Source organism: Psychroflexus sediminis (assembly GCF_900099815.1).
In the GTDB taxonomy this organism is placed as follows: domain Bacteria; phylum Bacteroidota; class Bacteroidia; order Flavobacteriales; family Flavobacteriaceae; genus Psychroflexus; species Psychroflexus sediminis.
In genome coordinates this window covers 181,756-239,196 of record NZ_FNCW01000003.1, presented here as the reverse complement: position 1 = coordinate 239,196, position 57,441 = coordinate 181,756, and the positions used below count along the sequence as shown (strand labels likewise).

The 57,441-nt window shown below is 39.5% G+C and carries 54 protein-coding genes, 1 other RNA gene and 1 riboswitch (1 of these 56 only partly in view); of the genes, 24 read left to right on the top strand and 31 right to left on the bottom strand.

The genetic code is table 11. From position 1 onward, the window contains the following. A riboswitch (cobalamin riboswitch) is annotated at positions 1–185 on the bottom strand (it extends 32 nt beyond the left edge of the window). A gap of 110 nt (positions 186–295) precedes the next feature. From BLP81_RS04040 to BLP81_RS04030, 3 genes are read left to right on the top strand one after another with little or no spacing between them, the layout of a single operon-like run. After that, on the top strand, positions 296–1,432 hold the full coding sequence (locus BLP81_RS04040; protein WP_093366017.1) for an ABC transporter substrate-binding protein: 1,137 nt from the start codon (positions 296–298) through the stop codon (positions 1,430–1,432). Then, positions 1,425–2,447: a FecCD family ABC transporter permease gene (locus BLP81_RS04035; protein WP_093366014.1), complete on the top strand. Its 1,023-nt coding sequence runs from the start codon at positions 1,425–1,427 to the stop codon at positions 2,445–2,447. The genes BLP81_RS04040 and BLP81_RS04035 overlap by 8 nt, the downstream gene beginning before the upstream one ends. A 1-nt stretch (position 2,448) precedes the next feature. Then, positions 2,449–3,258, top strand: coding sequence for an ABC transporter ATP-binding protein (locus BLP81_RS04030; protein ID WP_093366010.1), 810 nt, complete (start codon positions 2,449–2,451; stop codon positions 3,256–3,258). Here BLP81_RS04030 and BLP81_RS04025 read toward each other — a convergent pair. After that, on the bottom strand, positions 3,255–4,151 hold the full coding sequence (locus BLP81_RS04025; RefSeq protein WP_093366008.1) for a Brp/Blh family beta-carotene 15,15'-dioxygenase: 897 nt from the start codon (positions 4,149–4,151) through the stop codon (positions 3,255–3,257). The genes BLP81_RS04030 and BLP81_RS04025 overlap by 4 nt on opposite strands. Before the next feature lie 96 nt (positions 4,152–4,247). Between BLP81_RS04025 and BLP81_RS04020 the strand changes: the two genes are divergently transcribed. Then, entirely contained in the window at positions 4,248–4,979 is a 732-nt protein-coding gene (locus BLP81_RS04020; protein ID WP_176752680.1) for a bacteriorhodopsin-like, read from the top strand. Between the two features lie 65 nt (positions 4,980–5,044). Here the strand turns inward: BLP81_RS04020 and BLP81_RS04015 are convergent, their stop codons facing one another. Beyond that, positions 5,045–5,509, bottom strand: coding sequence for an ankyrin repeat domain-containing protein (locus BLP81_RS04015; RefSeq protein ID WP_093366006.1), 465 nt, complete (start codon positions 5,507–5,509; stop codon positions 5,045–5,047). Between the two features lie 336 nt (positions 5,510–5,845). Between BLP81_RS04015 and BLP81_RS04010 the strand changes: the two genes are divergently transcribed. Beyond that, positions 5,846–7,996, top strand: coding sequence for a T9SS type A sorting domain-containing protein (locus BLP81_RS04010; protein WP_093366004.1), 2,151 nt, complete (start codon positions 5,846–5,848; stop codon positions 7,994–7,996). Here BLP81_RS04010 and ytxJ read toward each other — a convergent pair. Continuing rightward, entirely contained in the window at positions 7,989–8,411 is a 423-nt protein-coding gene (gene ytxJ, locus BLP81_RS04005) for a bacillithiol system redox-active protein YtxJ (protein WP_093366002.1), read from the bottom strand. The two genes, BLP81_RS04010 and ytxJ, sit on opposite strands and share 8 nt — an antisense overlap. A gap of 132 nt (positions 8,412–8,543) precedes the next feature. Here ytxJ and BLP81_RS04000 point away from each other — a divergent pair, with 132 nt between their 5' ends. Continuing rightward, positions 8,544–9,233: a phosphoadenylyl-sulfate reductase gene (locus BLP81_RS04000; RefSeq protein WP_093366000.1), complete on the top strand. Its 690-nt coding sequence runs from the start codon at positions 8,544–8,546 to the stop codon at positions 9,231–9,233. A 390-nt stretch (positions 9,234–9,623) separates the two neighbouring features. Here the strand turns inward: BLP81_RS04000 and BLP81_RS03995 are convergent, their stop codons facing one another. Both BLP81_RS03995 and BLP81_RS03990 read right to left on the bottom strand, forming a co-directional pair. Beyond that, a complete protein-coding gene (locus BLP81_RS03995; RefSeq protein WP_093365998.1) occupies positions 9,624–11,039 on the bottom strand; it encodes an MBL fold metallo-hydrolase in 1,416 nt (471 codons plus the stop codon). Between the two features lie 116 nt (positions 11,040–11,155). Continuing rightward, a complete protein-coding gene (locus tag BLP81_RS03990) occupies positions 11,156–12,061 on the bottom strand; it encodes an AraC family transcriptional regulator (RefSeq protein ID WP_093365996.1) in 906 nt (301 codons plus the stop codon). A gap of 119 nt (positions 12,062–12,180) precedes the next feature. Here BLP81_RS03990 and BLP81_RS03985 point away from each other — a divergent pair, with 119 nt between their 5' ends. Both BLP81_RS03985 and BLP81_RS03980 read left to right on the top strand, forming a co-directional pair. After that, on the top strand, positions 12,181–13,680 hold the full coding sequence (locus BLP81_RS03985; protein ID WP_093365994.1) for an aldehyde dehydrogenase family protein: 1,500 nt from the start codon (positions 12,181–12,183) through the stop codon (positions 13,678–13,680). Between the two features lie 112 nt (positions 13,681–13,792). Then, positions 13,793–14,152 carry a DUF779 domain-containing protein gene (locus BLP81_RS03980; RefSeq protein WP_093365992.1) on the top strand — a complete coding sequence of 120 codons (360 nt, stop codon included), beginning with the start codon at positions 13,793–13,795 and terminating at the stop codon, positions 14,150–14,152. Here BLP81_RS03980 and BLP81_RS03975 read toward each other — a convergent pair. From BLP81_RS03975 to BLP81_RS03955, 5 genes are all read right to left on the bottom strand, one after another. Further along, positions 14,137–14,589 carry a PH domain-containing protein gene (locus BLP81_RS03975; protein ID WP_093365990.1) on the bottom strand — a complete coding sequence of 151 codons (453 nt, stop codon included), beginning with the start codon at positions 14,587–14,589 and terminating at the stop codon, positions 14,137–14,139. The genes BLP81_RS03980 and BLP81_RS03975 overlap by 16 nt on opposite strands. Positions 14,590–14,595: 6 nt before the next feature. Then, entirely contained in the window at positions 14,596–15,357 is a 762-nt protein-coding gene (gene yaaA, locus BLP81_RS03970) for a peroxide stress protein YaaA (RefSeq protein ID WP_093365988.1), read from the bottom strand. Positions 15,358–15,444: 87 nt separating this feature from the next. Then, complete coding sequence (locus BLP81_RS03965; RefSeq protein WP_093365986.1) at positions 15,445–16,482, bottom strand: RluA family pseudouridine synthase; 1,038 nt, start codon at positions 16,480–16,482, stop codon at positions 15,445–15,447. A gap of 40 nt (positions 16,483–16,522) precedes the next feature. Then, positions 16,523–17,077 carry a PASTA domain-containing protein gene (locus BLP81_RS03960; protein WP_093365984.1) on the bottom strand — a complete coding sequence of 185 codons (555 nt, stop codon included), beginning with the start codon at positions 17,075–17,077 and terminating at the stop codon, positions 16,523–16,525. A 70-nt stretch (positions 17,078–17,147) separates the two neighbouring features. After that, positions 17,148–17,795: a rhomboid family intramembrane serine protease gene (locus BLP81_RS03955; RefSeq protein ID WP_093365982.1), complete on the bottom strand. Its 648-nt coding sequence runs from the start codon at positions 17,793–17,795 to the stop codon at positions 17,148–17,150. Positions 17,796–17,851: 56 nt separating this feature from the next. Between BLP81_RS03955 and BLP81_RS03950 the strand changes: the two genes are divergently transcribed. After that, positions 17,852–18,724, top strand: a complete 873-nt coding sequence (locus tag BLP81_RS03950) for a lysophospholipid acyltransferase family protein (protein WP_093365980.1) — start codon at positions 17,852–17,854, stop codon at positions 18,722–18,724. A 115-nt stretch (positions 18,725–18,839) separates the two neighbouring features. Here BLP81_RS03950 and glmM read toward each other — a convergent pair whose 3' ends face one another. Continuing rightward, on the bottom strand, positions 18,840–20,225 hold the full coding sequence (glmM, locus tag BLP81_RS03945) for a phosphoglucosamine mutase (RefSeq protein WP_093365978.1): 1,386 nt from the start codon (positions 20,223–20,225) through the stop codon (positions 18,840–18,842). Positions 20,226–20,327: 102 nt separating this feature from the next. Here glmM and BLP81_RS03940 point away from each other — a divergent pair, with 102 nt between their 5' ends. Both BLP81_RS03940 and BLP81_RS03935 read left to right on the top strand, forming a co-directional pair. Next, a complete protein-coding gene (locus BLP81_RS03940) occupies positions 20,328–20,924 on the top strand; it encodes an acyl carrier protein phosphodiesterase (RefSeq protein ID WP_093365975.1) in 597 nt (198 codons plus the stop codon). After that, the gene (locus BLP81_RS03935) at positions 20,921–21,613 is read left to right on the top strand and encodes a hypothetical protein (RefSeq protein ID WP_093365972.1); all 693 of its coding nucleotides are present in this window, start codon (positions 20,921–20,923) and stop codon (positions 21,611–21,613) included. The genes BLP81_RS03940 and BLP81_RS03935 overlap by 4 nt, the downstream gene beginning before the upstream one ends. Here BLP81_RS03935 and BLP81_RS03930 read toward each other — a convergent pair. From BLP81_RS03930 to BLP81_RS03910, 5 genes are all read right to left on the bottom strand, one after another. Continuing rightward, positions 21,610–21,978 carry a DoxX family protein gene (locus BLP81_RS03930; RefSeq protein ID WP_093365969.1) on the bottom strand — a complete coding sequence of 123 codons (369 nt, stop codon included), beginning with the start codon at positions 21,976–21,978 and terminating at the stop codon, positions 21,610–21,612. The two genes, BLP81_RS03935 and BLP81_RS03930, sit on opposite strands and share 4 nt — an antisense overlap. 80 nt (positions 21,979–22,058) lie before the next feature. Continuing rightward, the gene (locus BLP81_RS03925) at positions 22,059–22,595 is read right to left on the bottom strand and encodes a DUF4252 domain-containing protein (RefSeq protein WP_093365966.1); all 537 of its coding nucleotides are present in this window, start codon (positions 22,593–22,595) and stop codon (positions 22,059–22,061) included. 2 nt (positions 22,596–22,597) lie between these two features. After that, entirely contained in the window at positions 22,598–23,131 is a 534-nt protein-coding gene (locus BLP81_RS03920) for a DUF4252 domain-containing protein (protein WP_093365963.1), read from the bottom strand. A gap of 4 nt (positions 23,132–23,135) precedes the next feature. Further along, positions 23,136–23,567 carry a hypothetical protein gene (locus BLP81_RS03915; protein ID WP_093365961.1) on the bottom strand — a complete coding sequence of 144 codons (432 nt, stop codon included), beginning with the start codon at positions 23,565–23,567 and terminating at the stop codon, positions 23,136–23,138. Next, entirely contained in the window at positions 23,554–24,063 is a 510-nt protein-coding gene (locus BLP81_RS03910) for an RNA polymerase sigma factor (protein ID WP_093365959.1), read from the bottom strand. The genes BLP81_RS03915 and BLP81_RS03910 overlap by 14 nt, the downstream gene beginning before the upstream one ends. A gap of 98 nt (positions 24,064–24,161) precedes the next feature. Between BLP81_RS03910 and BLP81_RS03905 the strand changes: the two genes are divergently transcribed. Together BLP81_RS03905 and BLP81_RS03900 are read left to right on the top strand one after the other, a co-directional pair. After that, positions 24,162–25,586 carry a S41 family peptidase gene (locus BLP81_RS03905; RefSeq protein WP_093365957.1) on the top strand — a complete coding sequence of 475 codons (1,425 nt, stop codon included), beginning with the start codon at positions 24,162–24,164 and terminating at the stop codon, positions 25,584–25,586. Positions 25,587–25,615: 29 nt separating this feature from the next. Continuing rightward, on the top strand, positions 25,616–26,269 hold the full coding sequence (locus BLP81_RS03900; RefSeq protein ID WP_143002808.1) for a histidine kinase: 654 nt from the start codon (positions 25,616–25,618) through the stop codon (positions 26,267–26,269). Here BLP81_RS03900 and BLP81_RS03895 read toward each other — a convergent pair. Further along, the gene (locus BLP81_RS03895) at positions 26,266–26,913 is read right to left on the bottom strand and encodes a response regulator (RefSeq protein ID WP_093365952.1); all 648 of its coding nucleotides are present in this window, start codon (positions 26,911–26,913) and stop codon (positions 26,266–26,268) included. The two genes, BLP81_RS03900 and BLP81_RS03895, sit on opposite strands and share 4 nt — an antisense overlap. 174 nt (positions 26,914–27,087) lie before the next feature. Between BLP81_RS03895 and gcvT the strand changes: the two genes are divergently transcribed. The 5 genes from gcvT to BLP81_RS03870 all read left to right on the top strand — a co-directional run bounded on the left by gcvT (position 27,088) and on the right by BLP81_RS03870 (position 31,075). Then, positions 27,088–28,170, top strand: a complete 1,083-nt coding sequence (gene gcvT, locus BLP81_RS03890; protein ID WP_093365948.1) for a glycine cleavage system aminomethyltransferase GcvT — start codon at positions 27,088–27,090, stop codon at positions 28,168–28,170. A 95-nt stretch (positions 28,171–28,265) separates the two neighbouring features. Next, entirely contained in the window at positions 28,266–29,072 is an 807-nt protein-coding gene (locus BLP81_RS03885) for a sugar nucleotide-binding protein (RefSeq protein ID WP_245686406.1), read from the top strand. A gap of 53 nt (positions 29,073–29,125) precedes the next feature. Then, complete coding sequence (locus BLP81_RS03880; protein WP_093365943.1) at positions 29,126–29,410, top strand: 4a-hydroxytetrahydrobiopterin dehydratase; 285 nt, start codon at positions 29,126–29,128, stop codon at positions 29,408–29,410. Positions 29,411–29,660: 250 nt separating this feature from the next. Then, positions 29,661–30,284: an NAD(P)H-dependent oxidoreductase gene (locus BLP81_RS03875; protein WP_093365940.1), complete on the top strand. Its 624-nt coding sequence runs from the start codon at positions 29,661–29,663 to the stop codon at positions 30,282–30,284. A gap of 26 nt (positions 30,285–30,310) precedes the next feature. After that, positions 30,311–31,075: an oxygenase MpaB family protein gene (locus BLP81_RS03870; RefSeq protein WP_093365938.1), complete on the top strand. Its 765-nt coding sequence runs from the start codon at positions 30,311–30,313 to the stop codon at positions 31,073–31,075. 60 nt (positions 31,076–31,135) lie between these two features. Here BLP81_RS03870 and BLP81_RS03865 read toward each other — a convergent pair whose 3' ends face one another. After that, positions 31,136–32,341, bottom strand: coding sequence for an NAD(P)-dependent oxidoreductase (locus BLP81_RS03865; protein WP_093365935.1), 1,206 nt, complete (start codon positions 32,339–32,341; stop codon positions 31,136–31,138). Between the two features lie 280 nt (positions 32,342–32,621). On the opposite strand from BLP81_RS03865, the gene ssrA reads away from it, so the two are divergent. Continuing rightward, positions 32,622–33,024: a transfer-messenger RNA gene (ssrA, locus tag BLP81_RS03855) on the top strand. Between the two features lie 207 nt (positions 33,025–33,231). On the opposite strand, the gene BLP81_RS03850 is transcribed toward ssrA, so the two are convergent. Both BLP81_RS03850 and yjjX read right to left on the bottom strand, forming a co-directional pair. After that, positions 33,232–34,314 carry a serine hydrolase domain-containing protein gene (locus BLP81_RS03850; RefSeq protein ID WP_093365929.1) on the bottom strand — a complete coding sequence of 361 codons (1,083 nt, stop codon included), beginning with the start codon at positions 34,312–34,314 and terminating at the stop codon, positions 33,232–33,234. 221 nt (positions 34,315–34,535) lie between these two features. Then, the gene (gene yjjX, locus BLP81_RS03845; protein ID WP_093365926.1) at positions 34,536–35,063 is read right to left on the bottom strand and encodes an inosine/xanthosine triphosphatase; all 528 of its coding nucleotides are present in this window, start codon (positions 35,061–35,063) and stop codon (positions 34,536–34,538) included. A 300-nt stretch (positions 35,064–35,363) separates the two neighbouring features. Between yjjX and BLP81_RS03840 the strand changes: the two genes are divergently transcribed. Then, positions 35,364–35,798: a hemerythrin domain-containing protein gene (locus BLP81_RS03840; protein WP_093365923.1), complete on the top strand. Its 435-nt coding sequence runs from the start codon at positions 35,364–35,366 to the stop codon at positions 35,796–35,798. A gap of 234 nt (positions 35,799–36,032) precedes the next feature. Then, positions 36,033–38,231 (top strand): DUF5916 domain-containing protein, encoded by a 2,199-nt coding sequence (locus tag BLP81_RS03835; RefSeq protein WP_093366156.1) that lies wholly within the window; start codon positions 36,033–36,035, stop codon positions 38,229–38,231. Between the two features lie 15 nt (positions 38,232–38,246). On the opposite strand, the gene BLP81_RS03830 is transcribed toward BLP81_RS03835, so the two are convergent. The 7 genes from BLP81_RS03830 to BLP81_RS03800 form a co-directional block, all read right to left on the bottom strand. Further along, complete coding sequence (locus BLP81_RS03830; protein ID WP_093365920.1) at positions 38,247–39,605, bottom strand: NAD-dependent succinate-semialdehyde dehydrogenase; 1,359 nt, start codon at positions 39,603–39,605, stop codon at positions 38,247–38,249. A 68-nt stretch (positions 39,606–39,673) separates the two neighbouring features. Continuing rightward, on the bottom strand, positions 39,674–40,816 hold the full coding sequence (locus BLP81_RS03825) for a C45 family autoproteolytic acyltransferase/hydrolase (protein WP_093365917.1): 1,143 nt from the start codon (positions 40,814–40,816) through the stop codon (positions 39,674–39,676). Positions 40,817–40,841: 25 nt separating this feature from the next. After that, positions 40,842–42,533 (bottom strand): biotin carboxylase, encoded by a 1,692-nt coding sequence (locus tag BLP81_RS03820; RefSeq protein WP_093365915.1) that lies wholly within the window; start codon positions 42,531–42,533, stop codon positions 40,842–40,844. A gap of 4 nt (positions 42,534–42,537) precedes the next feature. Then, positions 42,538–45,282 (bottom strand): aminotransferase class I/II-fold pyridoxal phosphate-dependent enzyme, encoded by a 2,745-nt coding sequence (locus tag BLP81_RS03815; protein ID WP_093365913.1) that lies wholly within the window; start codon positions 45,280–45,282, stop codon positions 42,538–42,540. A gap of 5 nt (positions 45,283–45,287) precedes the next feature. Beyond that, complete coding sequence (locus tag BLP81_RS03810) at positions 45,288–45,686, bottom strand: VOC family protein (protein WP_093365911.1); 399 nt, start codon at positions 45,684–45,686, stop codon at positions 45,288–45,290. 20 nt (positions 45,687–45,706) lie between these two features. Beyond that, complete coding sequence (locus tag BLP81_RS03805; protein WP_093365909.1) at positions 45,707–46,639, bottom strand: carbon-nitrogen hydrolase family protein; 933 nt, start codon at positions 46,637–46,639, stop codon at positions 45,707–45,709. 133 nt (positions 46,640–46,772) lie between these two features. Then, entirely contained in the window at positions 46,773–48,080 is a 1,308-nt protein-coding gene (locus BLP81_RS03800) for an aspartate aminotransferase family protein (protein WP_093365907.1), read from the bottom strand. 682 nt (positions 48,081–48,762) lie between these two features. Here BLP81_RS03800 and BLP81_RS03795 point away from each other — a divergent pair. Further along, a complete protein-coding gene (locus BLP81_RS03795) occupies positions 48,763–49,191 on the top strand; it encodes a hypothetical protein (RefSeq protein WP_143002807.1) in 429 nt (142 codons plus the stop codon). Between the two features lie 3 nt (positions 49,192–49,194). Here the strand turns inward: BLP81_RS03795 and ggt are convergent, their stop codons facing one another. From ggt to BLP81_RS03775, 4 genes are all read right to left on the bottom strand, one after another. After that, entirely contained in the window at positions 49,195–50,928 is a 1,734-nt protein-coding gene (gene ggt, locus BLP81_RS03790; RefSeq protein WP_093365903.1) for a gamma-glutamyltransferase, read from the bottom strand. Between the two features lie 80 nt (positions 50,929–51,008). Then, positions 51,009–52,232: an Nramp family divalent metal transporter gene (locus BLP81_RS03785; protein WP_093365900.1), complete on the bottom strand. Its 1,224-nt coding sequence runs from the start codon at positions 52,230–52,232 to the stop codon at positions 51,009–51,011. After that, positions 52,229–53,335, bottom strand: a complete 1,107-nt coding sequence (locus BLP81_RS03780; RefSeq protein ID WP_093365897.1) for a DUF2891 domain-containing protein — start codon at positions 53,333–53,335, stop codon at positions 52,229–52,231. The genes BLP81_RS03785 and BLP81_RS03780 overlap by 4 nt, the downstream gene beginning before the upstream one ends. 58 nt (positions 53,336–53,393) lie before the next feature. Beyond that, positions 53,394–54,353 carry a calcium/sodium antiporter gene (locus BLP81_RS03775; protein WP_093365894.1) on the bottom strand — a complete coding sequence of 320 codons (960 nt, stop codon included), beginning with the start codon at positions 54,351–54,353 and terminating at the stop codon, positions 53,394–53,396. Positions 54,354–54,455: 102 nt separating this feature from the next. On the opposite strand from BLP81_RS03775, the gene BLP81_RS03770 reads away from it, so the two are divergent. Together BLP81_RS03770 and BLP81_RS03760 are read left to right on the top strand one after the other, a co-directional pair. After that, a complete protein-coding gene (locus BLP81_RS03770; RefSeq protein ID WP_093365891.1) occupies positions 54,456–55,217 on the top strand; it encodes an SDR family NAD(P)-dependent oxidoreductase in 762 nt (253 codons plus the stop codon). Positions 55,218–55,618: 401 nt separating this feature from the next. Beyond that, complete coding sequence (locus BLP81_RS03760; RefSeq protein WP_093365885.1) at positions 55,619–57,082, top strand: aminoacyl-histidine dipeptidase; 1,464 nt, start codon at positions 55,619–55,621, stop codon at positions 57,080–57,082. Positions 57,083–57,441 lie beyond the last annotated feature (359 nt).

Sequence of the window (57,441 nt, the reverse complement as noted above, 5' to 3'; positions counted from 1 at the left end):
TTGCGTCTTTGTTCAACCTTCCCATTCGCTGAAGACGAACAGTGGTTTTGAAGTTGAGGAACAAAGCATACGCATATGGCGTACTCAGCTTACAGTTGCGGGAACAGCTTTCGATTTTAACGAAATTCCCTTTTAATCTTCAAAAGTTGAAATAACCTTTGAGAACCAAAATGCTTTGCAAAAGTAAACTTTTCTTAAAGAAACTATACTTTTTCCGCACTTAGTTTTTCAAACTGATTTTTTAAGCTGAGTACATTCAAAATAATTAATCATACTTTTGCTTAAAATGTATTGAATGAAGCCCCTACTCTATTTCTTTATCTTCCTGAGCCTCTTCGCCTGCAAAAAAGCAGACAAAACGCTTAGTGAAGACGAGAATTATGAGGAGGTAGAAATCAAATATGCCACCGGATTTTCCATACATAAGTATCCGGAATTTACCAAGGTGATTGTTCACTCTCCCTGGCCCGATGCTGAAAAAGATTTAGTGTATATACTTGTGGATAAGCCTGGAGACATTCCGGAACATATATCTTATGATGCGGTCATCCATCTGCCTGTTGAAAAGTTGGTAACCACCTCTACCACGCATATTCCATCACTTATCACTTTAAATAAGATTGACAAGCTCGTCGGTTTCCCCAATCTTGATTTTATCTCTTCTGAAAAAGCCAGAGCTTTAATCAATGCCGGAAAGGTGAAGGAATTAGGAAAAAATGAAAGCCTTAATACTGAAATTTTACTTTCAGTAAATCCGGATGTGGTCTTTAGTTTTGGGATTGAGGGGCAGAATAAAACCTTAAACCAGATCCAGAAGTCCGGAATTCCTGTGGTCTATAACGGGGACTGGCTGGAAAAGGATGTGCTGGGCAAAGCCGAATGGATCAAGTTTTTTGGTGTTTTTTTGGGTGAGTTAGACCTTTCCATAGAAGCATTTGATCAGGTTGAAACCGATTATAAAGCTTTGAAAGAAAAAGCTGAAGAAATTGCAGAGAAACCCAGTGTTATTTCAGGAGCTATGCACCAGGATCGCTGGTATTTGCCTTATGGAACGAGCTGGCAGGCTCAGTTATTTGAAGATGCCAATGCTGAGTATGTATATAAAGATACTCGAGGCAAAGGCAGCGCTGCTTTTTCTTTTGAAAAGGTTCTGGAAGATGCCAAAGCGGCCGAATTTTGGATTTCGCCAGCTCAGTTTACTTCCTATGCTCAGCTTTTAGAAAGCAATATGCATTATCAGGAATTTGAAGCTTTTCAGGAAAAAAATATATACACCATGGCATCGACCACGGGTGAAACCGGTGGTGTTCTTTTTTATGAAATCGGTCCTAACCGTCCCGATTTAGTCCTGAAGGACCTGGTGAAGATATTTCATCCGGAACTTTTGGAAAACGAGGAGTTTACCTTTTTTAAAGCATTGGAAATTGAGTAAATCACTTATAAATCATATTCTACTCCTGTCGCTCTTGTTCCTTGGCATTATACTGAGCCTGTCCTTAGGCTCTGTTTCTATCCCCTTTTTGGATATTCTAAAAAGTCTGCTGGGGTCAAGCCTGGACAATTCTACCTGGGAGTATATTATTCTCCAGTACAGGTTACCCAAAACCATTACCGCCATCCTCATTGGTTCAGGACTTGCGGTAAGTGGCTTATTGATGCAAACCCTGTTCAGAAATCCTTTGGCCGGGCCTTATGTCCTTGGTTTAAGTAGCGGAGCCAGTCTGGGTGTTGCCTTTTTAATCATGGGCGCCGGTTTGTTTTCTGGAATTTTCGGAGAGCTTATCTTTTCCAAATGGGCCATTATTCTGGCTGCAAGCGGAGGGAGTCTGCTGGTCATGCTGGCGGTTTTATCCACTGCTCAAAGGGTTAAAGACACTATGACTTTACTCATCATTGGATTGATGGTAGCCAGTCTCACCTCTGCCATCGTAAGTATTTTGGCTTATTTTAGCGATTCAAATAATCTTCAGCTTTATATCTTTTGGTCCTTCGGCAGTCTGGGAAATTTATCCTGGCAGGAAGTTGGTATTTTGGCAGCCTGCTGGTTTACAGGACTTGGCTTCGCTATTTTCTGTCTTAAAAATTTGAACGCTTTACTTCTTGGAGAAAATTACGCTAAGAGCATGGGGGTTCAGCTGAAAAGCAACCGGGTTTTGATTATTGTTTCTACATCCGTTCTGGCGGGTAGCGCCACCGCATTTGCAGGACCAATAGCTTTTGTAGGTCTTGCAGTACCACATCTGATAAGACAACTTATCCCCACCAACGATCACCGGGTTTTATTACCCAGTATTATAGTGGGGGGAGCGATATTAATGCTGGTTTGTGATGTCATCGCTCAGCTTCCGGGAAATGAAAACACACTGCCAATAAATGCTGTAACATCACTGTTTGGTGCGCCGGTAGTCATTTGGCTGCTTTTAAGAAAACGCAAACTCAATTTTTAAAATGTCTTCAGAACTCAATCCCGATAACATTTTACTTTCCACGTCCTCCTTACATATTGGCTACAGTCAAAAAAAAGAGGTGATTTCTGTGGCTGAGGCTATTAATTTCGAGATCAAAGCCGGTGAACTGGTAGCTTTAATTGGTATCAACGGCTCCGGGAAATCTACTTTGCTGAAAACCTTATCCGGTCAGATTCCTGCTTTGGCAGGGAGTGTAAAGATTGACAACCATTTGTTGTCTGAGCTGGATTTAAAAGGTTTAGGTTCCTTTATGAGTTTGGTTTTGACCAATGAGCACGTTTCAAAGCAATTAACGGTCATGGAACTGGTGGCTTTAGGCAGACATCCCTATACCAACTGGCTGGGACACTTAAGTCAGAAGGATGTTGAAAAGGTACACCAGGCCCTAATCCAGGTGGATTTACTTCAGAAAAAAGATAAATTATGCCAGTCCCTAAGCGATGGCCAATTTCAGAAAGTCTTAATCGCAAGAGCCTTGGCCCAGGATACAGCACTGATCTTAATGGATGAACCCACCACGCATCTGGACATGTTCCATAAGGCTTACGTCCTAAAGCTTTTGAAATCCATTGTTAAAAACTCTCAAAAAAGCATTCTATATGCGTCTCATGAAATTAACCTGGCCCTTCAGTTATGTGACAGGATTATTCTCATCGACAAACAGCAAGTAATCTGCGGCTCCCCTTCAGAATTGATTCATAAGGGGGCATTTAATGGTTTATTCCCGAAAGATTTTATCGTTTTCGATGAACACTCCCGCACGTTTAAAATGAAAATCAGTGGAGACTAATCGCGACCAAAAAGCTTTCTCATAACAAATACGTGCGGAAATGTGATAGCCGCAATAAAAGCAAAGACTAAGGATAAGAAATTTTTTGAGTCTTTGAATAGCCATACCACCACGCCCATACCTATAATAGAAGCCAGCCAATACGGGAAAGCTTTTTTAAAGTATTTAAAAAAGTTTTTGAAATCGAACTCACCATACAGAGAATTAACTTGATCTTTTAAGGAGGGTAAGCTGTGCCACAGCACAAAATATACGGCAAAACTCCACACCACATCACTCACGTAAAATAAGCCTGAAAACAAAATGAGGTAAAGCACATCGCGAAGAGCTGAAGATTTAAGTGCTGCATTTTTCTTTGAAAGAATGACGTAAAAAATTAAGCTGCCCAGCAATGAACTCAGAAGCAGGTATAGAAGAAGACTTTCAGAGACAAGGTAACCCGTCATGTCCTGAATAATCAGAATGACTTCTTGGCTGTTAAAATAAAGGATAAGAAATAAAACCAGCAAGCCGTAACTCAGATAGAATAAGGAGGCTAAAGCCGATGCTTGGTTAGAAATCTTATGATGAAAATGCTGTTCTCCAAAATGGTACCCGCTTATCAACACAAAAGCGATCAGCGCTATAAAAGGGATCACATAAAAAACAACCACAAAGGCGAGGACCACACCTAAATAAATAAATAAGGATCTTATAAATTGATTTTGTTTAGGCTTATCGTTCAATTTTTCAATCACGAATAGATCATTGGAACCATGCAAAATACCGAAACTAAAGATTCCCATAAAGGCTATAACATACTGAACCTCTTGAGACAAGAACACAGGCAGGACCAAAGCTATAAAGGTTAAAGCAATTATTGTTTTAAAAAAAATACTCTTATTAAATTTCATATTTTACAAAAATAAATGAAAAAATTTCTTAAAAGGAAAAAATGGTGTTTAATTTATTACTACATTTGATTAAACAAACTTAAATATTTTAGTACTATGAGAACTTTTATGTATTTAATGGCCGACGTCTCAAAAATCGCAAATGACGATTATGTTGGTTTCACTTTTTTTGTAGGCAGTATGGCTATGATGGCCGCTTCTGCCTTTTTCTTTTTATCATTAAGCCAATTTGATAAAAAGTGGAGAACATCAGTTTTAGTTTCTGGTTTAATTACTTTCATTGCCGCAGTTCATTACTTCTACATGAGAGATTACTGGGATGCTTTTCAAGAGTCACCTACATTCTTTAGATATGTAGACTGGGTGTTAACTGTCCCATTAATGTGTGTTGAATTCTTCTTAATCTTAAGAGTTGCCGGCGCTAAAAAATCATTGATGTGGAAATTGATTTTCTGGTCTGTTGTGATGCTTGTAACAGGTTATTTTGGTGAAGCTGTTTCTCCGGAATATTCGTGGCAGTGGGGTCTAGCTTCAGGTATTGCTTACTTCATCATTGTATACATTATCTGGTTTGGTGAAGCTAAGAAATTGGCAACCTCAGCAGGTGGTGAAGTACTGAAAGCTCACAATATCCTTTGCTGGTTTGTACTTGTAGGATGGGCTATCTATCCTATCGGTTACATCTTAGGTACACCAGGTGGATTATTCGGTTACGACTTTGGAGTAGATGCTTCTTTTATGAATGTAGTCTACAACATTGGAGATGCTGTGAATAAAATAGGTTTCGGACTTGTTATTTATTCATTAGCTATCAAATCTTCTAAATAAATCAACTTACCTTATTGAATTAATAAGCCGAATCTTTACAGATTCGGCTTATTTTTTTATAGAATTTAACCTTGACTAACTAAACCTTCAATTTCCTTAAAACCTAAGTTTCGAGCATGGTCCCTGGCAGATAGCCCATCCTGGTCTTTAATGCTTATATCTGCTCCATGAGACATCAATAACTTCACCATATCAGGCTGATTATAACTTACCGCATAGATTATTGCCGTTGCTCCTTTTTTATTGGTGAGATTCACATCAGCTCCTTTTTTTAAAAGTAATTCGGCCATTTTTAAATTCCCTTTAAAGCTCACCCCCATCAAAGCAGTATTGCCCGAGATATCCTGAGCATTTAGGTTGGGATTAAATTTCATCAAATAATTGACCAGTTCTTCGTTGCCCATATAGGTTGCATATAACAAGGGTGTAAAGCCTCTTTCATCAGCTTGATTAATTAGCTCTGGATTAACATCTAATAATCGCCTTACGGCTTCAAAATCCTGATTCTTGACTGCTTCTATTAATTTCATGTGTTTTAGAGTTTAAAAATCCAATATAAAATAAATAAATCTTCTATTTCAAACCTAATTCTAATTTGACCTGTGAAAATAAATCAAGTTTTAAAGACTAATCAGTGCTAAATACTTAAAGTTAATAATTATTGCTTTTTTTGTAGAAAAAATGAAATCCATTCCAAGAAGTAAAAAGTAACGCAATCGATATAGAAGCTTAGATCCTGCTATCAAAAGCTTTCCGATTATATGTTTATAAAACTTTAACTATAAAATAGCAATAATTCAATAGTTAAGGCAAGTACAAAATAAGCTAATCTATTCTCAACCTTAGTTTTGCAAAAAAATTCAGATATGAGAATTTTAGTGCTTGCAATTGTGTTAATGGCTTTACATCCGTTCAGTTCAGATTTGTATGCTCAAAATTTACAAGCTGACTGTGAGTGTGATTTTGTGATTGATAATGAAAATCAAAACATACCAAGTAGTCAAGGTAATTCTGGAAAAGGTACTGAGGATAAAACAGTTTGTTTTACTGGTAACTTTGAGTATAATTTAGTGAATGAGGTTCTTGGAAAAAATGTAAGCCTTTGCGTCGGTGAAGGTGTTAAGCTGAATATAGATAGAATTGATTTTAAAGGTGATAAAACTATTCACAACTTTGGTATTTTAAATTTACTTGACAACTCACTCACCACAAAAAACAATAGGCCCTTAGTTTTTTCGAAGCAAGGCGAAATTGCTTTTACTGGTATTGAACGACAGGTCATTGACTTCATGAATCGGACCGAAATCGGTTCTCTCAGCATTAACAATCAAAACGATGTGGAATTAATTCAGGGGAATTTAGATGTATTTCGAAATATTGAATTGCTTAACGGAAATTTGATTACCAATCACTCAGGAACTACTCCGGAAGAAAATCTGATTACTTTCAAGTCAGATTCAGTAAATACTGCCATATTAAGAGAGGTAGCTGGCTCTAATAGGATTATAGGTGCAATAAGAGTTGAGCGTTATTTATCAAAATCCAATAGAGCATTCAGGTACCTGAGTTCTTCATTGAATTCTGCAGCATCAATACAGGACAACTGGCAAGAAGGTGTAAATAATACCGTCAATAATTATAATTCGAATAAAAACCCAAACCCAGGTTACGGTACTCATATTACCGGAAACCTACAAGGCAACAATGGTTTTGATGCATCGCTTACCGGGAATCCTTCTTTATTTAGCTGGAATTCCAGTTCTGGAAACTGGGAAGCAATTGCCAATACCGACCAAACACTGCTGAAAGCTGGAAAAGCTTACAGCTTATTGGTAAGAGGTGACCGAAGCACAAACATTTACACTAGTAACTCAGCTTACGAAGGCTCTACTACTTTACGCAGTTTAGGAGAACTTGTTGTCGGTAATGTGGATCTCTCAGACCAACTGAATAAAACTCCAGCCGGTTTTTCTTTGGTTGGAAACCCTTATCAAGCTCAAGTAGATATTAAGAAAACCCTGCAGAAAAGTTCATCTCACCTGAAACGAAATTTCTATTATGCCTGGTCTCCAGCTCTTCAGACCCGAGGGGGCTATGTGACTGTAGATTTGGATACAAATCCAGTGGAATATATTCCTGCCGGGAAAGATTTTACTTCCACTACTCAAAAAAACTTTCGGTTTATTCAACCCAATCAATCTGTATTTATTGAAACAGCAAATTCTGCGAGTGAGCAGACTCCTCCTACTTTAATTTTTAAGGAAGAATTCAAAACTAAAAATACAGTATCCAACCAGGTTTTCAGTATTCCTGAGCAAATTGGTAAAATTGATCTTACACTTGCCAGAAAACAGGACAACCAAGTTGTTGATGGAGTTCGTTTCAAATTCAGTGAAAACTATGCCAACGAAGTCAATCAGTATGATGCTACCAAAGTATGGAATAACGAAGAAGCATTCAGTATTGTGTCCAATAATGCTAATTACTTAGCTATAGAAAAAAGACAATATCCAGATGTTGGAGAACAACTTAAGTTTTGGATTGGAAATTACACTACCCAGGAGTACACCATGCTTATTGAGCTATCTGATATTGAAGGCTATGAGGTCTTTTTGAAGGACAATTATTTAGACCGTATGATTATACTCGAAAATGGAGGAAATAATATTGACTTCACTGTAGATAAATCAATAGCAGAATCGAGTTCATCGGATAGATTTGAACTAAGATTCGAACCAGTCACTTTAAGTACTCAAAATAGCGTTGAATCTGAGGTTTTTGAATTATATCCTAATCCATCATCTCGTGGATTAGTTTACTTAAGGCATGATCCCATGACTAGCGAAGAATCAGCCGTTGAAGTCTTTTCTATGCTTGGTCAAAAAATGAAAGTTGCCAGTGAGCGTGTATCCAATTCAGAAGTAAAACTCAACGTGAGTTCGCTTTCTACTGGCCTTTACCTTGTTAAACTTTCAAACAGCACACAAAGCCGTACGAAAAAGTTGATTATTAAGTAACTTCATTGGATGGAGGTAAGAATTTTCTAATATCTGATAGCCTTATGGCAGAATGGGAAGCATGGTGCAAAACCTTTCCATTTCTAATAACTAATATTTGGGGAGACTGATGCAAGACCTGGAAACGTCTTGTGATTTCGTTAGACACATCTCTATGTGACAAGAGATCCAAATAAAGCATCTCTATATTATCGTTATTGAAATCTATCTCATTTTGGAACTGATGCCAAACCATATGGCTGATTCCACAGGAAACAGAATGTTTGAAAATAACCACCAGTTTTTCTTCCGATAGCTTTTCCAACGCATCCAATTGGGAAAGCTCATCTAAAGTCCGCCAGGTAAATTCAGATGCTTTTGACTTATCTGCAGTTTGAGTTGGCTTAACATTAAATAGTTGATCAAAAAATCCCATAATAGTTCTAATTTATAAATTTGCTGCTAGCTGCTTTCAGCCATGAAGTAAGCTCTGAAGTTATCCTTAAAACATAAAGTCTAAAACTAATCAGTTACTTATATTCGCAAAGTTAAAATATCTAGAGATAGAATGAGTGAAATTGCAGAAAAGAGAAGTGTTTCCGATAAAGAAATACATCTACTCAATAAAAAATACAAATCCCTGAGCATTGTTGATCGTATTAAAACTTTGTACGAAGATTTTGATCAATCTGAAGTTATGGTAACCAGTTCATTTGCTGCTACCTCTGCTTTTTTACTAAAACTATTTTCAGAAGTGAATACGGATCAGGTCATATACTTTATAGATACGGGATACCACTTTGAAGAAACTTTGGACTATAAGAAACAACTGAGTCAAACCTATCATTTGAATGTAAAATCGGTTAGCGCGCTTTCTCATGAGCATGAGTTCACCACCAAGGATAAAACCTGGTCTAAAAATCCAGATTTTTGCTGTTCCATCAATAAGGTTAAACCTCTGGAGGTCATCAAAAATAAATACACCGTCTGGGTTTCCGGTCTTATGGAATGGCAAAGTGACCATAGAAATACATTGAATATTTTTGAACAACGCGGAGAAATCTTAAAATTTTATCCCCTTCTGGACGTCACTAAAGAAGAAAGAGATGATTTTATTAGAAAACATCATCTGCCATTTCACCCTCTGGTGAGCAAAGGCTATCATTCTATAGGCTGCAAACACTGCACTGTTCCAGGCGATGACAGAAGCGGACGCTGGAATAATAACCCCAAAACCGAATGTGGCTTACATCTATAATTTTAAAAATACTACTTTGTTTTACATAGTACTGTAACAAATTCAGTTTTCATTCGTCTATATAATAGATATTAATCTTTAAAACGAATACTCATGGAAACTACAGTAGAAAACAACGCATTGGACTCCAGCAGAAAACCAGTATCAAGAGCCCACAAATTAGAACTCAAAACTACACGCTTAAAATACTGGAACAGCCTACGCCGTTATCATTATTAATAAAGCGGTCTCAAAAAATAAATCCAATTATCATTCTGAACCTGCCTAACTGCACACAGCAGGCAGGTTTATTTTCAGAATCTTAGTATACTACTGTAAAAGACTCTGAAACCAGCAGAGGCTAACAGGAATAAAGTTCTGAGACCGCTTTTTAAAATTTGGAACTTTTGCTTATAGCAAAGTTGTTGGACAAACGTAATTGGTTATTGGAATAGCTTCATGCTCTAAGATTTCTTCAAAACCTCCAATCACATCCACCACCTTATCAATTCCGCGTTGTTTCAAGATTGAGGCTGCAATCATACTTCTGTAGCCACCTTCACAATAGATGATGAATTCAGTTTTTGGAAATTCAGCTAAATACTTGTTCAATTCATTTAAAGGTGTGTTTTCTGCATTTTTAAGATGCTGAGATTGATATTCACTTTTCTTGCGCACATCAAATACCTTAGCTGAATTGGTCTTTAATCTATCTTCCAGTTCCTTTACACTTATCCTGTCTATTGAATCTATTTCTCTTCCAGATGCTTGCCAAGCCTCCATTCCACCTTTCAAATAACCAATTGCATGATCATAACCAACTCTGGCCAAACGAATAATACTTTCTTCCTCTTTTCCTGGATCTGTAACGAGAAGAATTTGTTGCTTAATATCCGGTATGAGTTCTCCTACCCACTGGGCAAAGTTATTGTCCAATCCAATATTTACACTATTTGGTATAAATGCTTTGTGAAAATCCTTAGCTTCTCGGGTGTCAAGAATCAATGCCCTGCTTTCATTCGCTGCGGCTTCGAAAGCATTGGGCTCTAAAGGCTGTTCTCCTCTCGCTATGATGTCATCAATACTTTCGTAACCTTGAATATTCATCAATACATTTTTCGGGAAATAACCAGGAGGTGGCGCTAAGCCATCAAGAAGTTCGTTGATAAATTCATCTTTGGTCATGTCCGGACGCAAAGCATAATTTGTTTTTTTCTGGTTTCCCAGGGTATCTGTAGTTTCCTGACTCATCATTTTACCGCAGGCACTCCCCGCCCCATGGTTGGGATACACGATCAAATCATCTGGCAAAGGCATGATTTTATTTCGAAGGGAATCGTATAAATGTGCCGCAAGCTTTTCTTCAGTTAGGTCGGCAATAACGTGCTGAGCAAGATCTGGTCGACCTACATCTCCAATAAATAAAGTGTCTCCGGTAATAATTCCATGTGGTTTTCCATTTTCATCTATCAGCAAATAGGTTGTGGATTCCATGGTATGCCCTGGCGTATGCATAGCCCTAATTGTATAATCTCCGACTTTAAATTCTTGAGAGTCTTTAGCAATAAGTGCCTCAAAATTGGGCTTAGCGGTAGGTCCGTAAACGATATCGGCTCCAGTCTTTTTGGCTAAATCCAAATGACCACTCACAAAATCAGCGTGAAAATGAGTTTCAAACACATACTTGATTTGAGCCTGGTCCTGATTGGCCTGGTCTATATAAGGCTGGACTTCTCTAAGGGGGTCAAAAATAGCTGCCTCGCCATTACTTTCAACATAATAAGCTGCGTGAGCAATACATCCTGTATAAATCTGTTCAACTTTCATAATTTGTTTTTTTAAGTATGAAGCTAAATTAAGATGAACATGAAACCGGGAAAGATACTAAAGTTACAAAACCGACTAAAAATCAGGATTATATGATAAATATCAGTTTTTGAAGCTTAATCAAAAAATGATTTTCTAAATTGACTGGGAGTCATTCCTTCCTGTTTTTTGAATTGCGTATTGAAATAACTGGAACTATTGAAACCGCATGAAAAGGCAATTTCAGAGAGTTTGGAAGATGAAGTTCTGATAAGCTTTTTGGCTTGTTTTAAGCGTTCTCGATTCAAATACTCTATCGGGGTTTCTCCAAGTGTGTTTTTAAAAGTCTTATAAAAATGAGAGGAACTCATACAGGCTTTATCAGCTAAATTCTCAACGCTTATATCTTCTCTATAATTCTCACGTATATATTTTAAAACAAAAGCCATTCTATTATTATCAAACAGGCAGGAAGTTTCATCGAGTAATGCAGCTCGTGCGTTGGTTTGCAATAAACGTAAAATCAGTTCTTTTATCATGAGATCTAGCAATGCATCTTTGGATTTATGACCGCTTGTAAACGTTTGTAAGAGTCTGTCAATAAGTTGTTGCACCTGCATATTGTTATTGAGGTGGAGGGGGGACAAATTAAGATTAGAACTCATCACAAAATGATCTTCAATTTCAGTGGCATTTTGATAGGCTTCAATCGTTTCCTGAATTTTTTGAGAATCTATACCGAGAGCCATACATAGCGTCGGAGAATCTATTGTGGCCTCTGGAAAGTCAATAATCATTTTCTTCTTGGCTGGTAAAACAACAGATTCACCAGGAAGAAAATCAAAAGTAGCTTTGTTTTCTAAATGCATAATTTTCTTACCCGAAATCATACTGGCTATGATGGGAAAATCAAACTCCAGGTAAACCTGATCCGCCTTTTTACGGGTTTCATAAATATTCATCTCGGCGAAATCAGCAGAGTATACCCTTCTGTTTTCGACTAGGGTTTCAATTTTTCTTGGGCTTTGACGGGATTGTAACATGAGCTTTTATAAAGTCTTAAACAAAAGAGGATAATGATATTTAAAAATAGGATTATTATACAATAAACAATTATTATAGACTAATTTTAACTAATTCTAATTTCTAAATACATAATATTATGAATTACACAAAGCCAAAATTCAAGGAAAAGTACGGCAACTATATCAATGGAGAGTTCATAGATCCTATCGGTGGGCAATATTTTGAAAATACGTCACCTACCAATAATCAATTGATTGCCAAATACCCCCGATCTCAAAAAGAAGATGTAGAGAATGCAGTAGATGCTGCCAATGCGGCAAAAGAAGCCTGGGGAAATACTTCTGCAGCTCACAGATCCTCTATTTTGCAAAAGATCGCAGACGTGATTCAGGACAACCTCGATGAGTTTGCGGCCATAGATACCTATGACAATGGTAAAGCCATCAGAGAAACTGTAAATGCAGATATTCCCCTTGCTGTAGATCATTTTAGATATTTTGCTTCAGTAATAAGAGCTGAAGAAGGAAGTGCAACAGAACTGAATGAAAACACTCTTTCTCTCATCATAAAAGAACCTCTTGGTGTAGTCGCGCAAATCATTCCCTGGAATTTCCCAATGCTTATGCTTGCCTGGAAAGTAGCTCCTGCCCTAGCCTCTGGAAATTGCGTGGTTTTAAAACCAGCCGAACAAACCCCGAGTTCAGCAACATTTCTCATGGAAAAAATAGGCCATTTACTCCCTCCAGGGGTTTTGAATGTAATTCACGGTTTTGGTCCTGAAGCAGGAAAACCTTTAGCCTCAAGTTCCAAGGTGAATAAAGTGGCTTTCACAGGAGAAACGACAACCGGACAAATGATTATGCAATATGCTTCCAAAAATCTAAATCCCGTGACCATGGAGTTAGGGGGAAAATCACCCAATATATTCTTCAATTCGGTCATGGATCAGGACGATGAGTTTTTGGATAAATGTATTGAGGGAGCCGTTTTGTTTGCCTTCAATCAAGGGGAAGTTTGTACCTGCCCTTCTCGACTATTGGTTCAAGAAGATATTTACGACAAGTTTATGGATCGTGTTGTAAAACGCACCAAAGCTATCATCCAGGGAGATCCCTTCGACCCCAATACTCAAATAGGAGCTCAGGCTTCCAACGACCAGTATGAAAAAATACTGTCCTATATGAACATTGGTAAAGATGAGGGGGCAAAGGTGCTTTGTGGTGGAGAAGCTTTCAAAGCAAGCGGTGAATATGCGGATGGCTTTTACATTCAGCCTACAATTCTGGAAGGCCATAACAAGATGAGAGTGTTCCAGGAAGAGATTTTCGGACCTGTCCTTGCCGTTTGTAAATTCAAGGATGAAGCTGAAGCTATAGAAATTGCTAACGACACACTTTACGGACTTGGGGCCGGTGTATGGACTCGAGATGCTCACCAACTTTATCAAATACCCAGAGCCATAAAAGCGGGTAGAGTTTGGGTCAATTGTTACCATGATTACCCAGCACATGCACCCTTTGGCGGTTACAAGAAATCTGGTTTTGGCCGAGAAAATCACTTGATGATGCTCAACCACTATCGTCAAACCAAAAACATGCTGATTTCTTATGACAGAAACAAACTTGGTTTCTTTTAGACCTGATTAAAAACCGCAATATCATACATCTTAAGTTTTTAGGTTACCCAGAATTAGATTGTGGTAATTTAGAAGTTAAGAGGTTTGATTTCAACTTTTAAACCAATTTCACATGGTGTATACCCGAGTAGATATCACTAAAAGAGCAGAAAAACTTTTACAAGACTTGAAAGCTAAACATGGAAAAGTCATTTTTCATCAAAGTGGAGGTTGTTGCGATGGCTCTTCACCTATGCTGCTGCCTGAAGAGGATTTTTATCTGGATGAATCTGATATTCTTATGGGAGAGATTGGCGGAGTGAAATTTTATATGAATGAAGCTCAGTTTGACTATTGGAAACATACTCATCTTACGGTAGATGTAACTCAAGGCCGTGGTTCTAGTTTTTCTTTGGAAATTCCAGAAGGTTACCGGTTCTTGATTAAATCCAGACTGCTTACAAAAGAGGAAGAGCTTTATTTTAACGAATGAAACTGATTTTGCTCAATGACAATATCAGAAGTGACTTTTTTTAGATATTCAACAAAGGAATCATTGGTTTTTGGTGCAAAATAAATTTCTTTATCCCCATTGTAGATGAGGACTAAACCTTTTTTAGCTAAAGCGATCTTTTTACCTTTCCATGAGGTTTTATCTAGCATAACTTTTTTGATTTGCTCCAGAGGGATATTTCCATAAAAAGGCCCGCTTCTGTAACTGACCTTCCGATCGGTTATTTTATAACTCGTATCCAAAAAAATCCAAATCACCAGTAACCAAAGCGAAGCAACAATAGTAGCCAAAACAAAGACATAAGTTTCTGAAAAATTCATCATCAGCAAATTCTGGCTAATCAATATGCCAAAAAGAAGTGATAATAAACAAAAAATAAAAATAAAGGTTTTGTCTATACGACTTTTGAATTTCATCTTCACTTATCTGATAAAGACGGGCTCACTTTCTTTCTCTGTATGTTCTTCAGAAAAGTGATAGTCTTCATAATTAAATCCTTTAATACCTTCAAGGGTTTTAACCTCATGGTCTATGATATACCTTACCATAAGTCCTCGGGCTTTTTTAGCATAAAAACTGATGATTTTCAATGTCCCATTTTTAAAATCTTTAAACACGGGAGAAATGATTTCAGCATGCAGCTTTTTAGAATTGACAGCTTTGAAGTACTCCTGACTTGCTAAATTGATAAGCAGTTCATCTGCTTCCAATTCTGAATTGAGTTGAGAAGTCACTTTGTCCTGCCAAAGCTCATACAGATTGTCATTTGACTCTATGGCTAATTTTGTTCCCATTTCAAGCCTGTAAGGCTGAATAAGATCTAAGGGACGAAGAACACCGTACATCCCTGACAAAATTCGCAGTGAATTTTGTAGATTTTCTAGCTTATCTTTTGGAATGGAATAGGCATCAATCCCTGTATAAACATCCCCGTCGAACATATAAATAGCGGGTCTGGCATTTTCAGGAGTATGTTTTTCTTCAAAATCCTGATATCGTCCATAATTGAGATCCGCGAGCTTATCGCTTATACTCATGAGTTCAGCAATGTCGTCTTTACTCATTCTCGCCAGTTTACGATTGATTTGCGCGGCGGTTTCTTCAAAAACCGGCTTGGTATAGCGATCTGTAGGTAGTTGATCCTCTTGATTGAGTGATTTGGCAGGAGATACGATTAATTTCATTTTTTTAGTTTAAAAATAAAGGAAATTAGGCAGGCAAAAAATCGCGTTAACTAATAATTTAAGATAAGACTGTTAGAATTGCTTTGTTTAGATGTTATCCTTGCTGTTTTTGGCATAATTTCTCCAGCGCTCTACACAGTCTGAAATATCTGAAGGGACTTCAGAATCAAATTCCATCCATTCCTTAGTCACCGGATGTTCAAAGGCTAAAGTTTTGGCATGAAGTGCCTGACGCGGAAGAATTTTAAAACAATTATCTACAAACTGTTTATACTTCGTAAAAGTAGTTCCTTTTAGAATCTTATCACCACCATAACGTTCATCGTTGAACAGAGTATGACCGATATGCTTAAGGTGTACACGGATCTGGTGTGTTCTTCCTGTTTCCAACTGACAAGAGATCAGGGTCACGTAGCCTAAACGCTCAATCACTTTATAGTGGGTAACCGCTGGTTTCCCCTGGTCGGCTTCATCTCCAAGATAAACGATGTTTTGAAGTCGATTTTTAGGATTTCTACCAATATTGCCTTCGATAGTTCCTTCATCATCATCCATGTTTCCCCACACTAAAGCCACATATTCTCGCTTGCTGGTTTTATGAAAAAATTGATTGGTAAGGTAAGCCATAGCCGATTCGGTTTTGGCAATCACCAAAAGTCCGCTGGTATCCTTATCGATTCGATGAACCAGTCCGGGACGATCGCTGCTATTATTCGGTAAATTATCAAAGTGATAAATCAAAGCATTGATCAGCGTTCCTGAATAATTCCCATGACCGGGATGCACTACCATTCCAGCAGGTTTATTGACCACTAATAGAGAATCATCTTCATAAGCGATATCCAAAGGAATGTCTTCCGGAGTGAGTAAGTTTTCATAAGGAGGATAAGCCAAAAGCACTTTTACTTCGTCACCAGCTTTCACCTTATAGTTTTGCTTAACAGCCACACCATTGACGTAGATATTTCCATCTTTAGCAGCTTGCTGAACTTTATTACGAGTAGCATTTTCTATAAAATTCATTAAAAATTTATCTACGCGCAGTGGCTCTTGACCCTGGGTTGCTGTAAAACTATGATGCTCATATAGATCATCATTATCTTCTAAATTATCTTGTTCCTGCATGCTGTTTAAAATTTGTGACTCAGAAGGGTAAAAAATAAGCCTACAGGCTTCCATCACCCACGACTAAGTCAATAGTACTTGTTTTGGGGAGCTTATCTCCAGCTTTTATGGTTTCCCCATTGTGTCTCAACTCGAGTATTGCTCCTTTGGCAATATCTCGTTTTTTGATAATTTCACCGATTTGAAAGCCTAATGCTATCAGTGTAGGCTCAACCTGACGCCTTGTCTTTCTGATTAAATTTTCAGGAATCTCCACATTGATATAACCGGATGGATTAAGTGTGAGATAAATTTTACGATTTTCTTTGACCTGCTTTCCTGGTTTTGGAACCTGATCCAAAACAGAGTACGGGGGGTAATTTGGATTGAAATTGGCGGAATCTAAAATTTCACGTCTCAAGTTCATTTCCTCCAGTTTTTTATCGACGATATCCAGTTGAAATTTGGACAAATCGGGGACTGAAACGGTTTCATTATGGTCGGTTGCTATATCCAGATATTTAAGCGTACTAAAGACTAAAACCACTAAAACCAGGACTGCTAAAATTAACTGAAGCAAAAAGATTTTGCTAAAAATAAATTTGAAGAATTTCATAAACAAAAATAATTACAAATATAGGTTATGCCGAAGCTAGAATAAAATTAACGGGACAGAATGTAAAAAATTATAGTTTGCCTGTTTTCTGAAGCACGAAAAGAACAACAATGGGAATAGCGAGTAAAATTACCATCAGCAAATGATCCTGCAGCACCCAGGGTGAAAGTAACAGGGTAATAAAATAGCCTCCCATGGCGCCACCAAAATGAGCATCATGGCCTACATTATCCCTTCTAGCTCGCATCCCCCAGATCGAGTAAAACAAATACCCTATCCCAAACACATAGGCGGGGATGGGTATGATAAAAAACAAACCCAGCATCATGTCTGGCTGAAGCAAAATAGCCGCATATAAAACACCTACTACGGCCCCGCTCGCTCCTACAGCAGTATAGTTACTTTCGTCTTTATGAAATTGAAGGGATAGTAAATTACCCAGGATCAGACTTCCAAAATACACCAACAGAAAACCACCAGTTCCAAGAAAATTCAACACACTGGAAGCAAAAAAATACAAGGTCAGCATATTGACTAAGAGATGCGTGGTATGTACATGAAGAAATGCAGAACTCAATATTCTAATTTTTTCCCCTGCTTTGATAGAGGAGACCTCAAATTTATAGCGATTAAAAAATTCGGAATCCTTGAATCCCTTAAAAGACATCAACACGTTTGCTGCTATAATTGCAATAACTATAAAACCTAATCCTCCCATAATTTTTTAAATCTCAAAAGGCCAAATATACCTATCTTTGCACAAAATTTGGCTAAATGCAATTACTGATTTATGTTTTAATCTACCCATTTTTATGGCTGATTTCAAAACTTCCCTTTCAACTTATTTATCTCCTTTCAGACCTGGTTTATGTTTTGGTATATAATCTGTTTGCCTATCGTAAAAAAGTAGTTATGGATAATCTAAAACTCGCATTCCCGGACTATTCAAAGTCGGAGCATGAAGCTATAGCAAAGAAATTTTATAAACATTTATGCGATATGATCTTTGAGTCGATCAAATCGATTTCCATGTCCAAAGCAGAAGTAGAGAAACGTTTTAAGTTTGAAAATTTATCCGTTTTTTCAGATTTGGAACGCAAAAATAAAAGCGCCATTATAATCCTTGGACATTATGGAAACTGGGAATGGATTTTCATTTTACAAACCTTTATCAATCATAAAGGTTATGGGGTCTATAAGCAACTGAAGAACAAATATTTCGATAGATTAGTGAAACGGATAAGAGCTAAATACGATACCTACCTGATCACTACCAAAGAAACGGTTCATGTGTTAAACAAAGTCACTGCAAAAGGCGAGTTAACCGTGAGTGGTTTCATATCCGACCAGTCTCCCAAGAAAGACAAGGCTTTTCACTGGCAGGAGTTTATGGGGGTTGAGGTTCCTGTGTATACAGGCGCCGAAATGCTTGCCAAAAGACTGGATCATGCCGTTGTTTATGCCAGAATTTCCAAGCTGAAACGCGGCTATTACAAGTGTCAGTTCGAACTTATCACCGATGAGCCTAAGTCGATTCCAAACTATGAAATCACAGATCATTTTCTGAAGTTACTGGAAGAGCAAATTCGTGAGGAACCCGCTTACTACCTGTGGACGCACAAGCGCTGGAAACACAGAAAAACCTAAATAAATCCCCCTGAGAATCTATCTGCTGGAGGTGATTTATTTAGGTTCTGATTTATGTTCTTTGGAACAGAGCTTGAGTCTGTGCTTATCTAAAGAAATCTATTCATCTGAAGGCTTATTTACTCATTTCTTCCAGCTCATCGATAAAGTCTTGAGCCAAAGCATCGGCCTCGTCCTGACTTTTAGCTTCTGTATAAATCCTGACGATGGGTTCTGTATTTGATTTTCTCAGGTGCACCCAGTTATTCTCAAAATCGATTTTCACGCCGTCGATGGTTTTGATGTCTTCCGCTTTATATTTTTCCTGTATCTTATTCAAAAGCGCATCCACATCGAGACCTGGAGTCAGTTCAATTTTTTCCTTTGCCATAAAGTAGGAGGTGTAGGTTTGTCTGAGCTCAGAAACCTTAATTTGCCGTTCTGAAAGCAAGCTTAGAAACAAAGCCACTCCCACCAGGCTGTCTCTGCCGTAGTGCAATTCCGGATAAATGACTCCACCGTTCCCTTCGCCTCCAATCACTGCATTCACTTCTTTCATTTTGGCCACCACATTCACTTCTCCAACCGCACTTGCAAAATACTCACACCCGTGTTTCTCGGTGATATCGCGCAGAGCACGAGAAGAAGACAAATTGCTGACCGTTGGCCCTTTTTTGCGACTCAATACGTAATCGGCAATGCTCACCAGCGTATATTCTTCTCCAAACATTTCACCCTTTTCATCGACCAAAGCCAGCCGGTCTACATCCGGATCTACAGCGATACCGAAATCTGCATGTTCTTCTTTTACTTTTTTAGACAATTCGGTAAGGTGTTTGGCCAGTGGTTCCGGATTATGCGGAAAATCACCGTTAGGTTCGCAGTAAAGCTTCACAACTTCTACCCCTAGCATTTCCAATAGTGGCGGAATAGATATCCCTCCGGTTGAGTTTACGGCATCTACGACCACCTTGATTTTGGCTTCTTTTATCTGATCGACTTCTACAAGTTCCAGATTCACCACTTCTTCAATATGAAGATCGATGTAAGCATTGTGATAGGTGATTTCTCCTAAATCGTCTACTTCTGAAAACTCAAAATTTTCCTGATCTACAAAATTCAGAATCTGCTGTCCTTCTTCGGCATTTAAAAATTCTCCGTCTTTATTCAAAAGCTTTAGGGCGTTCCATTGTTTAGGATTATGACTGGCCGTAAGGATGATACCTCCGTCTGCATTTTCAAGACTAACTGCCATTTCAACCGTGGGAGTGGTGGAAAGGTCCAGGTCTACCACGTGAATTCCCATCCCCGATAGCGTATGCATCACCAGTGACTGAACCATCTTTCCGGAAATTCGTGCATCCCGGCCCACCACAACTTTGTAGTGTTCCTTGTTTCTCTGGGTCTTTATCCACTGCCCATAAGCGGCCGAGAATTTTACGACGTCCAGCGGTGTCAGATTATCTCCAACTTGTCCGCCAATAGTGCCTCGAATTCCAGAAATAGATTTAATAAGTGTCATAAATTAGGATTTAAAAGAAATTTTTCTGGTGTAAAGATACAAGTCCAAAGATTTTACCTGTAAATAATTTGCTAAAACTGCTTAATAAACTATTTTAGAGCAATGAATTACCTGGCTCACATATTTCTTTCCGGCGATGATGAATTCCTGAAACTGGGAAACTTCATGGCGGATGAAATAAAAGGAAGTTCGTACAGGACCTACCCACCGGAGATTCAGAAAGGCATTTTACTGCATCGGGCTATTGATGACTTTACAGATCACCATCCTTTGGTATCTCAAGGGGCCCATCGGTTTTTTGATGAACTTGGACATTACAACAGCGTTGTGATCGACATGATTTATGATCACATTTTGGCTAAACGCTGGAAGGAATATTCCGATATAGAACTACCTGTTTTTGCTGAAGATTTCTACCTTTTACTGGAGAGCAATCAGCATCTGCTGCCTAAGAAAATAGGTAAGGTGGTTCCTTATATGATCGAACATAACTGGTTATTGAGTTATTCTAAATTAGACGATTTAAGACTTATTCTCAGGCAAATGAATCATAAAACCAAACATGACACCCAACTGCATAAAGGCGCCGACATTTACCTGGCTTTTCAATCTGAATTTGACTCAGAATTCACCAGCTTTTTTGAGGATATCCGGAAGTTTTGCAACTTAAAAATCAAAGCACTAAACCAGAATATATGAAGCGATTTTTGAAGATCTTAAAAATAATAGGCCTGGGCGTTTTAGGTTTAATAATAGTCGTGACGCTCATTGGCTTTTTCATGTCTGAGGACCTGCCAGAGGGGAAACAAGGCCCGGAAGCCGATCGGTTTGCACAGCAGATCTTAAAAGAGCTGAATTACGAAGCTTTCCAAAACACCGAAATTATAAGCTGGACGTTTGCAGACTTGCATTCGTATGAATGGCATAAAGACAAAAACTATGTCCTGGTAACTTCTGATAATTATAAAGTAAAACTAAACCTAAAGGATTATGACAAAAGCGAGGTCATCTCCTCTAAAGACCAGGATTCTACGGAAATCATACAAACCTCCATCAAAAATTTCAACAACGATTCGTACTGGCTGATTGCACCCTACAAAATCATGGAAGACCATGTAGAAAGGCGGCTTGTAACTAAAGACGGAGAAAAGAGCTTACTGGTTACCTTTACTTCTGGCGGTAGCACTCCCGGCGATTCGTACTTATGGAAGGTAGATGAAAATTACAGGCCCACTGCTTTTGAAATGTGGGTGTCTATTATTCCTGTAGGCGGGATTGAAGCTAAATGGAAAGACTGGGTCGAAACCCAGTCTGGTATGATACTTTCCACTAAAAAATCGGTTTTTGGAATTCCTATAGAAATTACAAACCTGAAAACTTCGCGTTAAGCAAAGGCGATAAAAGCTGACATCACAAGCATTAAAAATGCCGGTAACGAGCGTTTTAACGGATCGTTTATTTTTATATGCATGGCAATGGCCCCTATCATAAGGATTCCCATGCCTACTGCACCGATAAAGCCAAGATTATAGCCGTCCTGAAAAATGCTTATAATCAATAAGGTTGCAAATCCGAGTTTTAGAAATCCGATCACGGGTACAAGCCAGACAGGAAGGCCGTATTTGGTAAACTCTTCATTCATGTTTCCGGCTCCGGCTCCTCTCCATTCGGTTTGCTTGTTAAACCTCAGTAACCAGACGTTTAGAATGCCAAGGGCAATCACTACTTTAAAAATTAAAATCAGAGTATCCATAAGTAATTATTTTTGTTAAATATCTTAAAAATAATTAAGCCCGCAGATACTCTAACATAAATTTAATGTGAAAAATCAATCTATTCACCCAAATCTCCGAGGAGATCTCCAAAACCACCAGGCAAAGAATTCATATCCAGGCGCTGTGCAGATTGTGAGATTTGTACAATATCATTTACATTCACATCACTTCCTCTCATTCTGAGAAGTAATAGACCCATTTCAGCATCATATCCAAAGAAGATAAGCTCATCTATCTGTTCTTCTGTCCCAAGAAAGACTAACCGGGCTTCTCTACCGCCACTGCTGAAATTAATTATAGATTCATAATCAGGCTGATCGAGAATAGTTCTTAATTCGCTTCGCTCCTTCTCAAGAATAGGTTCGCCTTTTGACTTTGTCAATGCCAACAAATTGATCTTTTCAATTTTCTGAAGACTCGTCTGCTCTTTGGAAGATAAGCTGTCCAGATTTTGAAATAACAGACTTGTTGGTAAACTGGCTGTAATAAACGCAGTTGAATTTTCCTTTTTTACAAGGTATTCCTGAAGGCTTGGCTTTGTATTGCAAGCCAGCAGCGAAATACCTAGAAGTGTCATTAAAAATATCTTTTTCATGATTATTGATCTTTAAGTTTATCCAGGGATTTACCTCCAGGAATATTCATCTGACTGGTTAATTTGGAAATGTTTTTCAAATCAATATTTCCTTTTATTATCATCAAAACCGACTGAGGATCTGAGGCTTCAGACGAATTGATAAACATCAAAAGCTGGTTGACATAATCATCTGATTTACCAGGTTCGATGTAAAAATTTACATTTTTACCTTCGCTATTCACCTTCATCAACTCTTCTAAATTACTTTTTGATTTTAAAATATTAAAATCAGATTGAAGTTGTTGCCCGTATTTTATACTTTCTGTCGTGTAAATTTTAATATCATCGAGGTTCTCTACCAGATCCAAATAGGCTTTTACATCTTCATCGTTACTGTCCAAATCCAATTTACTCATGAACTTGAACATACTTTTGCTTATCACTATAGAAGTGATTTCTCTCACATTGTCATACTTGGTAAAATCCTGAGCAACTGCTGTTGAACTCATAATAGCGATGGCCATTACAAGACCCATTAATTTAATTTGTTTCATAGCTTTATTTTATTAATTTGTTTTTTTGCTGGCTGAATACTTCTACATATTCCAATTTCTCGAGACCTTCATTCATATTAATAGATAAATAATTAAGCGCATTTTGAGTGGTTTCAAAGGCAAGTCTTGCTTCTTCTAATTCTTGTTGGTTTTCATAAAAGTTATAAAACCACACCCCGCCTAAAACAATACAAATACTTGCGGCTATATTGATCCAAAACTGATGAGTTGTTTTTTTCTCTTTGGTTTTAAGAGGAGGACTTTGAGATGTAGATTCTTTTTCAAAAAACTGAAAAAGAAGGGCGTAAGCTTCAAAATCCGAGTCATAGTTTTCATTCGAAAAATAAGACTTCAGTGCTCTCTCCTGCTCCAGAGTAGTTTCTCCTTCTTCGTAAAGCTTCAGGAGCTTTTCCACGTAAGTTTTATCCAATTCCATGTGCTGATGTTTTTTTTAATTCACTCATAATTTTTTTTCTTGCTCTCGATAAAGCGACTCTTACCGAGGTCGAGTTCATGTCCATAATCTCTTCAATCTCTTTGTTCGTAAACTGCTCCACATCCCTTAGCTGTATAACAGCCCTCTGCTGTTCCGGTAATTCATTGATAAATTTAGCCACCAAACTCACTTCATCCCTGGCTTCTATTTCTGAAGAAAGGCTGGAAGATTGTACTGAATAATTGCTATGCACAAGTTCCAGGGTTTTGCTGTGTTTAGACTTCAAAACATCGTAACACATATTTTTAGTCATTGTCATGGCATAAGCTTCAATATTTTTTATGCCTGCAAGTTTTTTTCTCAACCTCCACAACTTCAGTAAAACTTCCTGAGTAGCATCTTTCGCAGCATCTTCTGAAGATAAGAGACGTCGGGAAAACCTAAAGATTTTATCTTGTAGGGGTATAACGTGCTGAGCATAAAATTCAGAAGTCATAGGTAGCCTGTTTTAATGAAGACGATACAAGAAAGGATTTGTTACATTGATCTCTTTTCTATTTTAATTTTGATTATTTTTATCAAAAATTATTTTAAATGAAAAAATTAAAACTTTTCTTTTTTATAAGTATTTCCCTTGTAGTTTTCGTGTCATGTCAGGATGATATTGATGATAATATTACAAACATAAATGCACTCGCAGACCAGGAAGAGATAAAAGATTTCATTTGGAAAGCCATGAACATTTTCTATCTCTATAAAAGCGATTCTCCAGACCTGGCAGACAATAGGTTTGACAGCACACAGGAGTATATAAGCTTTCTTTCCAACATAGATTCTCCGATAAATTTCTTTTATTCCCTGCTCGCAGATCAAGACAGATTTAGTTTTATCGTATCCGACTTTGTTGAATTGGAGCAGAATCTGGATGGAATTTCCTTATCCAATGGTATGGCTTTTGGCCTGATAAGATTTACCAATACTGAAACCGTATTCGGTTACGTCAGATATGTGGTTCCAGGATCTCCTGCAGATGTTGCCGGAGTTGAGCGAGGATTTATATTCAATAGAATAGATGGTGTGTTTTTCACTCCGGATACCGATTTTAATTCACTTCTGTCTCAAGCTAGTTACACGATTGGTCTAGCAGAATTTCAGGAAGGAAACTTAGTGACCCTGAATCAGGAAGTGAGTTTGGCTAAAATTCAACTTACAGAAAACCCTATACATGAGCAAAAAATCATCGATGTCAATGGACAAAAAGTGGGTTACCTGATGTATAATAACTTCAGAACAACGTTCAACACAGAACTCAATACGGTATTCGCAAATTTCTCTGCCGAAGGTATAACTGACTTGGTTTTAGACCTGAGGTATAATTCTGGAGGAAGCATAGAGACTGCCAAAGATTTATCCAGCATGATCACGGGACAGTTTAATGGAGAAGTCTTCGCAAAACAGATTTATAATGAAAATTTTGAAACTGAAAACTTGATTTTTGATAATGAAATTTCAACTGGCGAAGCAATTAGCAGCCTAAACCTTACCAGAGTGTATGTTTTAACCACCAGTTCTTCAGCTTCAGCCAGTGAACTGGTCATCAATGCTCTAAATCCTTATATAGAAGTTATACAAATAGGTACAACTACGGCTGGAAAATTTGAAGGTTCCGTTACCCTATACGATTCCCCTAATTTTACTAGAAACAATGTAAGTTTAGAGCACACTTATGCCATACAGCCTTTAATTTTGAAAACGGCTAATAAAGTGGGTTTTACCGGTTTTTTTGACGGGCTTGAACCAGACCTTCAGCAAGGTGAAATTTTTTCAAATCTTGGTGTTTTAGGCGATCCTCAGGAAACCTTGCTCAATCTTGCCCTTAAACAAATAAGTCCAGAATTTGAAAGACAATCCTCTGATGAAAAAACAGGTTACAGGCCTTCAGCTATTATAGGTGAAAGCCAGATGTATTCTCCGGTTTTTCAAAGAATGTATGTCAGCCCAAATTCCATCTCATTTTGATTTCTGCATATTTGAAAAGCTTTCAGCATTTGGAGGAAAAAGTAGATGTGTTGATGAAATATATCAGACTTCAAAGCGACTATAAAATGCTCCTTTCTGAAGTTTCTCACGATATTTCTACTCCACTGAATTATCTTAAACTTTCCACGGATATCTTACAAAGTCAAATTGACCCAAATGCTGATCCTGATTTAAAAGAAACCGTAAGAGTTATATCGTCTTCCACTTCAAAACTAAATGAGGAAGCACAACAAATAGTTGAACACAGTAAATCAAAGCTGAAAGCTCCTGAAACACCTTCTACTGTAAAAACCAACTTACTATTCAGTTCAGCCCTGTTGGGAATCAAGCTCAATCCTGAAATGCTTCAAGGGCGTTATGAAACAGTATTGAAAAAAAATGCGGACGCTTATAAGTATTTGTTTAGTGCTTTGATGCAAGTCATCAGGAACCTGGAATTAGATATACATACCATTGCTATAGAAAAATGCCAAAATGACCTCAATGTCAAATTAGATTTTTTTGAGCACAGTACAGTGGAGGTTTTGAGAATAAAAAGAGAAGTAAGCACTATGATTAATAAAGAGCTTTTAAGTTCTGTGATGAATTATTTGAAAGCGGAAATTCTTATTTCAAAAGGGGAAAATAAAAGCATTAGATTAAATCTGATCCTTTCTCTTTAACTAGCCGTAATTTTAAAATCAGTCCTGTACGCATCAACCAGTCCGATATTAGTATTGATGTTTAGCTTCTGCATGATTCTTTTCTTATAAGTGCTAACCGTGGATTTTTGCAAATTGAGTTCTTCCGAGATATCTATATTAGATTTTCCGTCAGCAAGTAATGAAAGTATTTGAAATTCTCTATGTGAAAGCAAATTGGAGAGAGATAAATCACTTTCACCTTTTTTATCAAAAAGAGTCTCTTGAAAACTTTCATCAATGAAGCGTTTTCCATTTTCCAAAACTTTGATAGCTAAAGCAATTTTTTGCAAAGGCTGAGATTTACTTAGATATCCATCTGCCCCATTTCTTATGAAGTTGACAGCATATTGTGGTTCTTCGTGCGCAGAATACATCAGTATTTTGATATCCGCATAATTGGCTTTTATGTCCTTTACAATATCTACCGTATTCCCACCAGGCATTTTAATATCCAAAATAACAAGATCTACATTCTTATGGGCTAGAAGTTGATTTCTTAACTCATTGGTTGAAGATACTTTTATAATCTCCGGACTGGCAAAATTCTGACGTACAACAGCCTCAACACCGTGTTTTACAACATCATGATCATCTGCCAAAATAATTTTAGAGATTTTTTTCAAAATTAAAAATTGGTTAAATCTTATGCTAATCTACAAAAAAGTAGTCTTAATACTACAAAAATTATTTTAAATACTTGATTAAACTTTAAATAAGGTTTACCTGGAAACTAAATAAGCTTCCAAAAGGGCTGAATCTTGATTTTAATCTTAAATTTGCACACGAAAAAAACAACTATGAAATCAACAGCACTTAATCATATTCATCATCAGCTCGGAGCCAAGATGGTTCCCTTTGCAGGATACGAAATGCCCGTTTCTTATACAGGGGTTAATGAAGAACATGAAACCGTTCGCCAGCATCTTGGTGTATTTGATGTCTCCCATATGGGCGAATTTTTTGTGGAGGGCAAAGAAGCTTTAAATCTTGTTCAAAAAGTAACTACCAATGATGCATCCACACTTGTGGATGGTCAAGCTCAGTACACCTGTATGCCCAATGAAACCGGAGGAATTGTAGATGACTTAATCATCTACAAATTCAATGCTGAAAAATTCATGATGGTCGTGAATGCTTCCAATATTGAAAAAGACTGGAACTGGATCAATTCCCATAATTCATTTGATGCTAAACTATCCGATTTATCGGATGCGTATTCGCTTTTGGCTATTCAAGGTCCCAAAGCAGTAGAAGCTATGCAAAGCATTTCACCTTTGGATTTATCTGAAATCAAATTTTATCACTTTGAAGTTGGCGAGTTTGCCGGTGCCCAGGATGTTATCATTTCGGCAACGGGCTACACGGGAAGCGGTGGATTTGAAATTTATTTCAAAAACAAAGATGCTGAACAAATCTGGTCGGCCGTTCTTGAAGCAGGTAAAGACTTTGGCATCCAGCCCATCGGACTGGCTGCCCGCGACACCCTAAGACTGGAAATGGGCATGTGTCTGTATGGCAATGATATCGATGAGACCACGTCTCCTATTGAAGCTAAACTGGGCTGGATTACCAAATTCACAAAGGATTTCATCAATGCAGAGGCATTAAAGCAAGAAAAAGAAGAAGGCCCATCAAGAAAATTAATCGCCTTTGAAGTTATTGAGAAAGGTATCCCAAGACACGGATACGATGTGCTTAATACTGAAGGTGAAGCCATTGGCCATGTGACTTCCGGGACCATGTCACCAAGCCTTAAAAAAGCCATTGGCATGGGGTATGTAAAAACAGAATATGCCAAATTTGGAACTGAAATTTTGATCCAAATCAGAAAAAAACAGGTCAAAGCTGTTATTGTAAAGCCACCATTTTACAAAGCTTAAACCTATAATTAGCTAGTGTATTGAGCCGTTTCTAGTTTAGAAAGGGCTCAATTCATTTTGAAAAAAGAAGACTTATTAAACACTCAAAAAAAATATTGATTCTCGGTGCCAGTGGCTTCTTAGGAAATGTTCTTTATAAAGAATTATCTCCTTATTATGACGTGTATGGCACTTACGCAAGAGATCATGCGGTTTTAGCCCAGAACAAACGCATGTTCCAATGGGATGCAGAAAGCGAAAGCATAAGCCTTTTGTTACAGGAACTAGCTCCAGATTTAATCATTTCTGCCATCAGGGGTGATTTTTCTGCTCAAACTTATGCGCATTTTGACATGATAGATTACCTGATTAAGTTTCAGAAGAAATTGATTTTTATCTCATCCGCAAACGTATTCGATGTGTTTACCAACTACCCCTCCTACGAATATGACAAAACGCTTTCTGAGAGTGTGTATGGAAGATTTAAAATCAAAATTGAAAATGCTTTGCTCAGACTTCCCAACCCGCTTTACAACATCGTCAGACTACCGATGATTTACGGGCACAATTCACCGAGAGTCAAAGAGCTGAAGATTATGCATGATTTAAAAGAAGCTATTGAGGTCTTCCCCAATGTCGTGATGAATGCCACTACTCATGATAAATTTGCCCAGCAAATACATTATATCATCAATAGAGAATTGGAAGGCGTTTATCATCTGGGCAGCAGGGATTTAATTCATCACAAAGAACTGGTCTATGAGATTTTAAAAGGACTCGAACTGGAAAATCCTATTTTTAAAAACGTCTATAACTCCAACGAAGACCGCTATATAGCTGTGATCCCAAAAGACAATCTTTTACCCAAAAATTTGCAGATCAGTATCGATGAAGTGGTGCAAAACTCTGTAAAACTTTCATAAACCTGAATATATCTACTATCAAAATTGTAAATTCAGCTTAAAATAAAAAAGACATGAAACCACTACAAAACGCAGAAATCGAATCCAGATTAGAAAAAATGGAAGGCTGGACCTTCAATGAAAATGCTATCCATACGACTCTTGAGTTTGAAAACTTTAAAGAAGCTTTTGCAGGCATGACCAGAATTGCCTTTGAAGCCGAAGCACAACAGCATCATCCGCAATGGTATAATGTTTATAATACCCTGGAAATCTCATTATCGACCCACGATGCCGATGGAGTAACCGACAAAGATTTTAAACTGGCAGAAAAGATTGAAGAAATCATTTCCGCCTAATCTTATACCAATTTAACCATCAAATGACGCTATATAGCTCATTCATTTTTCCATATATTTCCTTGTTCACAATTTCCATAGCCTAGCTATGCAAAAATATTCACAGCGTTATATATGAAAAAAGCAATTTCGCTCTCTTAACGACATTTAATAGTCAAATTGGCATTAACAAAAGTTGAGTTAATTATTTCGGAAGTTAAACATCCGAAGAATCATAATTCTATATTTGTCAAAATAAATAGAATTGAATATGATTGATGCTTTAGAATGGAGATACGCCACCAAGAAATTTGACGATTCCAAAACCGTGGACTCCAGCAGGATTGAACTTTTAAAAAAAGCTTTTAATTTGACGCCTACATCCTACGGCCTGCAGCCTTTACGACTGGTCATTATAAAAAATCAGGAGCTTAAAGACCGGCTTTTTGAGCACAGTTATAATCAAATTCAGGTCAAGACGGCTTCGCATGTTTTAGTGATATGTATAGAAAATACGGTGGATGAAAAATTCATCAAGCATAATTTTGAATTACAGAAAGAAATAAGAAATGCGAAGGAGGAAATCATCAATCCCTTTCGGGAGTTTTTGATTAAAGATTTCAAGAACAGAAGTGATCAAAACATCAAAGCCTGGGGCATTAATCAGGCCTATCTGGCTTTAGGAAATTTACTGACCATTTGTGCTGCCGAGAAAATAGATGCCTGTCCGATGGAAGGTTTTGAAAGCAAAGCTTATGATGACATTCTGAATTTAAAGGAAAAAGGAGTTTCCTCCGCTTTGGTTCTTCCCATAGGCTATCGGGCTAAAGACGATAAGTTTGCTGACTTTAAAAAAGTAAGACGCCCTCAGGAGGAAACGATTATTGAGTATTAAAGTATAAGCTACTTTCAAATTGAATTATGGAATATTTCGTAGATCAAGATTCGATTGTTCGTGAGATCTGGGGAAAAGGTGATACCATTTTATTTGTTTTCGCCGGAGCATCCGCAGAGTTTGCCCTAAATAAAGCTGTAGACTGGCTTTATTATACGGGTCGCTTACCCAGCGATCCCCTTGGTAGGTTATTCTCGACTGTTTCTTATGCGCGCCAAATTGTCTTTTCCGAAAAACAATCTGCTATAAAAGCCATACATCGTATCAATTCCATTCATGGATCTTTGGAAACCGAACGTGGAAAAAATATTCCAGAGTGGGCCTACAGAGATGTCCTTTTTATGCTGATAGACTACTCCATCAGATCTTTTGAGATCCTTGAACGTAAACTTAAGGCTTCTGAAAAAGAAGAGGTTTTTGAAGTGTTTAGCCGACTTGGGAAACACATGAACATAAAAGACCTGCCCGAAAATTTTGAAGAATTTGTAAAACATCGTCAAAGTCATCTTCGCGAAGACTTAAATTACGGAAACTACACCAAGGACCTGTACCAGCAGTATCGAAAACATTTGGGTGAATTTCGCTACCGGCTTTTGCTGGAAGCTCAAAAGCTAATCGCACCTCCACTGGTTTGTGAGTATCTAAAATTAAAGAAGCATTCCATTTTAAACTTCCTCATACCGGTTTACAAAATCAGTAGAGGTTTAAAAATAGACAAGCTTATAAAATTGTTAATTCTCCCTTCTGCATACAAAGCTGAAATTGAATCTCTGGACAGACACGAAGCTTAAAAGTTTAAATGCGGCTACCGGGTCATTTAAAGACCAGGCAGAGCCCTTTTTAGAAATTAATTATTCCTTCCCCTCTACGAAATCCTGTAAATACGAATATCTTGGTGTCAATTTCCCGGCTTTGGTCATTCTTGCTCTTTCGAGAATTCCATCTAAATCTCCATTGAAAAAAGCGGGAATCACATGTTCTGTAAACATCTGCCCGAAGCCTTCGCTGGCATCTTTCGGCAATTCACATGGGAGATTGTCTACCGCCATGACCGTAATCGCATTTTTTGCATCAAAGGCGACTTCAGATTCGGTTTGCGGGTCGTACCCATAAAACGGATCTTCAATCGTAGAAGCTCTCAGCGTGGAAGCCACCGGACCATCGATATCGCAGCTGATATCAGCGACCAGGTTAATCTTAAAGTCAGGATGCCTGGCATCTTTTCTGGTAAATAAATAGGGTGCATTATCTCCGTAGAAATGTCCCGCTATAAAGAAATCGGTGACTTTGGCAAACCGCATAAAATCCGATTCGTAAGGTGCAGGATCCAGGAAAAATTCGGATATTTTACCGGGCTCTCCATCTTTTCTCCTGTTGTAGTCCAGGACATGGATAATGGTATAGACGGGCTCTTGAAAGGTTTCGGAAAGATACTCTTCTACACCAACCTGTCTGATTTTGAGATGATCTAAAATTTCTTTCGCTCCTTTGGCCACCTTTCCTAAACCTGAAAGACAGATTTTGATATTGGGCACCCGGATAGCATCCAGTTCTTTTTTGACCGCCTCCAGGTCCGCGAGGTCATCGACCTTTGATAAACTGAAAAGCCTGTCTCTAAGCCCCAGGGCTCTAAATCCATTGTAGGCCCCGACTAATCCTGCATAGCGGCCAAAACCAATAAGCCGATTTCCCAGGCTATCCGTAACCACTTCATGGTCATACAGCTGGATGTTTTTATCTAAAATCGCTTTCAGCAAATTTCTGTTATAGGGCTGCTTTTTGATGGTATGTGAAAAAAAGAAATAGGATGTATGGGGAATCAGGGAATCTATAGGCACTTCTTTGACCCCCAGTAAAACATCACAGTTGGACAGGTCACTTTCCAAATGTAAATTCTGTTGTGCATAGGCTTCATCTGAAAAGATACGAATGTCTGAAGGCTCTACGACAAACTGTAAATCTTCAAACTGCATTTGGACTTCTTTCGCTTTTTGCGGGGAAAGCACAACGCGGCGGTCTGGAGGAGTTTTTCGCTCTTTGATAAGTCCAATTTTCATATCAGGTATTTTAAGATGAATTTAGCTTCAAATATAGGATTAATATCTATTTTTGCATTCCTGTTTTGGAAAGGAAACGCCTGGTTATTTTCGGATACCTTAAGTTGACGACAGACCTGCGTTAGGGATAGAAGTGGCATACTTCTTGTACTACATACAGTACAAGAAGATACAGCGGATAGCCTGCCTTTGTCGGCAGACAGGCCCGATCCCCAAAGCATTGGGGACAAAACAGTGTTCTTTGACGTGATAGCAGTTATACAGCTTCACTTATTTAATTGGGGTCGACTTGGTTTTGACAGCAAGACCAATTGAATGGTAAGCACGCCGAGCGCTGGGATACAGCTCGTAAATCTCATATTTCACACTTTTTTAAACGGCGAAGATAACTACGCCTTGGCTGCATAATCCGAATTTCAGTAGGATATGCTTCATCCCCAACAAGGTTGGGGACCAAGATGTCTCGCAAAAGCCTTGATTTACGGCGTTTGCACACGAGGCACCGGTAAAGTAAATATAGCCAGAGCAGGGCCTTGATGCTTTGGTAAAATTTAATCGAGGATAAGGACAAAGTAGGTGGTTTTCAGCCAGCTTTGTCACGAAAAGCCAAGAGAAAACTAAGCGTGTAGAAATCTATTGAATTGCTTGTTTGGACGGGAGTTCGAGTCTCCCCGACTCCACTATAAACCCCCATATACCCAGTGTATATGGGGGTTTTTTATTGAATAAAAAATTTAAACTTATACCCTCAATAACTTCATTATAACCTCCCTGCCCTTTCAACTCTTAATCCGTTTCCCCTCTAGATCAGATTCTTTCATTTTTTTATCCATTGAAGAAGGGAAAAATCAATTATGAAACAATCATAAACCTTAATAAAATAGGTCAGGTCAACTCATATTCTTTTTAATCATAGCCAGAACATCCATAAGCAGGCTTTTAAACTGCTCATTTTCCATGCTACCATTGCTTAAAGCTACGAAGGAGTATCCAGATTTGAGGTCGCGGTAATACATTGTGCTAAATCCCACCCAGCCTCCGGCATGCTGCATGACCTGCCTGTCTTCATAAACCACCCAGCCATAACCATAAGGAACAGATCCTTTAGGTAAATTTCTACCGGGTTTGAAATACTTTTCTTTCCATTCCTCAGAAAGAATTTTATCGGAATTCAGGAATCGTTCCCATTTAATAAAATCATGAATCGACATATAAATATTACCATCCCCAATAATACCATCCATAGGAGTAAGGTCATTAAGTACAATTTTATCCTTGGTCAGATGAATTCCTTTTACTCTTTCAGGATGTTTATCCGCATAAGCGTGAGTGTAACCAAAAGCGTTTTTCATATCCAAAGGATCAAAGAACTCTTCCTTAAGGTAGCCCCCAAAGGTTTTGCCAGTGACCTCTTCCACAATTGAAGCTAAAAAAATATAGCCGGTATTACTATACTCATGTTTTAGTCCTGGATCAAAATCCAGGTCAGGCTCTTGGGTTTCAAACAATCTCAGTAAGGACTTATTAGTGGCAAAAGGCTCGGCGTAAGTGGGATAAGTCTGATATAGTTTTTCAAAATCCGGAAGTCCGCTGGTGTGGTGCAATAAATGCTCCAAAGTAATATTCCTGTATTTTTCGTTTTTTAAAGCAGGGAGATATTCTGAAACGTAAGTTTTCAGTTGCAGTTGATCCTTTTCCAATAACCGCGCTATAGACAGTGCAGTGAAATGTTTTGAAAGGCTTGCCAGGTTGAAAGACGATGATAGATGTAAGGGGGAACCCTGAGCATTGGCAACACCTTTTACGACAGAGGCCACTACTGAGTCCTTTTTCATCACCAGAATAGCTCCGTTAAATTCGGGATGCTGAGCAAGAAGGCTGTCGAACTGCCTGTTAACATATGGATCGGGATAGGCAGATGCTGTAATGCTTACTGTGAGGAATAACGAAATTGTTAACAAAAAATACTGCATAGAAATAAGTTTTATATACTAAAAACGATCTAAAACTTCATGTGTTACAAATTTCCATGTGATTTATTACACCAATTTTTTGATTTGCTATTGAAGGCTAATAATTTAAATATCGAAAATTAGTACTATTTCACAGCTCAAAATCAGAGAATCTACAAAAAATATTCGTAACCTTTAGTTTAGGAGAGGGTGCATTTCAAGTGACAGGTAAGCTTGTATTTTTAATACAAAGCCTCATTTTTAAAAGGTATCAGGGCTAAAATGACAGCCTCGGTGTAATAGGAGGTTCGGTCTATCAGATCTCCTGTCAAAATACCAACTGCCCCGCTTTTTTGTTTGGAATTATCGCGTTTAAAAACCAGATCATCGGCTTCACCAAGCTCCTTCCCTTCCTGGATCAGGACGACCACCTGTTTGGGGAGAAAAAAGGTTCCTGTCCTGGATTTGCCGTACTTTTCACCGGATTTGATAACCACCCAGGCAAAGGCCTGCATTTCATTGTCGATTTGGGCTATCCCCCCTTCTATACCGAAGTAAAAATCGGCGTCTTTGTGCGTGTTGGCAGCATTATCGGCTCTGTTTTTGGCCCCGCGAAAGGTTTCTTCATCACTCATAGGCTGGTCAGACACATTTGAGGGGACAGACACACCCACGCATTCGAACTCCTGATCGGGAAACATCTGCTCCAGACCCTGTTTTGCGGCTTTTATTTTTACGGGGTTTTTTGAAGCGATAATTACTTTTTTCATGATCTTGTTTATAAAGGGGTCTATTCTTAATTTATGTTTTAGGGACAAGGCTAAGGTTTCTACCCCGATTCCAAAAATTGGCTAAAAAAATATAGCCCTGCTTAATGAAACTACTACTCATCTTTAAGTTTTAAACATAACAAAAAATTCGATTAGGAAAAGGATTCATCCTGAAAAACAGGCGAGGTTTTAAAACCAACTTCTCTTTAGAACGGGTTTAAACTACCAGGTTAAGTCTTAAATTGAGTTTTCCTTTACCTATTAATTTTTAACTTAGGATTTTAACCAAAACCTTATATCATGACAATTTTTGAAGCCCTACGTCAGGAACACGAAATTCAACGCCATCTGGCAGCTAAGCTGGTGGAAACCCACGGCGATACTGAAGAACGAAAAAAGATTTTTGACCAGTTCAAACACGAATTAAAAATTCATGCGGATGCGGAAGAAAGGCATTTCTATATCCCGTTAATCAAGAAAGACCTGACCCAGGAAAAAGCCAGGCACAGTGTAGCTGAACACCATGAAATGGATGAACTGATCGAACAGTTGGAAGATACGGAAATGGATGCGTCGAACTGGCTTAAAATAGCCAAAGCCCTGGAAGATAAAGTGATTCATCATCTCGATGAAGAAGAGCATGAAGTCTTTCAAATGGCTGGTAAAGCGCTCACCGATCACCAAAAGACCAGTCTTGCTGAAGATTATAACAAGGAAATCAAGAAGATGAGGTAAGGCTAAGATCCTGCTCCTTTTTTAAATGCACCTTATGCACTCTCCGATATAATTCTTCGGGAAGTGTTTGATCGTCAAAAAAATGAATCCCAGGCTTATCCGTCGCACAAGCTGGGATTCATTTTTTTTAACCCTTAATTTTACTTTTTAACGGAAATTAAGTCTATCTATTACTTGAATATAAATCTCAATTCCTAAAAGCCTTTGAGTTTATGTCTTATGAAAAACTTAAATATGCTTAAAACACTTATTAGTCTTGCAATTGTCTTACTTGTCAGTCTAAGTTCTGCACAATCTCAGGAAAAAAGATTTACTGTTAAGCATACCACTGAATACCTTACTATAGACGGAATTTTAGACGAAACTGCATGGGATTCTGCCGAGAGCATTGGTGAATTTCAACAGTATTTCCCTGCAGACAATGTGACTGCCGACTACCAGACCGATATAAAAATGCTGGTAAACGACGAAATTCTTTATGTTGGTATAAAGGTTTATACACCCGGGAATAACTATACCATATCCTCCCTGGAGCGCGACTTCCGGGCGACAGGCAACGATAACATCAGCCTGGTCTTTGATACTTTTAATGACGGCAACAATGCCTTCCTTTTTGGCATAAACCCATTAGGCGTTCGCAGAGAAGTGTTGATTTCCGGAGGAGGTCAGGACCTTAGCGGGTTTACAACCTCATGGGACATCAAGTGGAAGGGCGAAAGCAAAATCTATGATAAGTATTATACAGCGGAAATGGCTATTCCACTCACCTCTTTCAAATTTGCAGAAGGTGAAACCAAATGGCGCTTTCAGAGCTATAGATTTGATATGCAGTCCAACGAACGCAGCAATTGGTTCAGAATACCTCAAAATCAAAGTGTGATCAACCTGGCCTTTATGGGAGATATGTACTTTGAAAAGCCCTTAGGCCGGTCCAGAACGCCACTGGCGATTATTCCTTACATCAATGGTATAACCGATAAAGACTTTACCACAAACACCTCAAACACTTCCGTAAAAGTGGGAGGAGATGCTAAACTGGCTATTGGAAATGGCATGAATCTGGACATTACTATAAATCCGGATTTTTCTAATGTTGAGGTTGATGAAATCTTTACCAACCTTACCCGCTTTGAAGTCAATTTACCGGAACGGCGACAGTTTTTTATAGATAACAATGACTTGTTTGGTGGATTTGGCAACAATGGGGACGCTAATCCTTTTTTCTCCAGAAGAATAGGCATTGCCACCGACAGGCTTGGAAATACGGTTCAAAATGATATTCTGGGGGGTATCCGCCTAAGCGGGAAACTCAACAAAACCCTAAGGCTTGGTTTTTTAACAATTCAAACCGATAAAAACATAGAACAGGAAATTGCCTCCAATAATAATTTGATGTTTGCTTTGCAACAGAAGGTGTTCAGCAGGTCCAACATTGGCGTGTTTTTCATAAACAGACAAAGAACGGGTTCTGAAGATTATTTTGAACCTGAAAATTCCTACAATAGAGTCATTGGGATTGACTATAATCTGGCAAGCGAAAATAATGTATGGTCAGGTAAGTTTTATACGCACAAATCGTTTCAGCCGGGAGAATCGGAGGACAGTTATTCTGCAGGGGCTTTACTGAGAAGAAATACCCGATTTTGGAATTTTGCAACAGACCTTATTTATGTCAATGATGATTTCCGTTCAGATTTGGGATTTATAAGGCGAAAAGACATCATAAGGTCAACGTCTTCAGTTAGGCGTTTATTCTGGCCTGAATCCGGAAAGGTCAACAACCACAGTATAGAGTTTACTCCAACCTTAATCTGGAGACCTACGCTTGATTATCAGAAAACAGATCATGAACTCGAAGTCCGTTACAGAGTCACTCTCAAAGATTTTACAGAATTTGGAGCTAATTATAACAACAATTATATATTTCTGGCTCGCCCTTTTGATCCTACAGGAACAGAAGGCGCTTTAAAGCTTCCGGCTAACCAGGCATATACTTTTAATGCCATGGATATTTTTTATAACAGCAATAGCGCAGAAACATTTTCTTTTAGAACCAGAGCGGGTATAGGAGAATTCTATACGGGTAAACGATACTCCTTAGGCGGTGAAGCCTTGCTTCGGATACAGCCGAAAGTGAGACTTAGCCTTAATATCAATTATGATAAAATTGAATTGCCGGATCCTTATCCAAGTGCCGACTTATGGTTGATAAGCCCCCGGGTTGAAATCACGTTTAGCAAATCCATATTCTGGTCAAGCGTGGTTCAATACAGCAACCAGCGTGATAATTTAGGCATCAACTCCAGGTTACAGTGGAGATTCGCTCCCCTGTCTGATCTTTTCATCGTTTACAATGACAATTATTTTGTGAATACCATTGAGCCTAAATTTCGATCGCTCAATTTAAAACTTTCCTACTGGCTTAATATTTAGAATTGTATTGACGAATTAAGCCTTCACATAGACCGTTTTCTTGTTGACAAACTCCATCATGCCTTCTTTGGCCAGTTCTCTTCCGTAACCGGAGCCTTTGGTTCCCCCAAAAGGAAGTCGCGGATCAGACTTGACCAGTTCATTGATGAAGTAAGCCCCGTCGCTAATTTTTTCAGCCATGTCCATGGCTTTTTGGATGTCTTCGGTAAAGACCGTCACACCCAATCCAAATCTGGAATTTTCAGAAAGTTCAAAAGCTTCCTCAATAGTTTTAGCTTTAATCATAGCCGCCAGCGGCCCAAAGGTTTCCTCATCGAAGGCCGGCATGCCTGGTTTCACATGTCCAAGGATGGTGGGCTCGTGGAAGCAGTTATCCTGCTTGCCTCCCAGAATTAATTCGGCGCCTTTTTCAAGAGATCTTTCAACCTGACTGTGAAGTTGGTCTGCTAAATCTCTTCTAGCGAGTGGTCCAATTTGTGTAGAATCCTCCATCGTGTCTCCGCGTTTCAACTCACCAACAGCTTTTTTAAATTTAGAAACAAATTCATCGTAAACACCTTCTAAAACAATAAACCGCTTCGCTGCGATACAACTTTGCCCACAATTCATCATTCTGGCAGTCACAGCTATTTTCACAGCCTGATTGATGTCGGCGTCTTCCCATACAATAAAGGAGTTACTGCCCCCTAGTTCCAGTAAGCTCTTTTTAAGATGTTGTCCAGCAAGTTTAGCCACCGCTGCTCCAGCTCCACCGCTTCCTGTTAAAGTCACCGCCTGAACAGTATCGTGAGCTATAATTTGCTCTGAGGTGTCATGGTGAACAATCAAATTCTGAAAAACACCTTCCGGATAACCTGCTTTTTTAAATACCTCTTCAATTTTCAGCGCACATCCAAACACATTGGGGGCGTGTTTTAACAGGGCTGTATTTCCGGACGTCAGCGTAGGCGCTGCGTATCTAAAGACCTGCCAAAAAGGAAAATTCCAGGGCATCACTGCAAAAACAGTTCCGATAGGATCATGTCTTACGTAACTGTGAGTAGCATCAGTTTTTATCACTTCGTTTGCCAAAAATTCTGATGCATGGTCAGCATAATAATCGCACACCCAGGCACATTTGTTAACCTCAGCTCTGGATTCAGAAATGGGCTTGCCCATTTCTAAAGTAATTATCTCAGCATATTCGTCAACATTGTCTCTCAGGATTTGTCCAGCTTTTTTGAGAAGTACTGCTCTTTCTGATAGTGGCGTCTTTTTCCACTGCTTAAAGGCTTCAGAAGAAGCTTTGAGTTTAGCAGTAAGTTCTTCGGGAGTAAGTGAATCATATTCTGCAAATTGCTCTCCGTTATAAGGATTTATACTTTGAAATTTCATTTGTCTATCATTTTATTACACCTCTTCAAAATTAAAATTTGAAAGGAAATTTTTAATTTCTAATTTAATTACGATTTTGTATCTGACCAGACTTCTTTCAAAAACTCTTTAGTTATTTCTTTAGGCTTTTTAGGGGTTGCTTTGTCCAAAAGAGGAGTTGAATATGTAATAATTTTGGCAGTATGGCCTTTATATGGCATCGCAAACTGATTGTTTTTTGGTCGTCGTTTTCTTCTCTGCAGGAGTTGAATGTTTTCTTCTCTTTCCTGAAAATCATCAAAACTTTGACTGATTTTTTTATTTGGCCAGTGCAATTCAACCCGACCTGATTTTGGATAATACGATGCAGTGAATAGCGTTCCAAAACCTTCTTTGAAAAGATCATTATAAAGAGGTTTCCTAAGAAAAGCTGATACTAATTCTTCCGATGAAAGACCATCCTCTTCCAATAAGTGGCTTAAAAACAAAGAACGCTCAACTGTTTTATTAAATCTGGCATTCTCTGGCCAGTCCACCTTTTTTTGATGATTTGTCGTGTACGCAGAGTTTGTTATGACAGCTTTTTCGCCGGGAGCGACTCTTATCGTTTTATAACTTCCCGACTCGTCTGCAACACTTACATTATAAGCCATATGGGATGGTATTCTGATTAAGGCTTCGACGGCCTCATCCACATTAGAACAGAATTCAAGTATGTACCTTAAAATGAAGGGGATGCCAAATCCTTGGCCTGTAATTTTTCTTCCCCCAAAGGTTAATGAAACCACCAAACCGTCTTCATTTATACCATCCAGAACACCAATTAAGCAATCACTGGTAGCGATTACTTTTTTTTGATTCCATCGGGTAAGGATCTGTACACCTTCAAATAGGTCTGGATGATGATCGTAATTCCGAACGAGCTGAAAATCATCCCCTTCCAAAATCGCGTTTGAACATCCGCTTACGTAAAATGGAGGCTGATAACCAGTGAGAAATTTAGCTCCCAATGCATTTGCATCCACAAGATGGCAAAGTCGTTCATAAGTTGGCCATAATTCTGGCATGTAAGTTTTGAGCGCTAATTGAGAGGTTTCCAAATCTGCAGTTGGAACGTCTTTCTCATTTTCAATTAACCACTTTTCATAAGCCTCCCAATGCGTAAAGAACAGGTTTTGCCATTTTGATCCAGGTAAACCAGGTTCTGAAATCGTCTTAAAATTAATCTGCATATAGAGATTTATAATTAATATTTGTTTATTTGGTTAAAGATCCGGACAAATTTGGTTTGCGTTTATCTTCAACTACAACCGAGGAAAACTTAGATCGAATAGCCTTGATCCATTTTTTAGCTCTGCCATTCAGTTTAAAATCGTCTGTCATCATTCGACCTCTGGTCACCAAAATACCCATGTCTGCACCCTCATAGAGATAATCACCATTTTTAGCTATTCTCATGAAAAAAGCTTCGTTTTCATTTTGCACAGCACGTCTATGCGTATCCATCCTGTCAAATTGAATGTGTCCTGTATCGTACATTTTCCAAATACCAGATTTCGCAGATTCAGTAACATATTCAATGGTGTCTTCGGTATGCTTCACAATCAATTGGCTCCAGCTGTCTATATTTTGCTGATTGGACCAGCGCTTGTTTAGTTTTTCTACATCCAAAGCATAATCGATGTTCATCCATTCTAAAATATGAAATACAAATAGTGGAGCATCTGCCAGGGCGAAAACGGCGTGGTTGGTAATCGAACTAGCACCGGTAACTCTCGGATTGAGCTCTCCTAAGTAAATTTCTCCATTGTCTTGATCTATAAGAAAATCCAATTCAAAATATCCTTTATAACCTTCTTCTCTTAGCTGGTTTCCAAAAAGCTGGGTGTAATCCACTGCTTTTTGTCTCAACTCCGGCGTAAATGCATCCGGATAAATTTCGTTACCACACCAGCCCCCTTCATAAGGTGTTAATTGTTTGAAACCAACCAGCTCGGTCATAAGTGGTGCAACAATGGTACCATGTCTGGTCACACAGGCTTCAATCGCTGTTCCTCTGCAACGAATACGTTTCATGATTTTAACCTCTGATTCTTCTTCGATTTCATCTGCATATTCAAGGTATTCTTCTTCATTAGAAATAAAGAAAGTCGTATGACCAGAATCTCCAAAAGGAGTCTGTATAACGAGTTCATTGCCTAAATGCTTAGAAACTTCACACAGGTGATCGTAATTTTTAACTTTTGAAAGGACATAAGGAACACAGGCAACGCCAGCTTTTTCCGCAATTCTATTGGTATTGACTTTATTATCCAGAAAGGTTCTCATTTCAGCTTTGGGAAACATAATCTCCAAGCCCAGTTTTTCGGCAAGTCTTTCAGTTTCTTCATTAAACATAAGAAACATAGCCTTTCCTGCTCTTCCATCGACACTTCTGGTTTTTATATAGTCTTGTACTTCAGGGTGCTGTAGCAGGTAGTTGTTGATATCTTCTATCCCTTCAAAATCGTCATGGGGTATTTCATTTTTAGGAGAGAAAACGTTTGGGTGCTGGCCATCAAAACATTCTATATAAGTAATAAATCTGAAACCTTTTATCCATTCATCTGCTCCCAAGAGATTAAAATTGGTAGCACTTATGAAATATAAGGGTTCTTCATTTTTATGAAAAGCCCTTCTGATGTCAGATATGCCGTTCAATTCTACTTTTTTAGGTCTTCCCCGTTTTTTTGGTGCAGTCCCAGGAGAAGCTTTACTTGGTTTTGTAAGGGTTTTACTTTTGGGAGATGAACCGGCTTTAGTTGAAGTAGAGGCTTTTTTACTTTTGGACTTTTGATTTCCGCGAACCGGGATTTTAGTTTCATCCTTTCCCGTAATCGTTGCCTGTTTAGAATGAGATTGCTCTTTCGCTTTTTTATTATCTGAATCCTTATTTTTTGCTGATTTCATACGTTTATTTTTTATCAATTAAATTTTTCTTTTTATTACTCCCCATGGAGGTAACTGTTTGTTGCCTGTTCAATACACTGTCTTTAAATACTCTCAACCCGAGTTCTGGTGCATAACCGTGAATTTCGGTGACATCCAAAACGGTTAAAAAGTGAATAATTTCTTCACTCACTACCTGTCCAGGTACCAAAACAGGAAATCCTGGAGGATACGGAATTATAAATGAAGAGGCCACCAGAGTTCTTCCTCCTTCCATGGTAGGTCTGCATTCTGATAATGGCACAAATTCGTAATTCTCTTCACTGTAAGCTAAGGTGAAGGCCTCCCTGATGTTTCCGCCTGGAACTCCTGGAACCGCTTGAAAAGAGTGATGAAAATAACTAAAGTCTGGCAATGGAGGAAAATCCTGGGTTAAAGAATTGATTTTAGCCTGATGAATTTTATTCTCTTCGGTAGTAAGAGACAATTCCTCCCTGTCCAATTCATCTGCAATTTTAAGCAATGCGTTAGTCAAGTATGTAATACTACCTCTGGTTGTACCAATATTAGTCATCAATAAAACGGTGTTCCGTGATGTTTTGTTGATTTGGATATTGAATTGATCCATCAGGTATTTGTTCTTGAAGGTATCTCCATCCACGCCTGTTCTTCCAATATGTATAGTGATCTTTGTGGGGTCTAATACAAATTCATCCGCTTCCCAGGCTTTATCCATTCGATTCCAGCCTGTCTTTGGATTATAATATTCCGATAACCCAGAGGATCTGTATTCCTTTGGAATAAAATCACCTACAGTTAAGACATCAAAGTATTTTTTTAATTTTGGATGATCGTTGACCTTGGCTCTAAAAACCATGGCTAATTCGATGCTTTTTTCTACGAGTTCATAACCCTCAAATTGTACTTGCCGTCTTCCTGCATCGAGCGAGGCAAGAATTTGATAATTCGGTGATGTAGAGGTATGAGTCATATAGGCTTCCATGAACGTATTTTGCGTTTTCTTCCTGAAATCCTGATCCCATATATGAATCATTGAGCCCTGTCTAAAACTGCTCAGTGTTTTGTGCGTACTTTGTGTTGAATAGACTCTTATCCGAACCTTATCTGGGTCTGGAAGCTTTGATACCTCCCCTTTCTTGAGGCCTTTTATATGTTCTTCGTATTCAATTCTATATTTATCCGTCTTATATTTTTTGCTGAGTTTATCTGCTACATACATTCCGGTTCTTTGCTTATAATTGTAGGTGAAACCTGCAAAAGCAAACCAGGCTTCATCCCAGAGGAAAATCATATCGGGTTTGATCGCCAGGATTTCTTCCATCACTTTTTCTACATTGTAAACAAATCCATCAAATGTACAGTTGGTAAGTAATAGCATTTTTGCCAGCTGCATTCTCCCAGCTTCTTTCAATTGCAGCAGCTTATCTTTTATTTGTTGCAGTGGAACTGCTCCATACATTGAATATTTTTCTATCGGGTAGGAATCCAGATACACCGGATAAGCACCGGAAAGCACTAACCCGTAATGATGTGATTTATGACAATCTCTGTCGATTAAAACAATATCCCCCGGTTTCACCAAAGCTTGTACAACAATTTTATTGGATGTTGAAGTTCCATTAGTCACAAAAAAAGTATTCAACGAACCATAGGCTTTACTGGCCATTTTTTGAGCGGTCTTCAGAGTTCCTGTTGGCTGAAGTAATGAATCCAGGCCTCCTTTTGTCGAAGACGTTTCCGCTAAAAACATGTTTCTGCCATAGAAATTTCCAAAATCATTAATCCATCTGGATTTAAAAACTGAATTCCCGCGAGAGATCGGCATCGCATGAAATACTCCAGTAGGCTTTTTACTGTATTCTTTCAAAGCTGAAAAAAACGGAGTTTCGTAACGCTTATAAATTCCTCTAAGAATGGTCAGGTGTAATTCCTGAACATCTTCTGCCCGGTAAAAAATTCTGTCAAAAGTTTTTAAGGTATTGTCTTTCAGATTTGCTAAGGATGTATCTGTAACATAATACGTATCGATCTCAGGTCTGAATTTCTTAACCAAACGACCTAAAACCGGACCTAAACGTATTTCTGATTTTGAATTCATGTCCAAATCGATAATGCTCTGAACAAACGGTTTCAATACCGGACTGATTTTCTTGGATTTGTAAGGCGGTGCATAACGTATCACTACAGCCTGAATATTACTATTGAATTTCAAAGCTATCATTGCATCCTCAAAGGTTTTTTGGACCACGACCCCATAATTGAATTGATCACTGCTAGTACCAACCTCTTTTAAGTCACTTCGTAGTTTATTCTCTTCCTGCAAAGAAATATCCTCCACAAAAAGAACCTCAAAATAATTTTTACCCTTACCATCGTATTTATCAATGTCTTCCAGCTGATCTATCTTTAAATCCTCATCTTCTAAAGCATTAGGATTACTCCTGTATTTATCACTGACAAGCAGTTTAGTGATTTCAGAAATTTTGTGAGCAAAAGCAGTGTATTCTTGCCTTTCCATCATTTCAAACAATAATCCTAACCGATGAATTCCTGGAAGAGCAAAGTAACTTTCGATGCTTTCCAGCGTTCTTAGAATGTTTTTGACTTTTTCAATCTGCTTCTTCTCTTCGGTTGAACCCTTAGAATTCTCACTAAGTATAGAAGATTCTAACTTTAATGAATTCCAGGATTCGAGTCGAAGTTGATTAATATTATAACAATTTGAAATTTGAAGTTTTGAATTTATCATACGTATTATTGGCTTGAATAAAGTGCTAATTTGTTTCCTTCTGAATCAATGAAAATGGCGAAATAACCAGATTCTTCGCTGATAAGCGTTTTAGGCATTACAATTCTTCCTCCTGCGTTTTCAACATTTCCAAGAACCAGATTGAGATCTTTACCGGCATTTAAATAAATGAGAGGACCAGAGTCTCCGGGCGTAGAACCGGGACCCGCTACAATTGAGCCCCCTATACCATTACTCACTGGAAAAAAGGCCATGGCGTAATTGTCATCAATATTGGTTTCCATGTCAATTCCAAAGATCTGATTGTAAAAATTTACAGATTGCTGAAAATTGATCGCTGGAATCTCAAACCAACTTATAAAATCTTTTTGCTGTCGTTTAACTTTTGGTGATGTTCCTCCCATAGTTTTGCTTTAAATTTTTATTATCCCCCAAATCCTTTGTAACCTGCCGGATCCTGAGGGGCCTGATAGCCTTGTTCTTTCATTTTTAACTCTGCCAGATTACCTAGCTTTGTCGGTTTGATAAGCGGCCCTAACGAATTCAGATAAGGCAGTTGAGCACCCTGCTGGTATATACCGAACTGGCCGATGTGATCTCTAAAACTTTTTAAAGGCTGTCCTAATCGTAAAATTCCCAGTTCCCGACTTCTTTTCACCCGATTGATATTGAGTTCCAGCGGGAAAATCTCTTCATTACCTTCGGCCTGATAAATGACCCTGCCATCAGGTCCACAGACGATGGATCTGCCACTACCTCCGGATTCCAGTCCATTCACATCGAAGAAATAGCATTGGTTAACCGCTGCCATCGCTCTTACGATAGATAATTCCACATCTCTGTCTATGGTTCCTGTCATCGTAGGGTGCAAAATTACTTCTGCGCCCATGACTGCCAGCGTACGCACGGTTTCCGGAAACCACATGTCATAACAAATGGACAAACCAAATCTGGCGACACCCGGCACATCGAACACACAAAATTCTGAGCCCGGGGTCACCCCTACTTCGTAAGGATAAAACGGGAACATTTTTCTGTAACGCGTAACGATTTCACCCTCCGGGTTAATCACTGTAGCCGTATTATAGATCTTGCCTTCACTTTTTTCGAATATAGAGCCTGGCAAGAGCCAGATGCCGTGTTTCTTGGCCATGGCCTGCATCTCTTTTTCAAATTCTCCCGGGATTTCCTGGGCATTGTGGGTTAAAGGACCATAACCACATAACTCACTAAAAAGAACCATGTCTACCCAGGGGTAGAGACTCATCGTGATATCGAGTTTCAGCTTCATCATTTCCACATTGGAACTAACCGCTGAAATCTTCATTTGTATTCCTGCTATTGCAAATGGATTCATAATCTTATTTATTTCGTGTTATTTGAAAACCTATGTTTTCAAATTATTAATGCCTAATTTAATCCTGGCGTAAAATCAATACGCAATGGGATTGTTAATTATCCTTATATTGACAATCCTTGAGACTTGAGTTTTAAGTATGTTTTCTGATTTGATTTTCGATAATGTCCAAACCTTTGTTCAATTGTTCATCGGTAATGACAAGCGGACACAAAATGCGTATAACGTTTTTGTGAGTTCCGGCACTTAAGAGAACCAGACCCTCTTCAGCGCAACCTTTGACAATTTTAGAACATAGGTCCGTATGAGGATCTGCAGGATCATTATTTTTTATAAATTCTATACCTATCATAGCCCCTATACCTCTTACATCACCAATTTCAGGATAATGCCTGCTTAATTTTTCCATGCGGCTGGTAATCAGTTTACCAACATGTATGGCGCGTTCATTCAGGTTTTCATCTTTCATAAACTGAATGGTGGCCAGTGCTGCGGCGCAACACACGGGGCTTCCTATATAAGTGCCGCCAATCGTACCTGGTCCAGCCGCATCCATAACCTCGGCCCTGCCCACAACAGCGGCGATAGGAAGACCAGAACCCATGGATTTGGCATAGGTGCTCAAATCTGGTTGCACTCCGTAGTGCTGCCAGCTGGCCCAGTGTCCTGTTCGGCAAAAACCGCTCTGGATTTCGTCAAAAATCAACATCACCCCGTGTTCGTCGCAAAAAGAGCGAAGTCCTTCCATATATTTTTGTGGAATCGGATTAAATCCGCCTTCACCCTGAATGGGTTCCACAATGATTGCAGCAACACTATTGATGTCAACAATACTATGCGCACTGTCCTTTAACCTTCTAAGCTCTGTTTCCACAAATTCTTCCATGCTTTGGGAACCGTGGTATTTGTAGAAGTTAGGAAAAGGGATCCGGTACACTTCAGGCGCAAAAGGACCCGATGAAAACTTATAATTTACCTTACTGGTAAGACTCATTCCCATCAATGTACGACCGTGATAGGCTTCAGTAAAACAAATAACGGCTGGTCTCTGGGTGGCCTGACGTGCAATTTTTATAGCATTTTCTACAGCCTCAGCCCCGGTACTGATGAGCATGACTTTGGTTTTATCGCCGTGAGGAAGAATATCTGCAAGTTCTTCACACAGCCTGATATAAGGTTCATAAGTCACTACATTGAAACTGGTATGAAGATAATTCTCGGCCTGTTCCTGGATCGCCTTTACGACAGGAGCCGGACAATGCCCTGCATTGACAACTCCAATACCTCCGGCAAAATCTATAAGCTCATTACCATCTACATCTGTAATGATGGCCCCTTTGGCTTTTTGTACGGTTGCTGTATTAAAAACACCAACGCCATTAGCGACGATGTTTTTTCTCCTTTCGAGGAGCTCCTGAGATTTCGTGTACTCTTGAGTCATAAAAAATTTAAATTATTATATAGTGTTCTATGCTGGTCTGAAAAGCTCACAATCAAAGCTCTTTATAAAGGAACCTTAACACCCTTTCAGCGCTTCTCAATATACGATTATATTTTATTAATCAAAATGGCTTTTCCGCTTTAAATCAGGAACGAAAGCGATAAAATATTAAAATTATACTAATAAAATTATTAATTAATCCGCATGAAAACAAACTATAAAAAGGCTATCTGCTTTATCGTCAACATTATAAATGAAGAACTCACATTAAACAAATTCAATTTTAACACTTAAAGAGTCGTCTCTATTGTTAAAAAACTTAACTAAAAAAAGTTAATATTTTTAACAGAAAAATCCTGCCGGAGATTTATCATTCCTTTTAGAATTCAACCAGGGATTTACTTAGAATCCTATACCATTTACCTATAATTTATAAACCAGTCCAAAACAGATTTCTTAAAACCTAGGAAGATATTTTAGGCCTTATACGGCTTGGTTTTTTTGACAATTGATAAAAGATGAATAATGAGACCTGAGTAAACAATCTGTTTTAAGCAATTTTAAAACATGTAGAATGATACAATTTTTACCTCCGATTAATTTTATTTATGAAACGTTAATTGCTTATCTAACTAAGATCTTTTATTTAATTTTAAAGGACATAATTAAAATAATCGAACACATGAGAACTGAAATACTCAAATTGCTGACAACCGGAAAGGAACTTAATAAGCAAATAACCGATAATTATTCCGATGTGTTGTCTCAAAATATTCTGGAAACTGCAAAACACAGCCTTAATTCTGATTTACCTAACAAAGTCAATGCTTTCCTAAGCATCTTAAATATGGTCGAGAATGGTGAAAAATTCACGCCAGTCGACTCCATTGATGACGCCATCTCCCTTTTTGAAAATAAAGATATTCAAAAGTCAATAGATAAAACTTCAGAGAATAATGACCTGACGGGTATAAGTCCATTGCGAGAGAAAGCTTTTCCTTTATCTGAGGTTTTAAGCAATGCTTTAAATGGTATGGAATCAAGCGTACAACTGCTAAGTGCTCAAATACAACTCGGTGAATCTCTTAAAAGACGAGGCGGATACAGCTAGGCCCTAATAACCGGCTGCCTGTCCGTCTACCCGAGATTCTGAAGCCCCGTAATACACCCCGTTATTCTGATCTTTTAGGATGCCCTGGTACCTTCCGAAAAAACTATTGCCCACCTCTACCTTATGTCCTCTGGCACGGAGCTGGCGCACCACTTCGTAAGGAATTCCAGATTCGACATTCACCTGACCTGTAGTACTGAGATAATCCGTTACGGCGCCGGTAGGTTCCGATGAGCCGGAATGGTCCCATCGGGAAGCATCCCCGGCTTCCTGAACATTCATCCCAAAATCGATTATATTGGTCAGGATACTCACATGACCTATAGGCTGGTAGGCGCCTCCCATATTGCCATAGCTGAAAAACGGCTTCCCGTCTTTCATCACAAAGCCCGGGATGATCGTATGAAAAGGCCGTTTACCCGGCTGATATACATTGGGATGTCTGGGGTCTGTAGAGAATAATTCCCCCCGGTTTTGAAAACTAAATCCAAGTCCGGGGACCACAAAGCCTGTGCCCATGCCTCTAAAATTACTTTGAATCAAGGATACCATATTGCCTTCATTGTCTGCTGTTGTCAGATAAACCGTATCTCCATTTTCAATCACCTCAACCCCTGTACTCACATCACTCATCGCCGTTTCTCCAATGAGTTTTCTTCGCTTGGCCGCATAATCCTTGGAAAGTAAAATGTCGTAAGGCACATCCTGAAAATCAGGGTCGGCGTAATGTTTGGCTCGGTCTTCGTAAACCAGCTTTTTGGTTTCGATAAAGGCGTGCAGGGTTTCTGCTGTCCCGTACCCCATGGACGCCAGGTCGAAGCCTTCCAGAATATTCAGCATTTGTAAAACTGCTGTACCCTGGACATTTCCTCCCACTTGATACACATCATAACCGCGGTAATTGGTGGTAACAGGCTCAATCCATTCGGAATGGTGGTTTTTAAAATCTTCATAGCGCAGATAGCCGCCATTGTTTTTCATCCATCGATCTATCTCCTGAGCGATTTCGCCTTCATAGAACGCATCTCTGCCTTTTTCAGCCAGTATGCGCAGGGTGTTGCCGAGATCAGGGTTTTTGAAAATTTCACCTTTCCGTGGACCCCGGCCATCGATAGTGAATGTGGATTCAAAAGCACCGGGCTGTGTCTTCAAAAAAGGAACACTGGATCTCCATCGCATGGAAATCGCTTCAGTCACCGGGAATCCATTTTCAGCATAGTCGATTGGTGATTTCAGAATGTCCTTCATCGGTAAGGAACCAAATTTTTTATGCAGCTCAAACCAGCCGTCGACTGCACCAGGAACGGAAACCGAAAGCAGGTGATATGGCGGTATGCTTTCGCGATCGATTGCATCTAGCTCAGCGAGTAAATCCTCATACGACAAGCCCAGAGGCGAACGCCCGCTGGCATTAATAGCGTATAATTTCTGACTTTTCTCATGCCAGATAATGGCAAACAAATCTCCCCCGATCCCGTTTCCGGTGGGTTCCATAAGACCGGTGGCCGCATTGGCAGCAATGGCTGCATCCATGGCGTTTCCGCCCTGCTTCAGGATATCCAGTCCGATTTGAGTGGCTAAGGGATGACTGGTGGCCACCATGCCATGCTGCCCTATGACTTCAGATCTTGAAGCAAAATTAAGTCCATCCGCTTCCCGATCGGCTTGAGCAAAAGTGAAGCCTGTCATTAACAAACCTAGTGATAAACTGCTTAAATGCTTTAGATATGAATTCATAAGATGTATGTTTTAAGTGTAAACTATATTATTTTTGAGTTAACATGTCCTGTAAAGTTAAATCCTTTTATATTTCTTAACTAACTGCTGTACATCATAAAAAAACTCTTGAAGCTTAAAAACAGGCAAAACAGCACGATCAAAATTCCGACGGCATTTTGTAACCAGGTGTTTTTAAATTCACCCATCAGTTTTTGGTTAGAGACAATAGCCAGCAGGAGGATGGCAATAAACGGCAATAATATAGCATTACTCACTTGGGCAATTTGAATCAACTCAATCGGATTGATACCCAGGGAAGAAAAGAAGACGCCGAGAAAAAGAATACCTCGCCAGGTCCATTTGAATTTTGGGTGCGACTTAGCTATCTTCCAGCCCAGGCAGCCTTTCAACACGTAAGCAGCAGCCAAAGCTGCCGTGAGTGTGGATGTAATCCCTGCGGCAAAAAAACCAAAGCCCAGCAAATACTTAGCATACACCCCATACAAAGGCTCCAGGGTTTCGGCCATGTCCAGAATCGACAACAGTTCTGCCTTGGGTAATCGGGAAGCCGCTACCACCACGGCAATGGAAACTATCCCGCCGAGGCCTATGGCGATGGCAGAATCCCATTTGGCCGCTGACAAAGCCTTTACGCCATTCCATTTCTCCTGTACGATGGAGGAATGCAAAAACAAATTGTAAGGGACAATGGTTGTCCCGACAATAGCCAGAACGGTGGTTAAAGATTCGGAAGGCATGTTAAAAAGAAAAACGCCCTGTAATAAAGCCAGGTAACTCGGCTGGGTTATGATGGCTGTGGTCAAGAAGGATAAACTCATCAAAACCACCAGGACAATCAAAACGTTTTCGATTTTTTTATAGCTGTTCATATTCAGGATGAAGAAACAAATCACACCGATGAGCAGGGGCAGATAATCCAGCTGGAAACCACCGATACTAACCAGGGTGTCTGCATAAATCACCGAAAAGCCCATCACAGCGCCACTGATGTTTCCCGCTTCGTAAGCCGCATTTCCAAAGACGATGGCAACGACCACCAGAAACATGAGAATGCTTTTGAGGACGGGATGCCTCACCACATGTCGCATGGCCGTGCCCAGGTCTTTTTGAGTGACCAGGCCAATTCTGGCAGACATGTTTTGTAAAACGATGGTGGCCAGAATCGATAAGACCAGCGCCCAGATCAGATCGGTTCCAAACTTAACGCCGGCAATGGAACAAATGGTAATGGTACCCGGACCGATAAAGGCTGCCGCTACAAAAGTCCCCGGACCGAAATAGGAAGTGAGTTTTTTGATCATTCAGGACGCTTTTCGAGTGCATAAAGCGCAAATGTTCCCAGCCAGTGCGAGCCCTCGTAGGTATCGCCAAATAAATTCGGATAGGCTTTGGCAAAATGTTTATCCCCTGTGGTTTTCAGATGATAAAAGGCTTCGTAGGTATCGGCCAGTTCATAGAGGTTCCAGGCTCTGCTGAAATTAAGACCATCCAGATGCACCAGCTTTCCATCGCTCCTGTCGCTTACTTCAGCAACCTCTAAGGAAAAATATTTTGAGAACAAACCCGGCATAAAATCTTTGGCCCAAACTTGAAACTCGTTTTCAGGCAACACTTTGGCCATCAAAGAGGCCTCTTCCAGACATGGCGATAAAAAATCGTAGCCGCCTGGCTCCCACCCGATCGGGCAATTTTCATCCCCGAGGTAAAAATCCCTGGAACGCTTGATGAGGAGTGCCCTGAGCGCTTCTTTTTCGAAAGTCTTCGCATAGTCTAAAGTCATGGACAAGGCAAAGGCGGTGTTGGGATGTTCTCCCACCCGAATGGGATACACCAGTTTGGGCAGAAATGCCATCATTTTGTCTTCAAGCAGCTCGACAAGCGGCATCAGATTAGTGAGCCATTCCTGTGCCTCAGGGTCTTCCCAGGTTTTGAGCTCTCTGGCCAGGGTAAACAGCCAGGCCCAGCCGTAAGTGCGTTCAAAATTTGTATTATGTTCGGTTTCAAAAAACTCGATTTCGGTTTGAATGTTTTCTGCGGTAAGCCTTTGCGATAAAGCACTTCTGATACTATCCGCCTGCTTAAGTTCCGGAAAGGCTTTGAGCAGTTTCACCAAAGACCACTGACTGTGCACTGCAGAATGCCAGTCGAAACAGCCATAAAAGGCAGGGCGCAGATCTTTAGGCCTGGCCAAATCCTCTTCCGAACCCAGCACCTGTCCAAGTTTGTTCGGGAATTCCTGAGTGATGCACTCCAGAGGAAGTTCTACCAGTTTTTCCGCTTCTTCTATGCCAAATTCAGGAAAAGAATGAGTCTCGAATGGAGATTTGGTCCCGCCTTTGGTATCCGGTGATTTCTGACAACTCCAGAACGCTAAAGACAGTAAAACAACACAAGTCAATTTCATAGGATTCAATTTTGGCTGACAAGTTAAAGAAATCACACAGTACTTTCAAAATCCGGGTTTATTTTGAAATCATATAGCCGGTGTAAACCACAAAACCGACAAGCAGCAGGAGAGCCTCCCAGCGGTCCAGGCGTTTGGTTTTACCACTGAACATAGCGATAAACAAAAACAAGGTAGCCCCCACAAGCAGATACATTTCAAAATTGAAAGACGCATTGTAAGCAATAGGTCTGATCAGGGCACTCACCGGTACAATCAAAAGCACGTTGAAAATATTGGACCCAATCACGTTACCGATGGCGATGTCGGCATTTTTCCTTAAGGCGGCAACTATGGAAGTCACCAGCTCCGGCAGGGAGGTACCGGCGGCAACAATGCTTAAGCCTATCACTTTTTCACTGATTCCAAATTCCAGGGCCATTTCCGTTGCATTGGTCACCACCAGGTGTCCGCCGTAAACTAGGCCCGCTAAACCAAAGACCATCAAAAGCGTCATTTTTGTCGTCGTGTAATCCTGAGCAGGAGGGCTATCGGTCGTTTCCATAACTGATTCGGAAGAAAGCCCCCGATAGATATAATACATAAATCCTAGGAATAAAAGCAGTAAAACCAGGGCATCACCCCAGGACACTTCGGCGGTGCTGCTTCCAAACCATGCGTTTGACAAAACATAAAGGACGATGATTACAGCCAGGGAAATAGGGATTTCTATCCATACCATGCTTTTTTGAACCCTAATGGGTTTGATGAGGCCTACAATGCCCAAAATCATCATCAGGTTAAACAGATTACTGCCCAGGACATTGCCCAAAATCAAATCTGACTTTCCCTGCAGGGAAGCCACAGAACTCACCACCAGTTCAGGGGCCGATGTGCCGAAAGCCACTATGGTAAGTCCAATGGCAAGATCAGACATGTTAAGCCGTCTGGCCAGGGCTGAGGCTCCTTTCACCAAAGCATCCGCTCCGAAAATCAACAGGACAAAGCCTAAGATTACCAAAAGGATTTCGACTAACATCTTAAATTTTTATGAAGTGAAATTAATCTGAATTTCCATTCAAAAAGCAACTCAACTCATAAATTTAAAAGCTTTTTCTTACATTTATCAAAAAACAAATGTATGTCCAAAACAGTACTCATCACTGGAGCCAGCAGCGGAATAGGATTGGCCACCGCTAGACGATTTGCCAAAGAAGGCTTCAAACTTATTCTCTGTGGCCGTCGGCAGGAACGTCTGGATGACTTAAAATCAGAGTTGTCTTCACAGACGGAAGTCACCACCCTCAATTTTGATGTAAGGGATCAGCAAGCGGTCAATGAGGCCCTGGAATCCCTCCCGACTGAATTCAAAGCCATTCAAATTCTTATCAACAATGCCGGTAACGCCCACGGTCTGGATTACATACAGGAGGGCTCTTCCACCGACTGGGATGCTATGCTGGACATCAATGTGAAAGGCTTACTCTATGTTTCTCAGCCGATCATACGGACCATGATCAAGAATAATGACGGCCATATCATCAACATCGGCTCTACGGCAGGCAAGGAAGTTTACCCCAAAGGCAACGTTTATTGCGCCAGCAAACACGCCGTAGATGCAATCAATAAAGGCATGCGTATGGATTTGAATGCGCACGGCATACGCGTGGGCGCCATCAATCCCGGAATGGTCGAAACCGAATTCAGCAAAGTCAGATTCAAAGGCGATGAAGATCGCGCCGAGCAGGTTTACAAAGGCTACAAAGCCCTGCAGCCCGAGGACATCGCCGACATTATCCTTTTCACGGTCACCCGGCCCTACCACGTCAACATCGCCGATCTGGTCGTTATGCCCACAGCCCAGGCCGGCAGCGGAATGATCAACAAGTCCAGTCAAGATTGATTTTACCCCTGCTGGCTTTCAGGTTATGCGATATCACCAGCTTAAAACCATAACGCTGACCTGATGCCGGGAACCGGGTTTTAGAGGTAGTTTGAAGTTGCAGCTGAGTATTCATGTGAACGTTCACCTGAAGTATCCAGATGCGGTTTCTACAGCTGAAGCCCCTCTTGGGTCGACCTCCCGACTGCGCCTGCCTGCGGTCCCCTTGGAAGGCAGGCCTGCCTGCGTTCCGCTTAGTAAGGCAGGCTCGAACCTAAACAAAAAACAAGCTGAAAGTCGAGACCTATTTTCAATAGTATCAAATGATACTATCAGAAGAACTAAAACCCCAACACAATTTTATCACTTCCTTACCATCCAATTGTACTTAGGGTCTTAACTTTGTAAAAAAAAATATACACATGAGCAGTCCTATACAAGACCTTGAACCTAAAGCGATCTGGAAACACTTTTCAGCCTTAAACGCCGTGCCAAGAGCTTCCAAAAAAGAAGAACGCGTCATCAAATTTATGATGCAGTTCGGGAAATCTTTGGGTTTCGAAACCCTTCAGGATAGCATTGGAAATGTGATCATCAAAAAACCGGCGACTTCCGGCATGGAAGACCGCAAAACCACGGTTTTACAGTCACACCTGGATATGGTTCATCAAAAAAATAAGGATACAGATTTCGATTTTGATACCGAGGGCATCCGCATGTATGTGGATGGCGACTGGGTAAAAGCCGAGGGGACCACGCTTGGCGCCGACAACGGACTTGGCGTGGCCACGATCATGGCTATTTTGGAAAGCAAGGATCTGTCGCATCCCGCGCTGGAAGCTTTATTTACCATCGACGAGGAAACGGGCATGACCGGTGCCAAAGAGCTGGATGGCAGTATTCTGGACGGTGAAATTTTACTCAACCTCGATACCGAGGAAGATGACGAAATCGGGATTGGCTGTGCCGGGGGCGTTGATATGACCGCCACGCGTTTTTATATCGAAGAATCGATTCCCGAAAATTCGCTGGCATACAAACTCAAGCTTATGGGCCTGCAGGGCGGACATTCCGGAATGGACATCATCAAAGGCCTGGCCAATGCCAATGTGCTGATAAACCGGCTTTTGTACACCGCCTATACAACGGTAAACTCCAGAGTCGCAAGCATTGAAGGCGGAGGACTCAGAAATGCGATTCCACGTGAAAGCGAAGCCGTGGTCATCGTACATCAGGACCACAAAGACAAATTTGAAGACGCCCTGCATACTCTTTTTCATGAGATCAAATCTGAATTTGCCAGCCTTGAGCCGGAGATGAAATTTGATTTACAGCAAACCGAACTGCCTAAGAAAATCATGAGCAGCGATGTGCAAGATGCCGTTTTGAAATCCATTTACGCCGCGCATAACGGAGTCTACCGAATGAGTCCTGAGATTGAAGGTTTGGTAGAAACCTCCAATAATATCGCTAAAATCTCGCTGGGGGGAGGAAAGATTGAAATTTTATGCCTGACGAGATCCTCCCTGGCGTCGTCCAAAGACAATCTGGTTAATTCCTTATCTTCTGCTTTTGATCTGGCTGGTTTTCAGGTCGACCTATCCGGGGATTATCCAGGCTGGTCACCCGACCCGTCTTCAGATATTTTAAAGGTCGTCGACCGCATTTACCAGGAACAAAACAATGAAAAAGCCAATGTCGCTGCCTGCCATGCCGGTCTGGAATGCGGGATTTTAGGCAGTCATTATCCCGAAATGGATATGATTTCCTTTGGACCTACCATTCGCGGGGCGCACTCGCCGGACGAACGCGCCAGCATTTCCAGTACCCAAAAATTCTGGAAACTGACGAAAGAGGTGTTGAAGCAAATACCGGTAAAAGGATAGACTGTTTGACTGGTTGACTGGTTCACTGGTTCACTGGTTTACAAATAATTTGTCATTCTGAATATAGTGAAACGGAATGAAGAATCTTTACTATCGAAAAGCATTAAAGATTCGATATAAAAGATTCCCTGCCTTTGCCAAGGAAACGCAGGCAGGCTCGTCGTTTCTCTTCCCTCGGAATGACACTCAACATTGTCATTCTGAAGGAGATTAAAGTCGACTGATGAATCTCTACTGTCGTGAAACATAAAAGAATTCGGTATGAAAAGATTCCTCCTATTGTCGGAATGACATGCATCACTGTCATTCAGAAGGAGACTACAGTCGACTGATGAATCTCTACTATCGAAAAGCATTAA

Excerpts from the sequence above, each read along its gene's own strand:
- BLP81_RS04040 (WP_093366017.1), top strand. The coding sequence starts at position 296 with ATGAAGCCCCTACTCTATTTCTTTATCTTCCTGAGCCTCTTCGCCTGC.
- BLP81_RS04030 (WP_093366010.1), top strand. The coding sequence starts at position 2,449 with ATGTCTTCAGAACTCAATCCCGATAACATTTTACTTTCCACGTCCTCC.
- BLP81_RS04025 (WP_093366008.1), bottom strand. The coding sequence starts at position 4,151 with ATGAAATTTAATAAGAGTATTTTTTTTAAAACAATAATTGCTTTAACC.
- BLP81_RS04020 (WP_176752680.1), top strand. The coding sequence starts at position 4,248 with ATGAGAACTTTTATGTATTTAATGGCCGACGTCTCAAAAATCGCAAAT.
- BLP81_RS04015 (WP_093366006.1), bottom strand. The coding sequence starts at position 5,509 with ATGAAATTAATAGAAGCAGTCAAGAATCAGGATTTTGAAGCCGTAAGG.
- BLP81_RS04010 (WP_093366004.1), top strand. The coding sequence starts at position 5,846 with ATGAGAATTTTAGTGCTTGCAATTGTGTTAATGGCTTTACATCCGTTC.
- ytxJ (WP_093366002.1), bottom strand. The coding sequence starts at position 8,411 with ATGGGATTTTTTGATCAACTATTTAATGTTAAGCCAACTCAAACTGCA.
- BLP81_RS04000 (WP_093366000.1), top strand. The coding sequence starts at position 8,544 with ATGAGTGAAATTGCAGAAAAGAGAAGTGTTTCCGATAAAGAAATACAT.
- BLP81_RS03995 (WP_093365998.1), bottom strand. The coding sequence starts at position 11,039 with ATGAAAGTTGAACAGATTTATACAGGATGTATTGCTCACGCAGCTTAT.
- BLP81_RS03990 (WP_093365996.1), bottom strand. The coding sequence starts at position 12,061 with ATGTTACAATCCCGTCAAAGCCCAAGAAAAATTGAAACCCTAGTCGAA.
- BLP81_RS03985 (WP_093365994.1), top strand. The coding sequence starts at position 12,181 with ATGAATTACACAAAGCCAAAATTCAAGGAAAAGTACGGCAACTATATC.
- BLP81_RS03980 (WP_093365992.1), top strand. The coding sequence starts at position 13,793 with ATGGTGTATACCCGAGTAGATATCACTAAAAGAGCAGAAAAACTTTTA.
- BLP81_RS03975 (WP_093365990.1), bottom strand. The coding sequence starts at position 14,589 with ATGAAATTCAAAAGTCGTATAGACAAAACCTTTATTTTTATTTTTTGT.
- yaaA (WP_093365988.1), bottom strand. The coding sequence starts at position 15,357 with ATGAAATTAATCGTATCTCCTGCCAAATCACTCAATCAAGAGGATCAA.
- BLP81_RS03965 (WP_093365986.1), bottom strand. The coding sequence starts at position 16,482 with ATGCAGGAACAAGATAATTTAGAAGATAATGATGATCTATATGAGCAT.
- BLP81_RS03960 (WP_093365984.1), bottom strand. The coding sequence starts at position 17,077 with ATGAAATTCTTCAAATTTATTTTTAGCAAAATCTTTTTGCTTCAGTTA.
- BLP81_RS03955 (WP_093365982.1), bottom strand. The coding sequence starts at position 17,795 with ATGGGAGGATTAGGTTTTATAGTTATTGCAATTATAGCAGCAAACGTG.
- BLP81_RS03950 (WP_093365980.1), top strand. The coding sequence starts at position 17,852 with ATGCAATTACTGATTTATGTTTTAATCTACCCATTTTTATGGCTGATT.
- glmM (WP_093365978.1), bottom strand. The coding sequence starts at position 20,225 with ATGACACTTATTAAATCTATTTCTGGAATTCGAGGCACTATTGGCGGA.
- BLP81_RS03940 (WP_093365975.1), top strand. The coding sequence starts at position 20,328 with ATGAATTACCTGGCTCACATATTTCTTTCCGGCGATGATGAATTCCTG.
- BLP81_RS03935 (WP_093365972.1), top strand. The coding sequence starts at position 20,921 with ATGAAGCGATTTTTGAAGATCTTAAAAATAATAGGCCTGGGCGTTTTA.
- BLP81_RS03930 (WP_093365969.1), bottom strand. The coding sequence starts at position 21,978 with ATGGATACTCTGATTTTAATTTTTAAAGTAGTGATTGCCCTTGGCATT.
- BLP81_RS03925 (WP_093365966.1), bottom strand. The coding sequence starts at position 22,595 with ATGAAAAAGATATTTTTAATGACACTTCTAGGTATTTCGCTGCTGGCT.
- BLP81_RS03920 (WP_093365963.1), bottom strand. The coding sequence starts at position 23,131 with ATGAAACAAATTAAATTAATGGGTCTTGTAATGGCCATCGCTATTATG.
- BLP81_RS03915 (WP_093365961.1), bottom strand. The coding sequence starts at position 23,567 with ATGGAATTGGATAAAACTTACGTGGAAAAGCTCCTGAAGCTTTACGAA.
- BLP81_RS03910 (WP_093365959.1), bottom strand. The coding sequence starts at position 24,063 with ATGACTTCTGAATTTTATGCTCAGCACGTTATACCCCTACAAGATAAA.
- BLP81_RS03905 (WP_093365957.1), top strand. The coding sequence starts at position 24,162 with ATGAAAAAATTAAAACTTTTCTTTTTTATAAGTATTTCCCTTGTAGTT.
- gcvT (WP_093365948.1), top strand. The coding sequence starts at position 27,088 with ATGAAATCAACAGCACTTAATCATATTCATCATCAGCTCGGAGCCAAG.
- BLP81_RS03880 (WP_093365943.1), top strand. The coding sequence starts at position 29,126 with ATGAAACCACTACAAAACGCAGAAATCGAATCCAGATTAGAAAAAATG.
- BLP81_RS03875 (WP_093365940.1), top strand. The coding sequence starts at position 29,661 with ATGATTGATGCTTTAGAATGGAGATACGCCACCAAGAAATTTGACGAT.
- BLP81_RS03870 (WP_093365938.1), top strand. The coding sequence starts at position 30,311 with ATGGAATATTTCGTAGATCAAGATTCGATTGTTCGTGAGATCTGGGGA.
- BLP81_RS03865 (WP_093365935.1), bottom strand. The coding sequence starts at position 32,341 with ATGAAAATTGGACTTATCAAAGAGCGAAAAACTCCTCCAGACCGCCGC.
- BLP81_RS03850 (WP_093365929.1), bottom strand. The coding sequence starts at position 34,314 with ATGCAGTATTTTTTGTTAACAATTTCGTTATTCCTCACAGTAAGCATT.
- yjjX (WP_093365926.1), bottom strand. The coding sequence starts at position 35,063 with ATGAAAAAAGTAATTATCGCTTCAAAAAACCCCGTAAAAATAAAAGCC.
- BLP81_RS03840 (WP_093365923.1), top strand. The coding sequence starts at position 35,364 with ATGACAATTTTTGAAGCCCTACGTCAGGAACACGAAATTCAACGCCAT.
- BLP81_RS03835 (WP_093366156.1), top strand. The coding sequence starts at position 36,033 with ATGCTTAAAACACTTATTAGTCTTGCAATTGTCTTACTTGTCAGTCTA.
- BLP81_RS03830 (WP_093365920.1), bottom strand. The coding sequence starts at position 39,605 with ATGAAATTTCAAAGTATAAATCCTTATAACGGAGAGCAATTTGCAGAA.
- BLP81_RS03825 (WP_093365917.1), bottom strand. The coding sequence starts at position 40,816 with ATGCAGATTAATTTTAAGACGATTTCAGAACCTGGTTTACCTGGATCA.
- BLP81_RS03820 (WP_093365915.1), bottom strand. The coding sequence starts at position 42,533 with ATGAAATCAGCAAAAAATAAGGATTCAGATAATAAAAAAGCGAAAGAG.
- BLP81_RS03815 (WP_093365913.1), bottom strand. The coding sequence starts at position 45,282 with ATGATAAATTCAAAACTTCAAATTTCAAATTGTTATAATATTAATCAA.
- BLP81_RS03810 (WP_093365911.1), bottom strand. The coding sequence starts at position 45,686 with ATGGGAGGAACATCACCAAAAGTTAAACGACAGCAAAAAGATTTTATA.
- BLP81_RS03805 (WP_093365909.1), bottom strand. The coding sequence starts at position 46,639 with ATGAATCCATTTGCAATAGCAGGAATACAAATGAAGATTTCAGCGGTT.
- BLP81_RS03800 (WP_093365907.1), bottom strand. The coding sequence starts at position 48,080 with ATGACTCAAGAGTACACGAAATCTCAGGAGCTCCTCGAAAGGAGAAAA.
- BLP81_RS03795 (WP_143002807.1), top strand. The coding sequence starts at position 48,763 with ATGAGAACTGAAATACTCAAATTGCTGACAACCGGAAAGGAACTTAAT.
- ggt (WP_093365903.1), bottom strand. The coding sequence starts at position 50,928 with ATGAATTCATATCTAAAGCATTTAAGCAGTTTATCACTAGGTTTGTTA.
- BLP81_RS03785 (WP_093365900.1), bottom strand. The coding sequence starts at position 52,232 with ATGATCAAAAAACTCACTTCCTATTTCGGTCCGGGGACTTTTGTAGCG.
- BLP81_RS03780 (WP_093365897.1), bottom strand. The coding sequence starts at position 53,335 with ATGAAATTGACTTGTGTTGTTTTACTGTCTTTAGCGTTCTGGAGTTGT.
- BLP81_RS03775 (WP_093365894.1), bottom strand. The coding sequence starts at position 54,353 with ATGTTAGTCGAAATCCTTTTGGTAATCTTAGGCTTTGTCCTGTTGATT.
- BLP81_RS03770 (WP_093365891.1), top strand. The coding sequence starts at position 54,456 with ATGTCCAAAACAGTACTCATCACTGGAGCCAGCAGCGGAATAGGATTG.
- BLP81_RS03760 (WP_093365885.1), top strand. The coding sequence starts at position 55,619 with ATGAGCAGTCCTATACAAGACCTTGAACCTAAAGCGATCTGGAAACAC.